Genomic DNA, 57,671 nt, shown 5'->3' on the forward strand with positions numbered 1-57,671 from the left:
ATGTTTAACTTGTCACCCAACTTACGATGAACATCTGCACCTGCATTACCAGCAAAGTTCAAGCCTTTGTTTTCCAACTCGGTCTTGGTGTTGTTGATCGTGTTGTTTAACTCAGTCTTGGTATCAGTGATCTGATTGGTTAACTGATCTTTAGTATCATTTAACTTGTTGTTAGTATCCGTGATCTGGTTGCCCAAATCTTTCTTCGCGTCGTCTAACTTGTTGTTGGTATCAGTAATCTGATTACCTAAATCAGTTTTGGTGTTATCAATTTTCTGGTCTAAATTGGTAATGTTTTGAGCATTCTCATTTACACGAGAATCAACATTTTTAAGCTGACGTACAGTCACTGCATCAGAGTCAGCAGAACCATCTTCAACATTGGTAATACGACGCTCTTTACCAGCAGAACCAACCGAGATTACACCATTTGACATTGATGCATCACGATTTGTCAGGAATGAGCTTCCTGTCGTTTCTGTCGCAACGGCATCTTGACCCAATGCAACACTATTTTCTGCCTCAACTCGGCTGCGCGCACCTAATGCAACACCACCAACAACCATAGACTGGGCACCTTGACCAACAGCAACGGCATTTTCCTGATCGGCAATCGCACCGCCACCAATCGCAGCAGAGTTTTTACCTGTTGCTTTAGCACCACCACCAACGGCAGCAGCATTTTCATTGCTTGCTTCAGCACCTTTACCAATTGCAGCAGCACTATCACCTGTTGCCTGTGCACCGCTACCAATTGCCGCAGCACCATTACCAGTTGCTGTAGCACCTTCGCCTGGTTTATTGCCAGAGCCAATTGCCGTCGAATTTGTACCTGATGCAAGCGAGTTAATACCCATCGCCGATGCACCATCACCTGTTGCTTGAGCAACTGCACCAAATGCTGATGCACCTTTGCCCGCAGCATTCGACATTACACCAAATGCAGATGAAGCATCACCTGTTGCTTTAGATGTCATACCAAAAGCTGATGCAAAAGCACCTGTACCGACAGCCTGAACACCGACAGCTGTTGAACCATGCCCAGTTTCTGTGGTTGGATATTTACCAGCCTGTAATTTACCACCTGTAATTTCAGTGTATTTTTGGCTTAATTCAACATCACGAGCAATTTTGTCAACATCATCACCACCAATCGCTACAGATGAGTTACCACGTGCAATCACATCCGCACCAATCGCGATTGATTGGTCACCAATTGCTTTCGTCTGGTCACCAATTGCAATTGACTGATTGCTATAACCTGGTGTCATGCCAGCAGCGCCTTTAGTTGAAGAGTTACGACCAATCGCAACATCACCACTACCCACTGTCTCGCTTGCATTACCGACAGAAATTGCTCCAACACCAGCGCCTTTTGCATGCGAACCGACAACAACAGCATCATAACCAGTTGCAACCGCTTCTACCCCTACAGCGATTGAGTTACGAGCTTTTGCACCATCATTTTCGTAGTTACCACTTTGTACGCCATTATCATTTACGCTGACATAATGGGTACGTGCTGCTTTTAACTGCCCCACAGTCGCTGCGTCAGAATCTACCGCACCATCTGCTACATTTTGAATACGGCGCTCTGCACCCACATCACCAACAGACAAAACTCCTGTTGGCACAGCTTGTTTTGTCAAGAAACCTTTTTCTGTTACTTGAGTCGCTTTTGAATCTTTACCTAAAGCAATACTGTTCTCAGCTTCTGAACGTGCACCTTTACCAATGGCAACACCACCATCAAAAGCAGCTTCCGCTTGGTCACCAATTACAACGGCTTCATCTTTATTCGCTTTTGCGCCAGTACCAATCGCAACTGATTTTTTACCAGTTGATGCTGAGAATGCACCAATCGCCAAAGAGTTTTCTTGTGTTGCAACCGCACCACCACCAAATGCAATCGAATCTTTACCCGTTGCCTTTGTCGCCATATTTTTTTGGTATTCTGCGCCCGCTTGACCAGCAACTGAACCTGCATTTTCAATATCTGGAGAACCAATTGCGATAGAACGATAGCCTTCTGCTGTTGCAGAGTGACCAATCGCTAAAGAGCCTTTTCCAGTTGCGGCAGCAACGTTACCAAGTGCTTGTGCATAATCACCTGTTGCTGCTGATTGGCGACCAATTGCTAAAGAGGTATTACCCGTTGAAAGCGCAGCTGTACCAATTGCAACTGCTGCAATTCCTTTCGTAGTTGCATATGAACCAATTGCAGTTCCAAAGTTTTGCTCAGTGGTTGCACCAGTTCCGAGACTGATTGCACCACCCTGTTTCATTGCACCAGCAAATGCGCCAGTTGAATTATTGTAAGGATTTTGACGATTTGCGATATTAGAAATACCAGTACCTTGCGTTTTTGCGCCACAACCAATTGCGATATCTCGGTTTCCAGATGTAAATGCCTCTCCCTCAGAACATGTCCCTGAAATTGAGGTACCCGATCCGTCTCCTCCACCAATATTCTTTGCCGCAAACGCAGCAGGAGAAAAACTAATTGCCCCAACCAAAACAGCGGCGGTTAAATTCGAAATTTTAGATTTAGTCTTGGTTTTACTTTTTGCTAGTTCAGAGGTTGCAACCCATGCTCCAATAGATGCATTCCAAACCACTTTATATACTTTGTTCATAAAAATTCTCAGACGTTTACTACAGTTATTGATGGTCTAAAAATGCAAATGAGCATTTTTAGTGTCAGCGCTAAAAAAGAGCCGCGGATGCTAATAAACCCGAGTAAATTGGTAAAGATCTAATGAACACTTTTTTATCAAATGTGAGACTTAATTCTCACATTCACAAAAAATCATGTAAAATAAATCCATGATTTAATTTAAAAAATAATTTTATGTTTGTTTTTGTTTTTGTTTTGTTTCTTTTTATAAATAAAGTGAAAAGTAGAGCAAAAACTCCATAAAACAATAAAAATTAATATTCAATACCTAAAATTGTCATTAATTATTGGAATAAATAATCAAAAAAACACTTATTAGCTGGAATAAAAATAACCACACCACTATAAATTTTTACTTATCAATCACAAAACACTGGGTTTTAGATATTGTTTGCTAAATCGAGTATGATTCTTTTATCAAAAACATTTCTCCAACCTTATGGGCCAAGATTTAAAATTATTAAGAAAACAGCTACGCTTTAAAAGAAGACAACTCTCGTCTTATGAACAAAAGCAAGCTGAACAACAAGTTTTGATCCAGCTCAGAACATCCGTTCCCTTTAAAAATTCAAGAAAAATTGGGCTGTATTTACATGCCTTTGGCGAAATTCATACACGAAAAATTCTAAGACTCTGTTTTCAACAAGGAAAACAGGTTTACTTACCCATGATCTGTAATATGAATCAGCGACTGGTGTGGGTAAGAGTTGATTCCAAACAGTATTTTAATCAACGTTTTTCACACCACCCTTTAGGTATGAAAGAACCCATGGCAAACCGCGGTCAACATGTTTCACATCTCGATCTGCTGATTATGCCGTTGCTGGCATGTGATTTCTCAGGCACACGTATTGGCATGGGAGGCGGTTTCTATGACCGCACATTGGCAAGCGCTCAACGGCGACCCTACCGTCTTGGTCTGGCTCATGACTTTCAATATGTAGAACAACCTTTATTAAGACAAAATTGGGATCAGCCACTCGATGGATTGCTCACGCCTAAAAAATTCTATTATTTCAAACGCTAGCTTGCTCTTTTTGTTATCACAGCCTTAAATCTTGAGTAATTTAGTCTTTTTTTTATATTTTCTAAGTAAAAACCCTTGTAATTTTTAAAATGCACATCACTATAAAAAACATGGCAACACCGTTGTCACTCATTAGGAGTGCCCATGTCTGAATATATTTTAAATAATGAAACAAGCTTAGAGCCACAGGTTCCAAGTGTATTACCACTATTAGCGTTACGTGATGTTGTGGTGTATCCACACATGCAAATTGCGCTATTTGTGGGTCGTGAAAAATCGATCAATGCAGTGGATGTGGCTCGTAACAGTGACAATTTAGTATTTGTAGTTGCGCAAAAAGATTCGCTTACAGAAGAAATTGATCACGACAATCTCTATCAATATGGAACCGTGGCTAAAATCGTACAAGTCGTTAATCATGAGAATGATGAAAACTGCATTAAAGTACTGATTGAAGGTCTACATCGTTCTAAGCTAGAACGCATTATTGACGGAGAGGAATACTTAACAGCTGAACATCATTTAAGCCCAATGACATTGTCTTTGGATGAAGAGACCCAAGAAACTCGCTTAAATGAATTACGTACCCTGTTTGCTCAATATGCAGAAGCAAAATTACGTAATGCGCGTGAACTCGTCGCAGCAGCAAATAAAATTGAAGACTTATTGCAACTCATGTTCTTCGTTGCAACTCGTGTGCCTTTAAATATTGAAGTAAAGCAAAAATTTTTAGAGCACGATGAATTTGAAGCTCATTTGCAAGAGTTGATGAATTATTTGATGAATCAATCTGCTGAACAGCAAATTGAACAAACGCTGCACGACAGTGTAAAACGTCAGATGGAAAAGAACCAACGTGAATACTTTCTAAATGAAAAAATGAAAGTAATTCAACGCGAACTTTCCGATATGAATGGCGGGGCTGAAGATGACGTTGCAGAAATTGAAAAACGTCTAGCTGAAGCAGATTTACCTGAACACGTACGCAAAAAAGCTGAAGCTGAGTTTCGTAAACTCAAGGCAATGCAACCTGCTTCAAGTGAAGCCGCTGTTGTTCGCAACTATCTGGAAGTGATTTTAGATACGCCATGGAACAAAGCCAGCAAAGTTAGCATTAACTTGAATAAAGCTCAGGAAATTCTCGATACAGATCACTACGGCCTAGATGACGTTAAAGATCGTATTGTGGAATATCTGGCAGTTCAGTCTCGCGTGAAAAAACTCAAAGGCCCGATCTTATGTTTGGTTGGTCCCCCAGGTGTAGGTAAAACATCGCTTGGTGAATCTGTAGCAAAAGCAACAGGCCGTGAGTTTGTACGTATGGCACTGGGTGGTGTACGTGATGAAGCTGAAATTCGTGGTCACCGTCGTACCTATATCGGTGCGATGCCAGGTAAGATCGTGCAATCGTTGACAAAAGTTGGTGTGAAGAACCCATTGTTCTTACTCGACGAAATTGACAAGATGGCACAAGATTATCGTGGTGATCCTGCATCAGCATTGCTTGAAGTATTAGATCCATCACAAAACAGTAAGTTCAACGACCATTATTTAGATCTTGATCTTGACCTTTCTGAAGTGATGTTCATCTGTACTGCAAACAGCATGAATATTCCTGAGGCCCTACTGGACCGTATGGAAGTGATTCGTCTACCGGGTTATACCGAAGATGAAAAAGTTAATATTGCTGAACGCTACCTTGTTCCGAAAGCAATCAAGAACAATGGCTTACGTACCAAAGAATTGACTGTTCATGAAGAAGCAATTCGTGACATCGTTCAACGTTATACACGTGAAGCGGGTGTTCGTAGTTTAGAACGTGAAGTTTCTAAAATTGCCCGTAAAGTGGTGAAAGAAGCGGTAAGCAAAAAGTCGAAAAACTTACAGATCGACGTGACTTCTGCAAACCTTCCTGAATACTTAGGTCCACATAAGTTTGACTTTGGTATCGCAGAAGATGAAGCACAGGTCGGACGTGTAAATGGTTTAGCTTGGACGTCTGTCGGTGGCGAATTGCTGACAATCGAAGTTGCGGCTGTTAAAGGTAAAGGTAAATTCATTACCACGGGTTCGCTCGGTGATGTTATGAAAGAGTCGATTACCGCAGCAATGACAGTTGTACGTACCCGCGCTGATGAATTGGGAATTGAATTATCTCGTTTCGAAGAAACCGATGTTCACGTTCACTTACCTGAGGGTGCAACGCCAAAAGATGGTCCATCTGCTGGTTTAGCCCTTACGACTGCCCTTGTATCAGCATTCACAGGTATTCCGATTCGTCCAGATATCGCTATGACAGGTGAAACCAGTCTTGGTGGTCGTGCAATGCGTATTGGTGGTCTGAAAGAAAAACTTCTTGCAGCACACCGCGGTGGAATCAAACTGGTATTCATTCCACAAGATAACGTTCGCGACTTGGCTGAGATTCCAGACAACGTGAAAGAAGGTTTAGAAATCAAGGCAGTGAAAAGCATTGATGAAATCTTACCTTTAGCGTTAACGGATACACCAAAACCTTTACCAAAAACACCGATTGTGAAACCGGTGGAAGATGCAAAGGCAGCGCGTCACTAAACTGTGAGTTGCAATAAAAAAGAGAGCTTCGGCTCTCTTTTTTTGTTACACATTATGGTTGAAAAATAACCAATATCTTGCATAATAAAATAGAGTCGATAAAACAAAGATCAAATTTGGCTCAATGAACTCATTTTAGTGCCATCTGAACTCCAGACGGATGGCTCTTTGATCGCAGCTCATACTCATTTTGAGCTGCGTTTTTTATGGGTGATCTAAAATAAGCTTTTGTATTTTTTATGACAAGATAAATCCCATGTTTTGACCTATGCAGGTCGGCAGCCTTTATAATGTGTAGAATTTGCCAAATAAGCCTTAGTTATGAAAATTCGCATTCTTACCATTGGTCAAAAAATGCCAGCATGGGTACTCACTGGATTTGAAGACTATTTCAAACGCATTCAGCCTTTTGTACAAACGCAGGTCATTGAACTTCCGATGGCAAAGCGTGGCAAAAATGATTCTGAAGCTGATATTTTGAAATATTGCCAAATCGAAGGTGAAAGTATTTTAAATGCGCTCAAGCCAAATGAAACCTTGATTGCTTTAGAAGTTGGTGGACGCGAACTCAGTACTGAAAAACTGGCAGATACCATGAAGCAATGGATGCTTGAAGGCAACGATATTGCGCTTGCCATTGGTGGACCAGATGGACATTCAGAGGCGGTTCGTAAAGCAGCAGCGTGGCATTGGTCACTGTCTAAATTGACGATGCCCCACCCGATGGTTCGTATCTTACTCATTGAACAGTTATATCGTGCCATGAGTATTAACCATAATCATCCTTATCATCGGGCTTAAATACTGTTCTGATTTTAGAACAATATGTTGAAGTTTAATGGCTGTCACTGTCATCACTTTTTTGTCACGATAACCATGTCATTTTCACTAGGTGCACACACATGAACGCTCAGACCTTACCCGGACTATTTATCTCTCATGGTTCACCTATGCTTGCACTTGACCCAGAACAGGTTGGCCCAGCACTGCATCGTTTGGGTAGCAATCTGCCTAAACCAGAAGCCATTATTGTCATGTCTGCACATTGGGAAAGTCAGGCGCTGGAAGTCAGCACATCGACTCGACCAGAAACCTGGCATGACTTCCGTGGTTTTCCACCAGCACTTTATGAGATTCGCTACCCTGCTGCAGGCGCACCTCAGTTGGCCGAAGAAATACTGAAACGATTTGCTGAGGCTGGTTTAGCTGCACATGCCAATAGTACACGTCCGCGTGATCACGGAGTCTGGATGCCGTTATTACACATGTATCCAGACGCAGATATTCCTGTGATCGAAATCTCGTTACCCATACATATGAATGCCGATGATATTTATAAAATCGGACAAGTACTTTCACCTTTACGCGAACAACAGATTTTGCTGATCGGTTCAGGCAGTATTACCCACAACCTTGCCGAGCTTTCGTGGCAAGCAGATGCCGATGTACCCGTTTGGGCAAGTACTTTCCGTAATGCGGTTGTCAACAAACTCACACATCAGGATTATGATGCTGTGCTCGACTGGCCATCCCTCCCTTATGTTCAAAGAAACCACCCTTCTCTTGAACATTTTGCGCCACTTTTCTTTGCCATGGGCACAGGTAATCGCTTCAACGTTGTCCATAGCAGCTTTTCAATGGGATCATTGGGAATGGATATTTATCGATTCGATTAAATATCAAACTACATCACATAAAAAACAAAATAGGCTTGCATATAATATTAGCAAGCCTATAAATCCATTATATTTTTTAAAATTTACAAATAGAAACATTTAACGAACTTAATGCCTAAACGGATCACATGCTCTTTTTTTAAGAATACTTTAAGCTTATTGCTGTTATTTATTTCCCGTTGTTTTGAATATGAAAATTAAATATTTAGTTCTTGCATTACTTCCACTTTCTTTAATGGCGTGTCAAACAGTACAAAACGTGACTGACAACGTAATTTCACAAATTAATACAACTGCTGCAAAAAATTTGGCTGAATACAACTGGACTTACCAAGGTTCAAAAGCATCTAAACCTTTAGTTTTAGCATTTAGTGCTGACCAGAAGCTTTCAATCCAAACAGGTTGTAACAACCAAGGCGGTACTTGGAAAGTTGAAGGCAATACCATTGTAACTTCTCCACTTGTATCAACCATGATGGCTTGTGCAGATGATTTAATGCAACAAGAACGTTTATCTTCTGATATTTTCAGCGAGAAAAAAGTACCATTTGAGATCAGCACTGTAAATGGTCAGGCAATCTTGACTGTTACTGATGGCAAAGGCCAAAAACACGTATTCACAGGTGCTAAAGTGACAAATAACAATGTGTTGACTAACTATACATGGTCATATCAACCTGCTGACACAAAACGTCCAATCGTATTAAGTTTCTTGGCAAATGACCGTTTGTCTGTAGATACGGGCTGTAACCGTCAAAATACTTCTTGGAAAATTGAAAACGGTGCGATCGTTACAGGTGATTTGGCTTCAACATTGATGGCTTGTGAACCTGCCTTGATGAAACAAGAGCAGTTTGCGGGTGATCTTTTACAAAAACGTAAAATCGCTTTTGAAGTAAATGCAACCAATCCAGAGCAACCAACTTTGGTTATCGCTGATGCAAAAGGCCAAAAATATACATTTGTTGGTAAAATGACCCCTGAAGCAAAATACCAGTCTGAAGGTAAAACTGTTTTCTTGGAAATTTCACCAGAAACTAAATCTTGCACAGGCGTTGCTCCACAAACTTGTATGCAAGTTCGTGAAGTAAAATATGATGACAAAGGTTTAAAAACTTACGCTGACAAAAACTGGTCGCTTTACTACGGTCAAATCGAAGGTTTTGAACACAATCCACAACAACGCGTAATTGTACGTGTGAAGCGTTTTGACGTTCAAAACCCAGCTGCTGATCAATCAAGCATTGCAGACGTATTAGATATGGTTGTTGAACAAGAGATTGTTAAAAAACCATAATTTATACCTGTAAATAAAAAAAATCCGATGTGTTAACATCGGATTTTTTTATGGGAAGACCCTTTTGATTTAAGGGAGGTTTTTAATAAATACCCTGCGCTAAAATTGCATCAGCAACTTTTACAAAACCAGCAATATTGGCACCATCAACATAGTTGATTGAACCATCTTCCTGCGTACCATATTTAACACAGTTACGGTGAATCTCTTTCATGATTGCATGTAAACGCTCATCCACCTGTTCAAAAGACCAGCATAGACGATTCGCATTTTGAGACATCTCAAGACCAGAGGTTGCAACGCCACCTGCATTTGAAGCTTTACCTGGTGCATATAAAATCTTCGCTTCAACAAACTTTTCAACAGCCTCAAGCGTTGATGGCATGTTGGCGCCTTCTGCCACGCAAATCACGCCATTTGCCAGCAAAGTTGCCGCATCTTCCGCTTTTAACTCATTTTGTGTTGCACATGGCAAAGCAATATCCGCAGGAATATGCCAAGGTGTTTGACCTTCAAAATATTCAAAACCATGTTTTGAAGCAAATTCAGAAATACGACCACGTTTTTCGTTTTTCAGTTCCATCACTTCATCAAGTAATGCCTTGCTGAAACCATTTTTCAAATAGACTGTTCCGTTTGAATCCGACAAGGTCACAACTTTTGCGCCCAAGAACATGGCTTTTTCTGCTGCATATTGAGCAACATTACCCGAACCTGAGATCGAAACCGTTTTACCTGCAAAGCTTTGACCACGGGTTTTCAGCATTTCTTCTGCAAAATAAACCGTTCCATAACCGGTTGCTTCTGGACGAGCCAATGAACCACCGAATGAAATTCCTTTACCGGTAAAAACACATGAAGTGTCATTGCTGAGCTTCTTCATCATACCGGTCATATAGCCAACTTCGCGACCACCAACCCCAATATCACCCGCAGGAATATCCGTATTCGAACCAAGATGACGATAGAGCTCCAACATCAATGCCTGACAAAAACGCATAATTTCTGCATCTGATTTACCTTTCGGATCGAAATCAGAACCACCTTTACCGCCGCCCATGGGTAGCGTCGTTAAGGCATTTTTAAAGGTTTGTTCAAAGCCTAAAAACTTTAAAATCGATAGATTCACTGAAGGGTGAAAACGCATTCCCCCTTTATAAGGTCCAATCGCTGAGTTGTATTGCACACGGAAGGCACGGTTCACATGAGTTTGTCCTTGATCATCCATCCATGAAACACGGAACTGGATCGCACGCTCAGGTTCAACCAGTCGTTCCAAAAGACCGTATTGAGCATACTTAGGATTTTTCTCAATGAACGGCCACAAACTTGTCATGACTTCTTCGACAGCTTGTAAAAATTCAGGTTGATTAGGATCTCTAGCTTTAACGTAATCGAGAAAGTCATTTAAGCTATTGTATTTCAACATTCACCCCCAAGTCAGTGATTTATCTTGGTGCGGAAAATGCACCAAAATAGAATATCGCATATATTTAATACAGATTACTATTCCATCACACTATTATTTTTTAGGCCAATTTATATATGATTAAAAATCAAAAACTTAATTAAATAAATGTTCATTATTTTTATAATAAATATTACCAGTATTGTCTAAAAATTAATGCCATATTGTGCTCACTTTCCTATTCAGCCAAAGCCAAGCACCAGCAAATCGCACTAAAAAACACCAGTATTCGCACTATTTTTAAGCAAAATCCAAAACACTATCTGTATAATTTTCCAACCTTGCTACGCCGTCATAAGTCATTATTTGCTATACTAAGCTCCCTGTTTTTTGCTTCATCCTCCCCATGTCACCATCTGCACAACATTCTCTTATTGTCCAAATAGATCAGCTATTACCGCAAACACAATGTGGTTTATGCGGTCATCGTGATGGATGTTTACCTTATGCAAAATCAATTGCAGAAGGTGAAGAGGCAAATAAATGTGTGCCGGGTGGCCAGCCCGTTGCTGATGCATTGGCAACACTGTTACAACGCCCGTCTCTACCCGCCGAGCCAAGTGTCTGGGAAATTCAGGAGGATGGTCGCCCACAGCGCATAAAAGCGATTATTCGGGAAGATGAGTGTATTGGCTGTACCAAGTGTATTAGTGCCTGCCCAGTAGATGCGATCATCGGCAGTGGTAAGTTGATGCACAGCATTTTGACCGATCTGTGTACGGGCTGTGAATTATGTATCCCACCTTGTCCAGTCGATTGCATCGATCTGGTGGCAGATACCAAACCCTTGCCAACCGCAGAGCTACGCCGTGTTGAACAAGATGATTTAAGACATCGCTACTACGCACATATTCAACGTGAAGAGAAACGTCGTTTAAGTCGTAAAGGACCCATTGTCCGTGCAGAAATTGATGTGGAATTCTTTGCCCAGTTTTCTCAGGCACTCAACAATGTTCCTGTGATTACGCTCGTAGATAAACCCAAAGAAACGCCAACACTGGATGCTAAAACCACGATTGAACTTGCCAAACTACGCACACAAATCAAGAAATTGGAAAAACAGTTAAGTGTACGTGCAGATGAGCAAAAACATGCACAGTTACTGGCTTTACAACAACGTTTAAATGAATTGCAGGACATCTAAATGCCCGTTAAAAATATGACCAAAAAGCAGATTCAGACTTTTTTCGAACGTTTACGTGAGCAGAGACCTCATCCACAGACTGAGCTGAACTATTCCTCACCTTTTGAATTACTTATTGCCGTTCTGCTTTCTGCTCAGGCAACTGATGTCAGTGTGAATAAGGCCACGGATAAACTCTACCCTGTTGCCAATACCGCTCAGGCTATTTTAAATCTTGGGGTGGATGGCTTAAAAGAATATATCAAGACTATTGGCCTATATAACTCTAAAGCCGAGAATGTGATTAAAACCTGCCGTATTCTTGTGGAGCAGTATCAAGGCAATATTCCAGAAACACGTAAAGAACTGGAAGCTTTACCTGGTGTAGGCCGTAAAACAGCGAATGTGGTACTGAATACCGCATTTGGTCAGCCGACCATGGCGGTCGATACCCATATTTTCCGTGTGGGTAATCGTACGGGGCTGGCGGTGGGTAAAAATGTACTCGAGGTTGAAGACCGCTTGGTTAAAGTGATTCCGAAAGAGTTTATTATTGATGCGCACCACTGGCTGATATTACATGGCCGTTATTGTTGTATTGCACGTAAACCGAAGTGTGGCGAGTGTGTGGTTGCTGATGTCTGTAACTGGCCAGACCGCTTTGAATTTGGCGCGAATAAAGCTATTGCAATAAAAAACCTCAGTTAATCCTGAGGTTTTTTATGCTGCTGTAGTTTTGGATGCAGCTGACGTGTTTTACCATTCAGTTTATTTTCCAAAGCCTGCTGTTTTTGCACATGACGCAGCATTTTTTGGCTTTGATACGCTAAAAACAACAGCAAAACCAAGCTGAAAATCACAACTAAAATCAGAACAACTTTTAGTAGCATAGCCCTTCTCCAAAATAAAAAGAGCCCTATATTCAGAGCTCTTTTATCATCTGCAATTCAGATTATTTGTCTAAAATTGCAAATAAATCGGCTTGAACGTTTTCGATCGGACGTAAACCATTCAGCTTATCGTAAGTCGGTGCATTTTCACCAGAAGCAGCACGACCTTGATAGAAGCCAACCAATTGCTCAGTTTCGCTGTGGTAAGAACCAAGACGCTTACGAATCGTTTCTTCTTGGTCATCTGGACGTTGTACAAGGTCTTCGCCTGTTTCGTCATCTTTACCTTCCACTTTTGGTGGATTGTAAACCGTGTGATAAACACGGCCAGATGCTGGATGCTGACGACGACCAGAAAGACGTTGAACAATCTCTTCATCTGGTACATCAATTTCGATCACATGATCAATACTGATGCCAGCTGATTCTAATGCTTCAGCTTGTGGGATTGTGCGTGGGAAACCGTCAAAGATACAACCATTTTCACAATCAGGCTGAGCAATACGTTCTTTCACCAAACCAATGATCAGTTCATCAGAAACTAAACCGCCTGATTCCATGACACTTTTTGCTTTTAAGCCAAGTTCAGTACCTTCACGAATTGCAGCACGGAGCATATCACCGGTTGAAATTTGTGGGATATTGTAGCGCTTACAGATCAACTGAGCTTGAGTACCTTTGCCTGCCCCAGGTGGTCCGAGTAAAATAATGCGCATAAAAGAACATCCTCATTTAAAAACAATAAATCTTAAATTGAGCAATATCATACAGAGTTATCGCTCAACCAACATCAAATTAATTATAAGAAAGCAACAAATAAGTGAATTAAACCAGCAAAGAAACCAGTCACTCCACCTAGTACAATTAAAATCCACTCATCTTCCTGAAAAGCAGGACGCAATAAATTCTGGAACTCTTTCGGTGTTAGTTCACGGATGCGGTCTCTAAACATTTGAAAGATCTTCTGCGCACGACTTGCATTCAGAGCGGGGTCACATACTGGTCCCATGGTAATTTCAATTGAGCGATCAATCAAGTCAGTCTTGAGTCTAGCATACTCTCTTGGCCCTAATGAAAGCTGCAATGACGTTCTGACTAATGGGGTTTCCATGATTTCATTGATATGGCGCTTGACAATACGACGTGTTTTGTCTTTTTTGCTGCCATACATCATTTCAGTCATGATCGATTTTAAAGTAATTAAATCTTCAGTAACCACACTGGCAAATACATCCGAAACCTCTTCCTGACGCTTCATAAATGCGCCTTGGACATTGTAGGTTCCAATCTTTAAGACAGGGACAATCCACGGGAATTTACGGTCTTTAGTCAAACGGAAGATCTGTGGATAGCGAATATAGTGCGGTTCAATCGGATTAAAGACCATCCAGATCGCAATCCAGTTGGTCAAAAAGCCCCAGATTGCTGCCCAGAACGGAACGGTCCAGTGCCACGGCACCACAAACCAGACGATCATCTGGAAAATACCAAAGAACATACCAATTAACGCACTGATATGCCAAATAAAGTTGATCTCTTTCTGCCCTACTTTCAGGAACATGCGCACCATTAAACGGCGATCACCTTCCATCTGGCTCACCACCATTTCACGCATATCGACCAGTGACTCCACGTTCATGGTCAGCTCAGTCACAAGTTCCCTTAAGGTATTGGGTAATTGTTTATGCGCTTGTGCATAGATACGGCGTTTAATTGAATAAGGCAGGTTTTCCCAAAGCACAGCATTTCGGTCGATCATGACCTCATCAATCAGGTGTTCAAGCTCAAAACCAACTTGTTCACCAATAATCATGGCCATATCTTCAGGATCCATTGCTTCCAGAAACTCTCGCAATGATCCCAACTTAGATAAAGTATTATCGGTAATGATGCCTGAAATACGTCCAGCTTTACGCGGCACGATCCCTTGCCAACCAACAGGTAATGGGCCTAAATGGAATCCCCAGAAATTAATTGGGTAAAATACCATTTTCAGTGCCATCCACACGTGCGCCCAAGTTACAAAGGCGGTCACTGGAATGATACTTAAGACTGCCAGATGGTCAGGTCGATTTAAGAAAATCTGCCACAATTCATTGACGTAATCAAACATGCATGACTCTCAGAATTATTGATACATGATGGCTTATAAAAGAATAAATCTGCATTTCCCTCTTATAAACCAAAACTTAAGGTGTAAGAAAACTGGAGCACAGGTTGTGCTTTTTTCACAGTGTTGCCATCCCCATCTTCTAATTTTTCACGCACTCCGGCGCCAACACTGAATGTACTAATTCGTTCATTGTTCAGCCAGACATATGCAAGATCCGCACCGACGCCTAAATTGGCTTTTTGTTTACCACCATAATTTTTACTGTCTAAATGGCCCGCATAGACCCCAACATAATAACCATTTTTATCTGTGCCCGTTAAATAGTACGGATAGCGAAAGCCGACCTGTCCACCAATTTCATTGTCGTCATTTAAAAATGCACCCGCTTTCGCATAGGCAATTCCATAAGGATTTATCCATTCTAAATTGCCATGTAATAATTTTTTAGTAAAACCCGCCCCGACATTCCATGTTGACACGTTTGCATCTTTCAATTTTGGTTCAGGCATAAATGGATTATCATCCGCATGTACTAAGCCTGTAAGTGTTAAAACCGATAATAAAAGGCAAATTTTTCTCATTATTTTCTCCATTTTCCCTATGTGTGTATTGGAAAATCCTATTTCGAATAGTTTGTGACTTTAACAGAATTATTTTGCTTCTAATATACAAGACCCTATAATTTTAATGTCTACAAAGTCAAAAGCTGTCGCATGAACAATTGCATGAATTGTTGAAAATTCTACAGTATGTTCATGCAACTTACGTTAAAATATTCCGTCTTTGTATTCTCTCACCCCTGCAATTAAGTCGGCACCCTATGAAACAGCACTTTCCTTTAAAAAACATGCAACAAGAAAAGCGCATTTATAAGGGTCGAATCTTCTTTGCAATCTTTCTGGTGGCCTTTTTTCTACTATTATTGATTTGTCGTTATGCATATTTACAGATTGTTCATTACGATGATTTTACAACGGCCTCAGATAAGAACCGAATTCGCTTACAACCGCTCGCGCCTGCCCGTGGTTACATCTATGATCGTAATGGGGTTTTGCTCGCGGATAACTATCCTGTTTTTACGGCAACCCTAAGTCGTGCCGATGTCAGCGATATTGATGATACGCTAACTCGCCTGATTCCAATTTTAAATCTCAGTCAGGAAGACGTTGACCGCTTTAAAAGTCGCGTAAAAACAGCACGAAAAACTGAGCGTCTGGCAATCAAATTAAACCTGACGGAAGCAGATATCGCGAAATTTAGCGAAGTGAAATATGCTTTTCCCGGGGTAAAAATTGAAACGCAGATGACTCGCTACTATCCACATGGCGAACTTTTTGCCCATGTTATTGGATATGTTGGACGTATTAATGATAAAGAACTCAAATCAATTGATAAGGACTTATACGCGGGCACCAACCTGATTGGTAAAATCGGGGTCGAAAAAAGCTATGAAGACTTATTACACGGCACACCGGGTTATGAATCTGTCGAAGCAGATGCCCATGGTAATGTGTTACGTAATCTAGGACGCCAAAACCCTGCACGCGGTAATGATCTGTACTTATCAATTGACTATGGTCTACAAACGATTGCTGCACAGCAATTAAAAGATCGCCGCGGTGCAATTGTGGCCATGGATCCACGCACCGGTGAAATTCTGGCACTGGTCTCTAGCCCAAGTTTCAATCCAAACCTATTTGTTACGGGGATTAGTTCAAAAGACTATAGCGGACTACGTGACAACCTTGACCAGCCACTCTACAACCGTGCGGTTCAAGGTGCTTATCCGCCTGGCTCAACCATTAAGCCAATGTTTGGTTTAGGCGGCATTCATTATGGTCTGGTCGATTGGGGCACCGCTATTTCAGATCCAGGTTACTTCTCTCTGCCTGGCGACAGCCATCGCTTCCGTGACCATAAGAAAAGCGGACATGGTTCAGTCAACATGCACAAGGCACAGATTGTTTCCTGTGATACCTATTTCTATGTTCTGTCCTACCGGATGGGCATTGAAAAAATGAATGACTGGATGCGTCAGTTTGGCTTTGGTGAAAAAACCGGTGTCGATTTACCAAGTGAAAGCTCTGGTCTCTATCCAAGCCCTGAATGGAAAATGCGTACCCGTAAGTCAAAATGGCTCAAAGGTGAAACCATTTCCGTTAGTATCGGGCAAGGTGCATTTACGGCAACACCATTACAACTTGCCATGGCAACTGCAATTACCGCCAATAAGGGTTCACATGTTACACCGCATGTATTAAGAGAAACCAAAGGTGCCAAAAAGTTTGCAGTACACAACGCACCTGATGGCAAAATCCAGTTTAACGGCACAGAACAAGACTGGACCAATATGCATGATGCAATGGTTGACGTGATCCAGTCAGGTACAGGTCGCGGTATCAAAGGTGGTTTGCAATACTCGATTGCGGGTAAAACGGGTACGGCGCAGGTGAAGAGTATCGCACAAGGGAAACGCTATAACGAAGCGGCCCTTTCATCTCGACAATGGGACCATGGTCTGTTTGTGGGCTTTGCACCTGCGGATAATCCAGAAATTGCGATTGCCGTCGTTTGGGAAAATGGTCGACACGGTGGTTCAGCCGCACAGATTGCCCGTCCAATCTTTGATTACTGGCTCGTGACCCGCAAGAAGAATCCACTTCGCCCAGCCAATCATCAGGTGAGTGGTGGCTTAATGACGGCGGGAATCAAGCCAGGTGAGTTATCGATGGCAAACGCGGCAACAGCACAAAATGCAGCACCCGCTTCAAGCCCAGTAGCCACCCCGCCAGCTGCGATACCTCCAGCAGCAACTCAACCCGCAGATGATGGAGTAACTGAATAATGAAAAATCAATTACGAATTATTGGCGGTGAATGGAAACGACGCACGCTACCATTTGCAAGTATTGAAGGCTTACGACCGACACCTGACCGTGTCCGTGAAACCTTATTTAACTGGTTAATGTGGGATATTCAAAATGCACAGGTTCTAGACTTATGCAGCGGTTCTGGTGCCTTGGGCTTTGAAGCCCTTTCACGTGGTGCTGCCAAAGTCACCATGATTGAGCCGAATCCAACGCAAGCACGTTTTTTAAAAGATAATATTCAACTGTTAAAAGCTGAAAATTGTCAGTTACTGGTCACAACGGCCCAGCAAGCTTTAAGCAAATTAAAAAACAGCTTTGATGTGGTCTTTCTTGACCCACCTTATAGTCTTGATTTATGGCAAGAACTGGCTGAACTGGCTGATCCAATGATTCATCCGAATGCCTATATCTATGTCGAGGCAGATCGTGACTTAGCTCAACTGAAACTTCCTGACAGCTGGCAAAAAATCAAAGAAACCAAAGCGGGTATGGTTAGAGCAGGATTATATCAAAAAGTGGTTTAGAAAATACTCAGCCAGAAAAACCGTATCATTTGTCCACGATCAAAGGGAAAACTGGACAAATATTCATAACCAATTCGATTACGAAAATTGAGCTGATAAGCAATGCCATATCCCACTGAAATCGAGAAATCGTCTAATGATAGGCTGGTGGTATCACCCGTTAGCATTTTATGGTTAAACTGATTGGTCTGGTAAGCTGTGTGGTTATAGACACGCCAACGTTCGTTCTGAAAAAACAGATTATGCAAAACTGAATAATCTGTTTTCATTTGCGGATAGGCGGCGTCAAACATTTCCTCACGATCATCATGGATCGGCTCAAAAAAATCATAATCTTCTGCATTCGACCAGCTAGATAGACCAGCCAGCAGACAGAATAAAAAAATATGCTTAACGCGCATCATCACTTGTATTACTGATAACCCCTCTTTAGCATACCGCTAAAAGTTATTTTTTATCAAGCAATTAAAACTTATTCTACATTTAAACTGTTCAACTTTATCTCACATCAACCATTATGCCTCCCTCTACCTTAACGCAGCCCTTGTTTGCTATAGCGAAATCATGCAAAAGATGTATAAAATTTTTTAATTTTTATTCTGTTAGACATAAATATTTAATTTATAAAACTAAACTTCTATACAATAATAGCCGTCTTTAAAATCTCACTTTATCTATCATGAAACTTTTGTACGTATTCCTCGCCACCTTAAGCTTAACCGGTTGTATCTTTGGAAAATCAAGCGAGGTAAAACGTGCCGAGAAAGTCTTACAAAATTTTGAATGTAATAATATTGAATCTAGCGAGTTAGCGACTTCTTCTATTTCAACTTTTTATCAACAATCTTTGGCTGCCAATAAAGAAAAGGCCGCCTCTTATATTGAACAATATAAAAATGGTGAAGATCTCTTTGACATTCCCCTCGATGAAGTTGTACAACAAAAATATCAATTATATATACAAGCGTGTCAGGCACTTGGCGGGATATCTACAACAAAAGAGCCTATTGCTGTAGCTTCTACAGAGTAAGGGAAATACGCTTTGCCTGATCGCGTTTAGGACGTGACATGATAGAAAAACAACTGACATTAAAACATTATCTTGCGCTTGCGCTCATCGTACTTGTGGTTGCTATTGCAAGTATCCATCCACTTGAGTTTGAGTCGTACCTGTTACATCAGGCAGGTACGGTTTTTATGTTGATTGCCTTGCTGATTGCATTCAAGAAAATCGGCCTGAATTATTTGAGTTTCTGCTTATATTTAGCGTTTCTGTTTATCCATATTATTGGCGCTCACTACCTCTATTCCTATGTACCCTATAATCAATGGATCCTCTATTTTTTCAACTTTGACTTAAATCAAAGCATGGGCTGGTCACGGAATATGTATGATCGGCTGGTTCATTTTGCTTATGGATTGCTGCTCTATCCTTTTATCTATCGTTGCTTTCAAGTCTGGCTACCCAACACCAAACCTTTCTCCCTCTTCCTGCTTGTCATCCAGTTTGTCATGGCGTCCAGCGTATTTTATGAGCTACTGGAATGGGGTCTCTCTATCGGTTTATCGCCTGAAGATGCAGAAAACTACAATGGTCAGCAAGGTGATATGTGGGATGCGCATAAAGATATGTTTCTAGCAACAATTGGCGCGATCCTGACGGGAATTATTCAACTGGTAAAACAAAAGACGCTTATTGAAAAATAAGCGTCTTATTTCATCTGTACATTGATTAGATAATTGAATGCTGTAATACATCCAACTGGTCTAAAGGATCTGTCCTGACGGTTTGGGCAAAATCAAAACTTTCGACATTATGACTGCTTGAGCCTGTTGCAGTGGTCGATGGTGTTTGAGTTGAAATAATTTGATTTAAGACATCATCTACCTGACTGCTTGATTGCTCAGGAACAGACAACAATTCATGTAGGTTTAACTTTTCTGCTGAAGATGAAGGAGATGCAGCCACCTGTTTGGCTTGAAAAGCATCCAGATTGATGGAGTCAACCAATGAAGCTTGTGCCACAGCAGATTCTGGAGCTTCGCTTTGTAGTGATGCCGTCGTGGTTGGGGCAACAACATTAAAGCTGAATCCATCACTCATTTCACTGATATTACCCGCAGCATCAGTCTGGGTTAATGTGATCTTATGTGCACCTAATCCCAGCTCTTGGGTGAAGTTAAAACTCCATTTCCCATTGTCCCCGACTGTTACAGTACCCACGGGTTGACCATTATCATAAATCGTCAGCACCGCCTTTGCTTCACCGATGCCCGATAGTGTCGGCTTGGTATCATCGGTATTTGCACCCGCAGCAACTGCGCCTTTTACAGGCCCCACATCATCAGTGACAGTTTGCAAGACAGGCTTATTGGGTGCAATGGTATCTTTGGCTCCCAGCACATCGGTGGCATCCGAACGATTGCCAGCCGCATCAATGATGTACACTTTACCTATATTTTTATCAGTTAAAGCTGGAGATATGGTGATGGTAAATTTCCCATCAGCTCCAACCGTACCTGTCCCAATCGTTTTACCATCCGGGCCCTTGATTTCAACTTTACTATTTGCTTCAGCGATACCTGTAACGGTATCACCCGCTGCGTTAATCTGGGCTGCGGCTTTATCTGGCGCTATGGTGTCTTTACCTGTGGTAATTTCAAGAGGTTTTGAGACGTTGCCAGCTGCATCTTCCAGTACGACAGAACCCTTTTTATCGGCAGCTAAAGCAGGTGACAGGCTAATCTCAAACTTGCCTTGTGCATCTGTAGTACCACTCCCAATCACCTTACCATCAGCATCTTTGATCACAACTTTGCTATTGGCTTCTGCCCGACCTACGATTGAAGTCCCTTCTTTATTCACTTCAACTGTCGGTTGATCAGGTGCAACAGTATCCTTGCCAGCAAAAACTTTTGAAGGTGTCGATTTATTTCCTGCCGCATCCTCTGCAACAACAGTTCCGCCCTTCTCGCTGGTCAATGGAGGTGAAACTTTAATCGAATATAAACCCTGTTTATTTGCGGTGACGGTACCAAGCAACTTGCCATCTGCATCATAAATAGAGACTTTGGCATTGGCCTCAGTCTTACCCGTTACGATAGTTCCATCGGCATTGAGCTGGGCGGTAGGCGCATCTGGTGCCGTGACATCTTTATTACCGATAACATCGCTTTTTGACGTATTTCCAGCACTATCTGTTGCTGTTACGGTAACATTTTCACCAGCGGGTAAAGGAGTAGGTAATTTAAAAGTGTAGTTACCCTGAGCATCCGCTTGTCCAGTTGCAATTATTTGTCCATTTTTATCTATAATTTTAATTGCAGCATTTGCTTCCGTTTTTACAGTTATCGTTTGCGAGTCCTTTGTATCTATTACAGCCTTAATTGCTGGAGGAGTTCGGTCAATCTCTTGAGGCTCGCTTTTTTTCTTATCGTCATCATCATCTTTGACAGCCAGTAAATATAACCCTTCTGCTGCTAAAGCGACCAATCCTGCTTTGAGCAATTGCGATTTGGTAATGCCTAAGTCTTCTGCACCATCTGACGTTGCGATCGTCTGTGAAGGTGGTTGTGTATAAGCAAATTGAGTCAGTTGTGTTGTCGGCACATAACGGACGAACTGGCCCGAATCATCAAATTGAGCAATGCTATAGCTTCCGTCTTCTTCTGGAAAAGCCAAAGTATGTTCAGTGACATTTGCATCAGTATAAAAATCACTAATAATGATTTTTTCACCGTTTTTTAGTGTAATGACAAGATCATTACCTTGTTTCATAATAGATTTGATATCGTCCTGATTTACACCAATCTGGACAATCGAAGGCTGATCTAGAATGATCGCTTTTATTTGTCCATCTTGTAAAATATTCGAATTTTTCTTCGAAGAAACGACAACTCTTGTCATTTTTATGCTCACTTATCAATTATATTTTTATCTATTTGTCGATTAATGAATAGTTAAGTAATTCATCTGCATTTAAAATATCAAAACATTCTCTGAACAACAATCTATTCAATCGCTTTTGTTCTGTTTAATTTAAATTGACCATACGTTCAAAAAACAGACTATAAAAAATAACCTATATTTTTAATTCATATAAAAAACCAGCCTCATCAGACTGGTTTTCTTTAAAACGCTTCAATTAGAATTTTGGATCACGCATTTGGACAAGCGTGCTGTTTGCTTTCGCAAGACTATCTGTAATTTTACTCATCACAGCTGGAACCAAACTCTCAGCCATTTGCGCAGCTTGTAAACCGAGCTTTTCGCCAAAGGTTGGGCGTTTACGCGTGTTAATCACATAGATATCATGTTTTGGCAGTAGGCTCAGCAAGTATTCGTCTGACGTCTGTAAGGTATCAACCAGATTCAACTCGCGCGCATCTTCGCCATACCAGTGCTCACCTGTTGCGACTTTTGCAACATCCAGTTGTGGACGATATTTCTCTACAAAGTGCTTAAATAAAGCATGCGTTTGCTGTAACTCTTCTTCGAACTTCGCCTTACCTTCTGGCGTGTTTTCACCAAACATGGTGACTGTACGTTTGTATTCACCTGCGGTGTACAGTTCAAAATCAACATTGTGTTGTTTTAACAAACGATTAAAATTAGGAACTTGAGCAACCACGCCGATTGAACCCACCACAGCGAATGGTGCTGAAATGATTTCATTAGCAATACACGCCATCATATAACCGCCACTCGCTGCAACTTTATCTACGCAGATCGTGACATGAAAACCCGCATCGCGTAAACGCACCAGTTGGGCTGCTGCCAGACCATACCCATGCACCATACCACCCGGACTTTCCAGACGAACAACAACGCGGTCATGTCCAGCTTTTGCAGTTGCCAAGATCAAGGTGATTTCTTCACGAATCGTATCAACGGCAGAGGCTTGTACGTCTCCTTTAAAATCGAGTACGTAAATTTTTTGATCATTCTTACGACGAACTTTTGCTTCTTTGGCAAGTTGTTGCACCAGTTGCAGTAATTCCAAACGAGAAGCTGTTGTTTGCGCAATTTTTTTTCTTTGTTCATTCACACGCGCATTTAAATGACTAATACGAATTTCAGCGGGAAATTTAGGTAAATGGAATAACATACAGTAATGCTCTATAAATTCGGCTTTATCCATCTAAGATGTGGCCTGCTGAATAAAAATTCAATAGTGAATTTGAAAAATAGATTTATTTTCATTTATATAATAAAAAAAGAGCCCGTAGGCTCTTTGATTGATCTGGGTTTTATTAACCAAAACGACCTGTAATGTACGCTTCAGTCAATTGATGGTCAGGTTGAGTAAAGACTTTCTCAGTCGAGTTTACTTCAATCAGATCACCCAAATGGAAGTAAGCCGTACGGTCAGAAACACGTGCCGCCTGTTGCATCGAGTGAGTCACGATTGCAATGGTATATTGCTCTGAAAGTTCTGAGATCAGTTCTTCAATCTTTGCTGTCGCAATTGGATCAAGTGCTGAACATGGTTCATCCATCAAAATCACTTCTGGGCTTACTGCAATGGTACGGGCAATACATAGACGTTGCTGTTGACCACCCGACAAACCAGTACCCGGCTGACTTAAACGATCTTTGACTTCTTCCCATAAGCCCGCTTTACGCAAGCTGTTTTCTACAATTTCTTCCAAGTCATATTTGTCACGTGCCAAACCATGCAATTTAGGGCCATACGCAACGTTATCAAAAATGGATTTCGGGAATGGGTTTGGCTTCTGGAATACCATACCCACTTGTGCACGAAGTAAAACGACATCAAGATTTGGATCATAGATATCTTGATTATCGAGTGTCACCTTACCCGTTACACGACAGCTATCAATCGTGTCATTCATACGGTTTAGGGTACGTAAGAAAGTCGATTTACCACAACCTGATGGCCCAATGAATGCAATCACTTCATTTTGGTATACATCCAGATCAATCCCTTTGATTGCCTCAGTTTCACCATAATACACATGAACATCTTTGGTACTGATTTTCACTTCACTTGTCTGAGGTTTCTTAGTTGAAGCCGCCGTTTCGAACTGAGAGACAAATGCAGTATTTGATTGCTTAACTTGCGCTTCAGATGACGTAAATTCTGTTTGCTGTGGATTCACTGATTTATCCTTTTCTACGGCGTTCATAATATCAATCGTATTCATTGTACTCTCCTCAATTACCAACGCACTTCAAATTTCTTACGGAGCCAGATAGCTAGGCCATTTAAACTGATCATGAGTGCAAGTAACACAATAATCGCTGCTGCTGTACGTCCTTCAAAGAAGTTACGTAATTCATTACCTTGCCATAAATAAATTTGTACAGGTAATGCAGTCGCCTGATCTAATGGCGTTGTCGGAACACTTGCAACAAAGGCACTCATACCAATTAATAATAATGGAGCCGTTTCACCTAATGCTTGCGCCACCCCAATAATTGCACCAGTTAAAATCCCTGGTAATGCTAAAGGCAGAACATGATGGAAAATAGTTTGAACCTTTGAAGCCCCGAGACCCAAAGCGGCCTGACGAATCGAAGGAGGTACTGCTTTTAACGATGCACGCGTGGTAATGATCACAGTTGGCAGAGTCATTAAGCTCAGTACCAGACCACCCACTAGCGGTGCAGATAATGGTAAATGCATCCAGCTAATAAAGATCGCTGCACCCAACAAACCAAACACGATTGAAGGAACAGCAGCCAAATTGTTAATGTTAACTTCAATAATATCGGTCATCATGTTCTTTGGCGCAAACTCTTCAAGATAGATTGCACTTGCAACACCAATCGGAATAGAGATCACAATCACGATCAGCATCATGAACAGTGAGCCCATAAATGCACCCGCCAAACCACTGGTTGCAGGAGAACTACGAGAGTCTGGGCTAAAGAACAAATTGGTATTAAAGCTATTTGTTATGATGCCTTGTGCCTTCAATTTGTCTGCAAGCTGACGAACCTCTGGACTTAACTGTTGTTGATCATCAGGTAAAGAACGGTCAATATTTTCTGCTAACCAGACGTCAACATTCGCATCTGCCAAAAATTTAATTTCTTTTTTGGTGCCAATTAACGATGGATCTTTAAGCACCATATCACGAAGACGATAGGTTTCAGAGCTGGTATACAAACTACTTAATTCGTCACGTTGAGATTCTAAAGCCTTATCTTTAGCAACCACGCCATTCACGATCAGGGCATCCCAATCCACCATGCCCATCTCGGTTTGCCAAGCCACCATACGCTCTTCAAAATGTGCAGGTGTTTCCCCTGCTGTTATTTTTGGTTTTGCACCCGCATTGATAATTGCTGGATCGAAATATACAGGTACAGTTAGACTATTTTGCCAAAATGCTGGTAAGCCCTTACTTAAAATACTACCGAAAAGTAAAGCGACAAAAGCAAGACCAATCACAACCGCAGCAAAACCAGAAAAACGGAATGCCTTTTCCTGACGATGACGCTTAGCCAAAGAGCTCTGGATTTTTCTTTTGCGCTGTTCACGTTGTTCAGCAGCTACTTTTGGATCTAACGCATCCATAGAACTTGTATTTGATGAACTCATTCGTATTGCTCACGATATTTACGCACGATATACAGTGCAATAATGTTTAGACCCAAAGTAATGACAAACAACGTTAAACCTAGAGCAAATGCCACTAGAGCTTGCGGGCTGGCAAAGTCAGTATCGCCAGTTAATTGGTTCACAATCGTTACGGTAACTGTCGAAACGGCTTCTAATGGATTCACATGCAGTAATGGACTATTCCCTGCTGCTAATACCACAATCATGGTCTCACCAATCGCACGAGAAGCGGCCAACAGGAATGCCCCAACAATTCCGGGTAAAGCCGCAGGTAAAACCACTTGGCGAATAGTTTCAGACTTGGTTGCCCCTAAGCCCAAAGAACCATCACGTAATGCACGTGGAACCTGTGTAATGATATCATCTGAAAGTGAAGAAACGAATGGGATAATCATGATACCCATCACAAAGCCTGCGGTCAGTGCACTGGTCGCATTGATATGTAAGCCGACTTGTTCACCTAACATTTTGAAGAACGGACCAATGATCATTAAGGCAAATACACCGTAAACAATCGTTGGAATACCCGCTAATACTTCAATCGCTGGTTTTGCCCAAGCACGTAAACTAGGAGACGCATACTCTGCCAAATAGATCGCGATCATCAATCCGACTGGTACAGCAACAAGTAGTGCGATACCACTCACCATTAAGGTACCCCAGATTAAGGGTAAAATGCCGTAGCTTCCTTCTGCGTTACCAGATGTACTAAAGCCTGGGCTCCATTCCGTACCAAAGAAGAAATCAAAAGGACTGACGAAACGGAAAAAGTGCAATGCTTCATTCAGCATGGAGAGCACGATACCAATCGTGGTCAGGATCGCGACGCCAGAACACAAAATCAAACCGACATTAACTGCCTTTTCAACTTGGTTACGTGCGCGGAATTGTTGACTAACATGACGTTTTGCCCAAACCAGTCCCGCCAATCCAGCACTAATCACAACGGCCAATTTGGCAAAAGAACCAATGGTCTGGAATTTTGAAAGCTCTTGTGCTGCTGCTAACTCATAAGCTGCTGGCTGATCAGTTACCCCAAAACCAGAAGCCAGTGCTTGCACACGACTGGTTAATACATCACGCCCAGCCGCATCTAAAGTTGAACTTACAGAAGCAGGGATATTATTAAAAATAATATGTTGTAAAACACTTGGTTCAACCAAGTTCCAAATAATCAAAATTAAAAAAGCAGGAACACCACACCACAGCGCAACCAATGCCCCATAATATCCTGGACGAGAATGTAGTGCTGCTGAGTTATTTCCCTTACCTGCTAGGTTACGGCTTTTGCTCAGCCCGATTTGATATGCAATTGCCACAAGGGCTAATAACACACCGATAAGTAGCAGATTCATGTAATCTCCACTGTTTTCCCAATTTTCATGATTTGAAAAAACTTAGCTAGACAAAAAGGCTGATGAACCTAAGTCTCACCAGCCTCCCTTTTAACAATATTATTTAACTGATTTACCTGCTTTGAAATCAGCTAGGATTTTTGCACGCTCTTTATCACTTAAAGGAATCAAACCAGCTTTTTCTAATTTAGAACCTTTACCAGAAATTTTCTTGTTCAAGAAGAATTCTGCAAATTGTGGCAAGCCTTTGATTGATTTCAAGTGTTCGCCTTTCACGTAGAAGAATAATGGACGAGAAACAAGGTAGCTACCATCCAATACTGTTTTTTCTGAAGGTGTTACGCCATTTACTGTTGCTACGCGTAATTTATCGCGGTTTGAGTCATAGAACCCTAAACCAAATACACCCACAGCGTTTGGAGAAGTTTTCAAGCGAGCCAATGTTTCAGTATAGTCGCCAGCGATCTCGATCACACGGCCATCTTTACGGAAAGTTGAACATGCTTTCTTCTGGTCATCTTTACTTAAGTTTTTGTAGTAATCAAATGCTTCACAACCCGCATCAACCATTTTCTCTTGGAAAACTTCGCGTGTACCGTGGTTAGAAGCAGGGATCACTAAAGTGATCGCTTCATTTGGTAATGATTTATCAATTTGATTCCAGTTTGTATAAGGGTTTGCAACCAATTTACCATTTGAAGGTAATTGTGCAGATAATGCCATGAAGACATGAACTGGTTTTAATTTATACGCTGCTTTTTTAACATTTGAAGCGAATACAATACCGTCGTAACCCACTTTGATTTCTTGTACTTGGTTTACGCCAGATTTTTTACATGTATCCAATTCTGAATCTTTAATTTGACGTGAAGCATTTGCGATATCAATCGTGTTATCGCCAACACCTTGACAGAATTGTTTCAAACCACCACCAGTACCGCCTGAACCGACAACAGGTGCTTTAAATTGAGGGAAAGTGTTGCCAAACTCTTCAGCAACAATACTTGCAAACGGTAATACAGTAGATGAACCAGCAATTTGAATCGTATCACGAGCTGCATTTGCAGTCGTTGCTACAGTTGCCCCAGATACAGCTAATGCAATTGCGATGTGACGTGGATTTAAGCGCATTCTGTTTTCTCTCATTAATGCAATTTGATTTACAACTCTTTTCAAGTTAAGTGTTGTACTTTGGTTAACTGCATTTTGAGCAGATAATATGACAATTAAGTGACAACTTTATGACGCTTTTGTGATGGTCATTTTCCACCATCTATTTTTAGCATGTGATCCGTCATAAAATCGTATTCCAGCTTTCACATTTGTCATAAACAATGAGAAATAAAAACACAACCACTTAATTTAATTAAATTTTTATAAAATAAAAAAATCTCAATTAACAAAAAGCATCTTGGGTTAAAAGGTTAGTTTATATATGTTTTATGACTATTCTCTATAAAAAAGGACAGATACAATGCCAAATCCTGTCACAATTGAAACACAAATGATGATTCGCAAACCAATTTCTAAGGTATTCGAAGCATTCATTGATCCTGAAATTACCTCAAAATTCTGGTTCAGCTCATCCACAGGCAAACTAGAACAAGGTCATACAGTGACTTGGACATGGGAGAAGTACCAAGTTTCTACAAAAGTCATGGTGACAAAAATAATTGCAAATGAATTGATCCAGATCCAATGGGGTGAACCCAGCAGTACCGTGGACTATAACTTTGAAAAAATAAATGAAACACAAACCTATCTCAGAATCCAGAACTACAATATTGCCTTACAAGGCGATGAACTCATTGCTTTTATTATTGATAGTACTGGCGGTTTTACAACAGTATTGGATAGTTTAAAAGCTTATCTAGAACATGATCTTCAACTTAACCTTGTGCATGATAAGTTCCCGCCTTTTTGATGCTCTCTCATTATGGCTGAAAATAGGTCATGCATCCGCATGCACTATTTTCATAATGCAATGCTTAAACATATTGATTGATCAGACCAACAAAGATTGTGTAGGTACGATTCGCTTTTTATCCACTAGTGATTAGGCCTGCTTTTCGATTCGACGATCCACATATTCCATATAGCCACGCCCTTCAATTACGCGTTCTTTATAGACGCCTTCATAAAAATATCCACCCACATAACCATCGCCAATCCCATAAAGCATAGGTGTATCGACTTCACCTTTTAAACGAATCTCAATCTGCCCTTCCATATTTTTTACAATCCATTGAAACTGATAAGGCAATTTGATAATACGTCCATCTTCAGCCACAGCTAAACGGGACTGATAACTCAATACTTCAAATTCGGCTATTAGTCTTAAATGGTCGCTCTCAAGATTTCTGAGAAAAGCCTTATTCACCACTTTTTGTCCATTAAAATGGGTTTCATTGAGTAAAAGCTGCGTGTGTTTATCTAAAGAAATAATATGATAGGTACTAAAATCCAGTGGAATCTTTTGATTTGAAAGATGAGAGGAGGAATTGAATGCCGTACAAAAGGAATATTCAAATGCGCATAAGCCTGAAATTTTTTGCATGTCACCCTGATAATGACAATAGCCTTCATAATGAGACAGTAAACTAAAGTGATCAAACATCGGCGTTTGAACAAACCATGAAACTTGATCTGCATTCTTTAACCGAATATCAAGCTTAAACTCAGACTGTCGTACCACGACATGATAATCTGGATACGCTCCTTCTATGGTGATGTCTTTGCCCACTTTAAAAAATGGATTACTGGCAGAAGACTGACTATTTTGTGGAGTCGAATAACTTTGGAAATGTCGGGCCATTTTTGCAGCCGTGCCGGCCACGATCATGGCATTGTCACCCAAATCGGTTTTTAAGAATGGATCTGATTCAACTGCTTCATTCCCCGATGAACTTATAATCGAAAGAAAAGTGAAAAAATGATGCGGTGCGGGTAAATCCGGGATAATAATTCCGTAACGGCTCCAGCCGCGCTGTTGAGCCCGATGTTTAGAGTCCAAAGCATATTCTTGAAATAAAGACTGTTTAGATGAGATAGCAGGTGTGTCCAGCACTTTATGTAAAGGCTTTATAAAACTCATTAATGCAGGCCATTGATTAAACATCTTATTGTTCTCTTTTTTAAGGTGATTTCCAATACACTTGAAATCATCTTTATTCATTTTTTATACCTGCTTATAAAATACCTAGATTTGTTGGCAAACTTTTATTGAGAAAAATCTAATTTTTAGACAAAACATGACATTTTAAATGGCGCTCTCACAGCCTGTTCCACTACGAATAAAAAAGGAGCTCAAATTTGAACTCCTTTTTCAACTGTCAGACCAGTTCAGATTCAAACATTCGGCTGAGCTTCTGTCGACATTACTTCTTTTTTCTTATATTTGAACACATACACCACCGCCAAAATAGCAAGCCAGATTGGAACAAGCACTACTGCTGGTCGCATATCAGGGGTTAAGCTCATAATCAGTAAAATACAGAAGATAAAACCGATGGTGAGATAATTACTCCAAGGACTAAAAATGCTTTTAAACTTGGTTATATGTTGCTGCTGTTGCATGGCTTTTCTAAATTTAAGATGCGTCCATGAAATCATTAACCAGTTCACCACCAAAGCTGCAACTACCAGCATCATTAAAAACTGGAACGCTTTGCCCGGCATCAAGTAATTCACCACCACACAAAGTGCTGTCACGGAAGCAGAAACAATAGCTGCTGCCATTGGAATCCCACGACGATTAACCTTTTGCAGGATTTTAGGTGCATTCCCCTGCATTGCCAGACCATGCAACATACGGCTATTACAATAAATACAGCTGTTATAAACTGAAATTGCCGCAATCAGCACCACAAAGTTCAAAACATTTGCAACACCATGACTATCCAAGGACTGGAAAATGAGCACAAAAGGACTACCACCTTCCGCCAACTGATTCCACGGAAATAAACACAGCAATACGCCAATCGCACCGATATAGAAAATCAGGATACGATAAACAATCTGGTTCACCGCTTTAGGAATGGTTTTATCTGGATTTTTGGTCTCAGCCGCAGTAATACCAATCAACTCAAGACCACCAAAAGCAAACATGATCACTGCCATCGACATGATGAAACCATGCATTCCGTTTGGAAAAAATCCACCGAATTGCCATAAGTTTGCAACACTCGCTTGCGGACCTGCACTGCCAGAGATCAATAAATAAAGTCCAAAACCAATCATGCTCAGGATGGCGAAAATCTTGATACAGGAGAATAAGAACTCGGATTCTCCAAAGAAGCGGACATTGACCAGATTGATCCCGTTAATCAGGAGGAAAAAGAATAAAGCCGTGATCCATGTGGGTAGCTCGGGCCACCAAAACTGCACAAAGGTACCAATCGCACTCAGTTCGGCCATACTGACCAGCACATAAAGCACCCAATAATTCCAGCCAGACATAAAGCCAGCCATTGGGCCCCAGTATTTATTGGCAAAATAACTAAAGGAACCACTCACGGGTTCCTCGACCACCATTTCACCTAAATGGCGCATAATTAAAAAAGCAATGACACCTGCCAATGCATATCCAAGTAGAACCGAAGGTCCCGCCAATTTAATGGTTTGCGAGATGCCTAAAAACAATCCTGTGCCTACCGCACCGCCTAATGCAATCAGCTGAATATGCCGATTGGATAGACCTTGTTTTAACTCATGTTTATTGTCTACATCCATCACTTAACTCCAATGTGTGTGTCACATCCTGTACACCTTTATGCAGCGTTAGATCCGAAGCCAATCATTTAGCTTCGAATCTCATTCGCTTTCTTATCAATTTATAAATTTGAAGACTTTCCTGTCTTCTAAATGAACTAGAATGAAATCACTTTTTGATAGGGGATCTTTTGAGAACGCTGCTTGAGAATTTCATAGCCACGATCCCCATAGTCAAAGCGTGCAATCACCGAAGCAAACTTCTTCAGGCTCAATGGCGCATCCATTGCAGGAAGCTTTAATTCGATAAAAGTCAGACCATCAAACTGATGCATCGTGTCCAAGGTCTGCTTAAGTTGGCCAACTGTCTCAACCACACAGCTCTTATATTGATGTTTGCCATTAAAGACAGCTGGAATTTCGGTATAGCGCCAGTTTTGAATATCGTTATAAGCTGCATTTTCCCCCATGATCAAACGTTCGATGGTATAACCACCATTATTCAATAAGAAGATAATGGGTTTAAGCCCATGACGGATAATGGTTGAAAGCTCCTGTACGGTTAATTGGAACGAACCATCACCAATAAACAGAATCTGACGACGTTCTGGTGCAGCCAATAAACTGCCGAGCAAAGCTGGTAAGGTATAACCGATCGAACCCCAAAGTGGCTGGGCAATATATTTAGCCGTTGCAGGTAGCTTTAAGCCTGCCAAAGCTGAGTTCGAAGTACCGACCTCTCCAATAATGACATCATCTTCTTTAAGAAAATCAGCGACCGCATTCCAGAGAATATCTTGACTGAGCTTTTGCTGTTCTGGAACATCGATGACTTGGGGTTGTTGTTTTTCTAGGATGGGTTTGATGAGTTTACGTGGCGCAACTTTCTTATTCAGTTCAACCAAAAGCTGTCCAATCTCAATACCCGGATAATCCTGACCGAAAATCGTCAAGGCATAGGGTTTGATTTCAATATAATTTTCGGTGGCGATCTGATGGGTAAAAACGCCCGTCCCCACATCAGAAAAACGTACCCCAACACCAATCAGGCAGTCGGATTGCTCAATGGTACTACGAACATTCGGCTGACTTGCGCCACCAACATACGTCCCCACATAACGTGGTGAACTTTCGTCCATAATATTTTTCGCGGTGAGCATGCTGGCAAAAGGAATCGAACATTTCTGCGATAAATCATTCAGCAATGAGGTCACCCCAAATACTGACGCTTCATTATCAATTAACAATGCTGGATTTTTAGCAGAACCAATCACTTCACATAGCTTCGCCACAGCACTTTGTAGCAGCTCTGGCTCGACCGCAGGATAAGACAAATCCAACGGGCGATCTGTCACTTCAATTTTGACATGGGTAATATCTGAAGGCAGCTGGATATGAACTGGACGACGATCAAGAAAACACTGACGTAACACACGATCAATTTCAAATGCAGCATTGGCAGGCGTTAAACGCGTCTGTGCCACAGTAAACTCTTTCATACAGTTCATGATATTGTCGTAATTACCATCCACCAGAGTGTGATGCACCAAAGTGCCCTTCTGAACCACATGCAACGGTGGAATACCTGAGATATGCACCACAGGTACATTTTCGGCATAAGCCCCTGCAATACCATTAATCGCACTTAAATCACCGACACCATAAGTAGTGGTCAAGGCTGCAAAACCGTTGATCCGTGCATAACCGTCTGCTGCATAGGCAGCGTTTAATTCATTACAATTGCCAATAAATTCGAGTTGTGAGTCCGCTTCAACTTGTTCGAGATAGGAAAGGTTAAAATCACCAGGTACGCCAAAGAGGTGCAGGATACCCATTTGCTTAAGACGAAGATTTAAAAAATCACCAATTTCTATGAACATCACTCTATATCCTTTGAGGCCATTTTTATTCCATAGAAAAATAATATTTCATCTACCTTTTAGATTTCGTGCATAATGAAAACGCATTTTAATAAAAATACAATATTTGTGTATCATAAAAGGATTTTATGCAATGGATAAGTTCGACTGGCAAATCATTCAGGCATTACAAAAGAATGGACGGCTCACCAATCAGGAAGTGGGAGATTTAATCGGTTTATCTGCTTCCCAGTGTTCCAGACGACGGCAGCTACTGGAGCAAAAAGGCGTGATTCTAGGTTATGCTGCGCGCATTCACCAACAGGCTTTAGGTTTGGAGGTGACAGCGATGATCCATATTAATCTGCGCATCCATGAAGCCAAGTCACAACAAGCATTTCAGGATTTGATTGAGGCAGAAGACAATATTCAGGATGCTTTTTCAATTAGTGGCGATGCCGATTTTATTTTAAAAGTGGTGGCGGAAAATCTGGAACAGCTTTCCCAGTTTGTCACAGAGCGGCTGCTATCTTATGGTTTTATTGGACATATTAAATCTTACATTGTGTTAAAAAAAATCAAGGAACAGAATCATTTTATGAGTAAAGCCAAAAGCCATAGCTATCACCCTGCGACTTAGGTCGAGCGATAGCGAGCATCAATAAAAACAAAAAGGCGGATATCGAATCCGCCTTAAAATTATAAAAAACTTAAACTTTATTGATATGCAGCGTTTGCCCAATGGTATTTTCCATTAACCCTTCCATACCAAATTCGGCACCGACACCAGACATTTTCCAACCACCAAAAGGTGCATGCGGTACAATTTCAGCATGGGTATTAATCCACACTGTGCCGCATTCAAGCTGCGCTGCATAGAATTGTGCTGCTTTCAGATCACTCGACCAGATTGATCCACCCAATCCAAATTCACTCACATTGGCGCGTGCGATCGCATCATCAATACTGGTATATTTGAGAATCGGCAACACTGGGCCAAACTGCTCTTCTTGCACGACGCGGCATGTTTCATCCAGTCCTATGAGAATGGTCGGTGCAATAAAATAACCCTGTTCAGGTAATGCTTGATCACCCGATAAAGCATTCGCTCCCTGCGCAATCGCATCAGTAATCAAAGCTTTAACTTTCTGATATTGCATCTGGTTTTGTACTGGCCCAAAGGTCGTTTCAGATGCCATGCCATCTCCCACGATCTGCGCATTGGCAATATCAGCAAGTTTTTGTGCTAAAGCATCATATTGGCTTTCATGTACATATAGACGTTTTAAGGCAGCACAGGTTTGCCCTGCATTTAAAAATGCGACATTAAAAATACGTTGGGCAATCTGGTCGAGATCTGAATCTGGTAATACGATACCCGCATCATTACCGCCAAGCTCTAGCGTTAAATGTTTTAAGGTTTTTACTGCACCAGACATAATATGTTGACCAGTTTTGGTCGAACCGGTAAAAACAACCTTTTGTATATCTGGATGGGTTGATAGTGCTTCACCAATTTCGCCATCACCAACCACAATCGAAATAACACCTGCTGGCACTTCTTGCTGAATGATTTCACACAGTTTTAAAGTGGCTAAAGGTGTAAATTCAGATGGTTTATTAATGACCACATTACCTGCACGTAAAGCAGGCATAATATGCCAGACGGCAATCATCAGCGGCCAGTTCCACGGCGTGATTGAAGCAACCACACCTAAAGGTTGATAGTGACGTTCAATACGTTTCTGCTCGCTATCTTCCAAGACATCCACGGGTAAGTCCAGACTTGCGGTATAACGTGTCCAGCCAATCGCACCCTGCACTTCCATTTGTGCCAATGCCAATGGCTTACCTTGTTCCAATACTACCAATTCAGCCAAAGTTTCAGCGTGCTTTTCTATACCATCGGCAATTTTGTTGAGTATATTTTTACGTTCTTCATGCGGACAACGCTGCCAGCTTTTAAATGCTTGCTTTGCCGCAGCGATCGCTTGATTCACCTGAGCAACAGAAGCTTTGGCACAACGTGCTGCAACAGTGCCTGTTGCAGGATTAATAATATCAAGTTCACCTTGTTCACCTAAACAAGATTGACCGTTAATAATAAGTTTAAATTCATTTTGCATATTCAATTGTTGCATGCCTTGTTCCTTCTGTTCATTGTAATCATGATTTTTTGCCTTATCGAACCTACGCTATAGGCCGCAAGTACAAAATGGATGACATCTATCCATCAAAATATTGAGCATCTATCACTACAATATGGAATTTGTGCACCACAGTTTATGCATAATTATTTCTGATTCAGATTCAAAATGCACAGTTTGTGCATAACAGCTACATTTCTCTACTGAGTTATCATAAAAAACCATCGTATCGGCTGTAGACATGATTCATGTGAAAATGAGGCTCAATGAATACCCCTCTGTCATATTAGTAGCAGCCTATGTCCCCCTAACTACATAATTTAAGTTCAGATCCAGTGTTCTAAAAGTAGCAACACTTCATTCAATTAATTGAAATTTCTTAGAACGGCTGGCTTGGTTATATTCAATATAAATGAGCCAGAAGATAAGAAGATGAACAGCAAAGTGATCGCAAGCTTTAATCCTATAGATTTACCCGTGCATATGACTTTTTCAGAGCATGATTGGCAGTTGCTTGCTCAGCACTGGTACCCGATTGCGCTCGCCCGTGATATTTCGGAACAACCAACGCCAGCCATGTTGCTCGATATGCCATTGGTCATCTACAAAATGGGAGATGAACTCATTGTTGCAAAAGATGTTTGCCCACATCGTGGGGTGCCGCTGAGCCTTGGGCATCATGACGGTCAAGGCATCGTCTGTCGCTATCACGGATTACGCTTTGGGCATGAAGGTAAATGCAACCGTATTCCAGCGCATCCACAGCATAAAATTTCTGATCGTTTCCATTTGAAAACATATGCTGCCACTGAAAAGTATGGACTGATCTGGTGCTGCTTAGCAGCTGGTCCTGATGATAAACCTGTCATTCCTGACATGCCGTACTGGGATGATTCAGACTATCAGCAACTGGTATGTCCGTTTGTAGATCTGAATTGTTTTGCTGGTCGTCAGCTAGAAGGATTTATTGATGTCGCTCATTTTGCTTGGGTCCATCCTGATACTTTTGGTGACCCTGACGATGTTGAAGTGCCAGACTATAGCACCACAGAAACCAGTTATGGATTCAGTGCGGATTATATCAGCAGTGTCGGTCGCTATCCGATCGGAACAGCGCAACGTGGGCAAGACAATTTTAACTGGCTCCGACATTTTGAAATCAGCCTGCCTTTTATTGCAACGCTCACCATACATTTCCCAAATCAAAGCAAACAGGTGATCATGAATGCCGCGTCTCCCGTAAGTGCCAGACAAACTCGGCTATTTGCACCAATCTGCCGTAATTATGACAAAGATTTACCTGTTGAAGATGCCTATACCTTCAATTTGCAAATTTTTGAAGAAGATCGACTCATTGTCGAAACACAGAAACCTGAATATCTGCCACTGGATTTATCGATGGAAGCTCACTTTCCCGCAGATCGTAGCTCAAGCATGTATCGCCGACTTCTAAGGAAAATGGGATTCAATCCAATTTTTGCAGCCTAATCTATGCTTAAATTTAATTTTAATCCGAAATAAAAAAGAGGCCCTGAATGGACCTCTTTTTTATTTCGATGTATCTGCCAGACTGAAATTAATCAATCGCTGGCACATAAGTTCCCGCAGCAATTGCATCTTTAATACGATCAGCTTCTGCAAGCACAAGTGCCAACAAGTTCTGAACGTTTTCAAGCGTTGCAACTGGACTTAAAGTGGTCATTTTCAATGATTGAACATTACCAACTTTAGTCACACCAATATTCGCTTCACCACGTGCAAACAATTCATCTGCAACGTTCTGGTTTAAGCTATCGATGAATTCAGCAGGATAACCTTCTGGTACGACACGGAACAGAACTGAAGCGAATTGTGGTTCAACCAGCAATTCCAGACCTGCTGTTGCTTTAATATAATCAGCAACTTCACGTGTTAATTTCACACCATGATCGATCATTGAACCATAAAGCTCTTCGCCTAATGCTTCAACTGTCATCCATAATTTCAATGCATCAAAACGACGAGTCGTTTGCAATGATTTAGATACAAGGTTAGGTACACCATGTTCTTCATCATAAGCAGAGTTAAGATATTCTGCTTCATAATGCATAAAGCGATAGTTTGCTTCGTCTTTCAACAAGAAAGCGCCACAGCTAATGCTTTGGAAATAATGCTTATGGAAATCAAGCGTGATTGAGTCTGATAATTCAATACCATCTAGCATTGCACGATGGTCATTTGAAAGAATCAGTGCACCGCCCCAAGCTGCATCAATGTGCATCCATGAACCATACTTCGTGGTAATTTCACGGATTTTCTTGAGTGGATCAATCGCACCAGCATCTGTCGTACCCGCAGTTGCAACAACACACGCGACGATTTTGCCTTCGGCTTGAAGATGCGTCATAGTCTTTTCTAGTGCATCGACATCCATTTGTGCATTTTCATTCACAGGCACAGTCACAACAGACTGGAAGCCCATGCCCATCATCGCCATGTTCTTTTGCACAGAGAAGTGTGCATTTTCAGAACAGATGACTTTGACGTTTTTCATTGCATCTGCCGGGATCCCATCACGCTGAACAGACCATGGCTTGCCATTTTCGTCTTTCCAGTTTTTCGAGATGCACCAGTCACGTGCCAGTAATACGCCCATCAGGTTTGATTGCGTACCACCAGAAGTGAACACACCCGCCTGACCTGCACCATAACCCACTTTTTGACGAAGCCAGTCAATCAACTGTACTTCCATCAAAGAACCCGCTGGGCTTTGATCCCATGAGTCCATTGATTGGTTGGTTGCATTGATCAACACTTCCGCAATCTGGCTCATCACCATGGTTGGGCAGTGTAAATGTGCAAGTGAATGTGGGTGATGTACTTTCAAGCTTTTGTTGAGGAAAAGCTCAACCATACGTTGTAATGACTGCTGTACACCCAAGCCTTCTTTTGAAGGAGCAAAAGAGATTGCTTCGCGCAAATCCTTGATGCTGCCGCCCGTGTACATCTTGTCATTTTGCAACCATGCTGAAACGGCATTTACCGCCTCGCCCATTGCTGACTGATAGTCAGCAATAGATTGAGCATCATTGCAGAGTAACGCTTTACGATGTTCTGCAAAATCAACCATGAATTAGCCTCGTACTGCTTTTAATGCTTCAGCAATCGCTTTCTTGAAGCGAGCAATCACTTCAACACATTCGTCTTGGTTGATGATTAACGGGCAAAGTAAACGAATAACTGTACCGTTACGACCGCCTTTCTCAAGCAATAATTTATTGTTGAAACATGCGGCTTGAATCGCTGCTGCCAACTGAGCATCTGCAGGATGAGAACCCATATGATCAGCAGGTTTACGCTCATCAATGATCTCGATACCAATCATCAAGCCACGACCGCGGACATTACCGATACATGGGAATTCTTGCACAAGTTTTTTCAACTCAGCCTGTAAGAAATCACCACGCTCTTGCGCATTCTGAGCAAGGTTTTGTTCTTTGATCACTTGAAGTGATGCCAAACCTGTACCCATTGCAAGTTGGTTACCGCGGAATGTACCTGAGTGTGTACCTGGCTGCCATGCATCAAACTTACGTTTAATACCTAATACTGCAAGTGGTAAGCTACCACCAACCGCTTTAGACATCACCACAACATCAGGCTCGATTCCTGCATGTTCAAAAGCAAACATTTTGCCTGAACGTGCGAAACCAGCTTGAACTTCGTCCAAGATTAAAACGATGTTGTGCTTTTCAGTCACTTCACGGATTTTTTTCAACCATTTTACAGGTGCAGTCACAACACCGCCTTCACCCTGAATCGCTTCAAGAATGACAGCAGCAGGTTTGGTTACACCGCTTTCAACATCTTCAATGAAGTTTTCAAAGTAGTATGTCAAAGCATCAACACCCGCTTCACCACCTAAACCAAGTGGGCAACGATATTCATGTGGGTATGGCATAAACTGAACGCCTGGCATTAAGCCATTCACAGCATTCTTCGCAGACAGGTTACCTGTCATTGCAAGCGCGCCGTGCGTCATACCATGGTAGCCACCAGAGAAACTAATCACTGAGCTACGACCCGTATAGGTTTTTGCTAATTTAATTGCTGCTTCTGTACCATCTGCACCTGTTGGGCCACAGAATTGTAAGCAATACTCTTCTTTACCGCCTGGCAAATAAGCCAGCAGCGCTTCAGTAAACGCATCTTTTAAAGGAGTCGTTAAGTCTAAAGTATGCAATGGCAAACCACTTGCCAATGTGTCTTGAATACTTTGAATCACCGCAGGATGATTATGGCCTAAAGCCAATGTTCCTGCCCCAGCTAAACAATCAAGGTACTCTGTACCTTCAACATCAGTAACCCAGCAGCCTTGTGCTTTCGCTATCGCTAACGGTAATTTACGTGGATAACTACGAACATTTGATTCCATCTGACTTTGGCGAGTCAGATAATATTCGTTGGTTGCATTAGCGGCAGGATTTACGGAAGTAACGCTCATATCGAATTACCATCTCTGATATGGGTGAAAGAAATAAGTCTGGTGACTTGCGGTCGTTTGACTCGGTGCTTTTTAGAATCTAGTGTAGACACTTGTTTATATCTTTCAACTAGGAGCGAGATGATACCTAATTTTGCAAGAAAATAAACACTTTTTATGCCTGACAGTCATCTAATCTTATTGAAAAAATGTATCATTCCAATAACTATGATGAATTATGATCATACTATGTGACAAGCGGAAGAAAGTAAGCTTTTTTAAATCCCCCTTCCATTTTTAGATAAATGGTCAAATCAATCGATCTAATTAATTAATTTTTAAAGTTTTTCATTTTATTTTTCTGTTGCAAAACACTGCTAATCCCTTACAAAGTCACCACAAAATATGCAGAAGTTCACCATCAGTTCTTTTTAATATCAAATCTGTAAAAAATAAATTTTCAACATCAAATTCTAAGGAAAATTTTATGCGTACTTTAGCACTTGCTACATTGATGATCGGAGCTGCACTCAGCCCAACTCTTTTTGCTCATGAGACAGAGAATTTGAACTATAACATTGTAAATATTCAGGCAGATGCCTCACGTCAGGTCGCAAATGATGAAATGCGTGCCGTACTCTTTATTGAAAAAAGCAACAAACAACCTGCTGAACTATCAAACCAGATCAATCAATTGATGAATCAGGCGCAAGCAATTGCACGTAAATATAATCAGGTCAAAGTCGAAACAGGTACACAAAGCACTTACCCTGTTTATGACAATGACAGCAATAAACTGAAAGAATGGCGTGCCCGTGCCGAGATCCAACTTGAAAGTAAAGACTTCAAGGCAGCAAGTCAGCTGATCAGTGAGTTACAGCAAAGCTTCCAGACTCAGTCGATCAACTTTACCGTGTCGGACGAACAACGTAAAAAAGTTGAAAATGAGCTGATGATTGAAGCATCTAAAAACTTCCAGCAACGTGCTCAAGCCATTACCCAAGCATGGAATAAAGGTCAATATAATCTGGTCAGCTTGAATCTCAATACCAGTAATTATTTCCCACAACCGATGATGCGTGGCGGTGGTATGGCTAAGTTTGCGATGGCTGAAGCTGCACCTGCACAGGATATGGCTGCTGGTGAATCAAAAATTACCGTAAGCGCCAATGGTTCGATCCAGTTTAAATAAAACTTGAATCATGATAAAAGCAGAAAACGCTCGTTTTCTGCTTTTATTTATTCATTGCAAAATAATTTTCCAGTTCAACCAAATCGGGCAGCTCATCAAATGCCACTCGCATTTCAGATGCTTTTGCCCAACTGACTGCCGAATTCATACAAAAATTTAACTCAAGTTCAGGTGTAAATTCTTCGAGAATGAGCCCCAAAGGAATCCACATAATCTTTGGATTGATAGCCAGTGCATTCGGGACAGGCGAACCACACTGTTTGCAAAAGCAACTGGTAAACCCAGTATCCTTGATATAAGTTTGAATGAATGGTTCGCCTTGCTGCCATTGAAATAATTGCGCTTGAACAAAAGTGGATGCATTCGATGCAGCTCCACTCTGCTTACGACAAAGACTACAATAACAACGATACATCATTTTGATATTTGTCACAGAAAACCGAAAGCTCACTGCCCCACATAAACAACTGCCCGTAAACCTTTTATTTTTACTGAGTGATGCCATCTATTCTTGTCCTATTATGGTCTCTACTTGATCAGACATTTACTCGATATTATATAAATCCCTAAATACTTTGGGATGGTCTAAGCCAATAATTCTCTACGACAATAGATTTTTAATATTTAATAAATGAATACTCAGATCATTCCCAGTATGAACAATTGTAGATAAGGCTTAAAGAAAAAAGTTCCCAAATAGAGAACATTCATAGCTACTAAAACAAAGCCCTGACATTAATCAGGGCTTTGTTTTATCTGAACAGTTTACTTTTTAAATGGCAGTGCATATTTAAAAATACGTCCGACCACTTCACCAAACTGTTTCACAAAGCTGGCATTGTTATAATTCAAACCATACTTTTCACAGACTGCCTGTACTTTAGGTGCAACCTGACGGTAGCGGCGTGCAGGAATATCAGGGAATAAATGATGCTCAATCTGATGGCTCAAATGTCCTGTTAAAATATGAAAGGCTTCTGAACCCGTCAGGTTTGATGAACCGCGAATCTGGCGCATATACCAGTGTCCACGACTTTCATCCTGCAACACAGCTTTAGGGAACACCTCGACATCTTTGGTAAAGTGACCACAGAAAATAATACTGAAGGTCCAGACATTACGGATTCCGTTTGCCACCAGATTGCCTGTAAATACAGGTATCGCAGAGGGCCCAGCAATCAAAGGAAAGAACACATAGTCCTTAAACATTTGCTTAAGGATTTTCTTTTGTGCAGGCTGCCATTCACGTTTAAATTGCGCGATGGTTTTACGCTTATACAATACCTTGCCCAACTCCAGATTCTGGATCGCTACGCCCCACTGGAACAATAAGCTAAATGGCACGATATACATCGGTTGAATCAAGGTGAATTTAGACCAGCGTTGTTCTGGAAATAAACGGAATACCCCGTAGCCCACATCATCATCCATACCTTTAATATTGGTATAAGTATGGTGTTTGTAGTTATGGGTTTGGCGCCAGTTATCAGAAGTACCAACGGTATCCCACTCATAAGTTTGACCATTGAATTTTGGATCATTCATCCAGTCATATTGTCCATGCATGACATTATGACCCAGCTCCATATTTTCCATGATCTTGGCAAAGCCGAGTAAGCCTGTGCCCACTAACCATGCTGGCGGAAACCAACCCAGAAATAAGCAGGCACGACCTAGCATGCTGCTATAACGAATCGTGGAATAGACACGGCGAATGTATTTCGCATCTTTCTCACCAATATCGTCCAATACTTCTTGTTTAATTTGATCGAGTTCACGAGCAAACGCATCTAACTCGGCAGCAGTAAGATCACGATTTTTAGGATTTTTGAAAAATTCAATTTTAACAGGCATGTTCATAATCAATTTCTCTCTTATAGATCGATCACAAGATCAGACTGGGCTGAATTGACACAAATTTTTAGTAACTGAGCAGGTTCATTATTGACCGCACCATTCAATAGGTTTCTGGTCGCACCTTGCGCCTTGCTGCAGGCACATTTATTACAGATTCCCATCCGGCAACCGTGATTCGGTTTAATACCTTGATGTTCCAGACTGGAAAGAATCGACTGGCCTTTCGGAATCGCAATCGTCTTATTGGATTGCGTCAAGGTCACATTAATAAAACCCGTCTCAGTGCTATCTTCCGCAAACTGGCTCAAACTAAAAGCTTCTGTTTGCAGTGCTGCGGCATCTTTAAACAGGCTTTCCGCCGATGCTGCAAAACCCGATGGCCCGCATGCATAAACCGTGGTATCGCTTAACGTAGTGAATTGATCCACATGGCTTTGATTTAAACGCTGATCTTGTTCTTGGGTATAAAAAATCTGGTAACTAAAATTAGGGAAGTTTTCTGATACTTCTTTGAGATATTCAACATAGGCTGCATCTGCCTGAGTTTTGACCCAATACATCAATTGAACTATATGTGTATTCAATTGTTTAGACTGGCACAAGGCTTCGATCAGACTCAGCATCGGCGTAATGCCACTACCAGCTGCCAACAATAATAAATGAGACGTCTCAATGGTCTGTTGCATCTCACCATAAGGTTGTCCCAAACGGAGGACATAACCAGTTTGGCTGTGCTCAACCAACCACGAACTTACCAGACCTTGATCCACTTTTTTAACAGTTAAACACAAGTGATCTGCATCAATCTGCATCAGACTATAAGTACGCTCGTAATGACGACCTTCAATCTCAACCGTTACAGGATGGTGCTGCCCTGCCACACCACGCACCACATGACGGTTGCACTGTAAAATCAGGCTGACTGTATCCTTTGCCACATTTTGTTTTTTTACGATTTTGGCAAGTGGCTGATTGATTGACCACAATGGATTGATTTTCTGTAACCAAAAATTGGCGTCATGGCTGTTCATTACACTTTGAGCCAACGAATTAAATAGAGAATTTCTCTTTTCAATTGCTTGCATGAGCAGTTTTACTCTGGTTGTTTGCTAATTATTATACATGTGTATATATATTTGTATATACACTCGTATAAGAATTTACATTTCACAAGTACAACGACAATCGCTATAATCCCGAGTAGCTTACTTATATATTGAAAATAATGGTTCATTCTTCTTTTTTACCGCTCGACCATGACACCGTAAACGAACAAGATGTCATTCCCATGAAATCTCCTGTACGTTCGGTGGGTAGGAAAGCAACGATTACAAAAGAAGAGTTGTTTCAAGCCACGCTGAATCTGATCGGCCCGCAAAAAAGTATCGCATCCCTCAGTTTACGTGAAATTGCACGTGAAGCTGGTATTGCACCAAACAGCTTTTATCGTCATTTCAAAGATATTGATGAACTAGCGATTGCATTGATTGATCAATCTGGTCTGGTACTTCGTCGCATTATTCGCGAAGCGCGGTTACAGGCTTCAAAACAGCAAAGCATTATTCGTAGTTCGGTTGAAGTGTTTATTCAACAACTGAATACCGACGAAGGCAATCTGAGTCTGTTATTGCGCGAAGGCTATACGGGTTCAACGTCATATAAAGCTGCGGTTGATCGCCAGCTCAATTTCTTCCAGCAAGAGCTGCAAGAAGACCTGATCCGTTTAGAACGCTTAAATAACAGCAAAATCAGTCATGCTGATCTGGCTGCCAAAGCCATTACCCAACTGGTATTTAACATGGGTGCGAAAGTCATTGATCTACCTGTGGAGCAACGTACCGAAGTTGCGGAACAGACTATGGTGATGATCCGTATGATTTTAGAAGGCGCTCGTCATATTCATGAAACGGAAATTGATTAATTCTTTGCATCGCAATACGATAGATCTCAGCAAAATTATATTTTGTCTCTTAGCATAACAACTTAAATCAGGCATATAGATCATGAATCTACTGAATGACCGTCAAAGCATCATCGCCAGTTTTATCCTGATGTCTTTATTTTTAATGATGGTCATTCCCCTGCATTTACTGCCAAGTTTCTTTGCCGGGTTTCTGGTTTTTGAAATTATTAACAGTTTAAGTTCAATTGTTGAAAAACATATTGATGGTCAACGTGCTCGTATTTTTATCAGTATTATTCTGGGGATATTGGCAACCGTGCTGATCGGCTTCTTTATTACCAGCCTGATCAGCTTTGTGATTTATGACCTGAAAGGTACAGGGCTAAATTCTTTCAATATTAAAATCGATCAGACCTTGATCAAGTTTCAGGCAGAGATGAGTCATTATTTGCCAGGCTATCTGCCGCATAGTGTTGCCGATATCAAGAATCAGATCTTATCCTTTATCAAGAATAATATTTCCATTGTTAAAAATACGGGCACCGATATTCTGCATAATCTGGCCACAATGGTGATCGGCCTGATTGTCGGAATCTTGGTCTCGATTCAGAATTTCAAACAACATGCCCCGCAACCTGCATTTAAGGCAGCAATTCTGCATCGCATCCAGAAGCTTTCGGTTTCTTTTAAAAACGTTGTCTTTGCTCAGGTCAAGATTTCACTGATTAATACTGTGTTATTCATGATCTTTGTGTTTATTGTTCTGCCTCTATTCAATATCCACTTACCTTTTGCCAAAACCCTGACCATTCTGACCTTTATTTTTGGTCTACTCCCGATCATTGGTAACCTGATTTCAAATACCCTGATCATTATGGCAGGCTTGACCATTTCCTTGTCTGTAGCAGCGATTGCACTGGCCTATCTGGTGATTATTCACAAGCTTGAATATTTTATTAATGCCAAAATTATTGGTACCAAAATCAATGCCAGTGCATGGGAAGTATTATTGGCGATGCTGATTTTTGAAGCTATTTTTGGGCTGAGCGGTTTGATTGTTGCACCAATTTTCTATGCCTATATCAAACTGGAATGCAAAGACGCAGGCCTGATCTAAGTCTTTTCTTTACAAGTGAATACGCAGCGTAACAGGTTGAATCATCATTTAATCTGAATCAAAACCTGCGTTTCTAAAAATAAAATTGATGATAACTAAACTTACAAAAGATTAGAAAACGAAAACACTCACTGCCCTATTCACGGCGTAAGCTAGAGATGAATTAGGCGGTTTTTTATTCACTACATTTCATCACATTATAATTGAATGAGGTAACTATGAGTTCTTCAGCAGCTAAAGCTTTAAAAGTATATACACGTAATAATTTAGATGATGCGATCAAAGAATCTACCGTAAAAATTTTAAATCAAATTCTTGCCAATCTTATTGATCTTTCGTTACTGACGAAACAGGCGCATTGGAACATGCGGGGTAGCAACTTTATTGCGGTACATGAAATGTTAGACATGTTCCGTACATCGTTGATCACACACTTGGACAATGTAGCTGAACGTGCCGTACAGATTGGTGGAACAGCGTTGGGAACAACGCAATCTGTTGGCGAAAGTTCGCATCTTAAGCCTTATCCAGTGGCAATCCACGCGGTACAAGATCACTTAAAAGAACTGGCAGATCGTTATGGCGTGGTTGCCAACCATCTGCGTGATACCATTGATGAAATTCAGGATCCGATTTCAGAAGATATTCTGCATGCTGCACTCGAAGATCTGGATCAATATTTATGGTTCCTGGAAGCCAATATCGATCAAAAATAATCAAAAGTAGACCACAAAAAAGAGGACGTTTTGTCCTCTTTTTTTTATGGCTATCTCAATTATGGTTTAACCACAACCAACACCTGAATCGCTTCTGGAGTTACAGAAAGACCATCTAACAGGCCTAAACCTTCTTTCTGGAATTTTTGTAAACGCTCGATTTCATCTTCACGAATACTTGGGTTAAATTGCTTGAGATAAGTTAAACGGTCAATTTCATATTGCCATTTACCACTGTAATGCTCTTTGGCTTGTTGCATCAACTCTGGTAATGATTCTTTAGCAATATCCAGCGCCTGTGCATAACGTGATTCAATCACTTCACGGCGCGCTTTCACCACCTGACGGCAACTATTACCATCTAAATGATGCAAGTATGGACGTAAAATGCTTGGATCAATCTTGGCAGACAAGTCCTGACCATTTTCGCTGAGCAACACACGAATCAGTTGTTTCGGTAAGCTTGATGGCAGATTCAATGCTTTTGGCGCCACCACATCGACCTTAAACCAGACTTCTAATAACACTGAACCTTGTTTCAATGCATTCGATTTGAGTAAAGCAACATTGGTACTACCAAATGATTGCGTGCGGATCATCTCCATTACACTTTCAATAAATGGATGTTCCAGCGTCAAGTATTGTGCATCTTCACGAATTTGTGCCTGATCACGATAGAAGGTTGCTGTCATACCCTCTTCGTCTAGCGTCAAACCTTGAACCTGCATCTGATCAGTCGGCTTGATAATCACCGTACCGTTACTTTGCTCATCAAAATCGATATTGGTTGATGACATGAAACGCTTCACAAACATTGGCAAAGTGGTGTTGTCATCATAATCTTCAAGTGCTTGAACAATGCCCTGCGCAACCACTGGACGGCATGAATTGTACTCAAGCAAACGGTCACGGCCTGCCTGTAATTCAGCTTCTAGCGCTTGACGCTGTACATTCACTTCTTCAAGTAAATCTTCAAAGGTCTGGCCTTGATCTGCGAGTAAGCAATCTTTCAGCTCAACAATAAAGTTCTCTTGTAGCGTTTGCGCCGTTGGAGAAATATTGCTGAAAATATTGAGTGCTTCGTTGTACCAGCGGAACATACGCTCTTGCGCGGTCCCCATGAGATAAGGCACATGGATCTGGATACGATTTTCCTGACCAATACGATCCAGACGACCAATACGCTGTTCGAGTACGTCAGGGTTTGCTGGCAAATCAAATAAAATCAAATCACTGGCAAACTGGAAGTTACGTCCTTCTGAACCGATCTCAGAACACAGCAAGATTTGTGCACCATAGCTGTCTTCTGCAAAGTATGCTGCCGCTTGGTCGCGCTCCAGCAAACTCATGCCTTCATGGAACATCGCGGTACGAATACCTGCATGTAAACGCAATACATTTTCCAGCGCTTCGACGACAGGCCCACTACGTGCAATCAATAATACTTTTTTGTGTTTTAAGTCTTTACGCAAGACTTCCATCAACCAAGGCACACGTGGATCATTTTCCATCCATGCACCATCAAGCTGCCCTTCTTCTGGCCACATCTGCTCGCGCATTTTGCCGTCCATTGACCAGTCTTCTGGCGCTGTTAATGGCGCTGGCTGACAATCACGACCCGGGAAGCCTTGAATCGCTTCACGGGTATTACGGAACAGGATACGGCCTGTACCATGACGGTCTAACAATTCATGAATTGCACGCATACGCTGTTCAGGCTGATCATCAATTCGATGACCCAATAAGCCTTCCAGTGCAACAAGATGATCTTCTGTTAAAGCGTCATCTGACATCAATACTTCTGCAATTTTCGCAGTTTGCTGATATTGCTCTTCTTCATCAAGGAAACGGTCAAGGCTGCTAAAACGTTGCGGATCAAGCAAACGTAAACGCGCAAAATGACTTTCTACACCCAGTTGCTCTGGGGTTGCAGTGAGCAACAATACACCGGCTGTCTGTTCTGCCAATTCTTCAACGAGATCATAGCGATCATTGCCGCCTTCTTCCTCACTCCACATCAAGTGATGTGCTTCATCGACCACTAATAGATCAAAACCAGCTTCCATCGCCTGCTCACGCAAGTCATCATGGTCAACCATCAGGTCAACGCTGGCAATGATGCATTGTTCAGTCAAGAACGGATTTAAATCAGGATCATGTTCTTTGATCGATGCGGTACGAGTTAAATCAAATAGAGAGAATTGCAAATTGAAACGACGGCGCATTTCAATCATCCACTGATATTGCAGTGAATCAGGCACCAAGATCAGGATACGTTCTGAACGGCCAGTTTTGAGTTGCTGGTGGATAATCAAACCCGCTTCAATGGTTTTACCCAAGCCAACTTCATCAGCCAGTAAAACACGCGGCGCAAAACGCTTGCCGACTTCATGTGCAATATAAAGCTGATGGGGAATTAAACCGACACGCGCACCAAGAAATCCACGTAAAGGGCTGGTATGCATTTGCGCTTGCAATAACATGGCTTCTATACGCAGGTCATACCATTCTTTATAATCGACTTGGCTAGCTAACAAACGCTCTAAAGGTTTTGATAGCTGGATTTGCGCACCGATACGAGTTTCGTTCAGTGACTTGCGTTCTTGTTCGCCATTTTCCAGTGTACGAACTACATCATAGCGAAGCACGCCATGACGGTCTTCAATCGACTCAACAATCCACTTAAGGCCTTCTTGGTCTTGGACTTCATCATTTACATTGAAGATGATGCGAGATAAAGGCGCATTGTTGCGTGCATAGACACGAGTTTCATCACTTTTAGGGAATAAAATGCTGATAGAACGTTCATCTACATCAATAAGAACCCCTAAACCGAGTTCAGTTTCAGTATCTGATAACCAACGTTGACCAATAGCAAACTGCTGCAATTTTTCCACCTTTATCTCAAGTTAGCCCACATATTTTATGCCCTGACCCAAATAAAAGTTAAGGCATTTTATGTAGTTTTCAACGATGTATTTTGACACAAAGCATCATTGAATAGCGTGCATCACATCGTGTTTCATAAAAAAGTTTTTAGACTAAAACGGTACAGGACAATCAAATGTCAGTTGCGCACCTGTTTTAGGATGAGCGAAGCTTAATTGCGTTGCATGTAAGCACAAACGCGCGTAAAGCTGCTGCTGTTCTGGTGTGGCATATAAGGTATCACCCAGAATCGGATGACCTAAATATTGCATATGCACACGAAGCTGATGTGAACGCCCTGTAATCGGAATCAGTTGAACTCGGGTTACAGCTTGTCCTTGAATCTCTAAATGTTCAATCGCCTGCCATTCCGTTAATGCTGGTTTGTGATGAGTGGCATCAACAATATGCAACGGCGGGCGGCTTGGATCATAAATCACAGGAATATCAACAGTGCCCTGACCTTCTAAATGGCCTGCAACCAAAGCTTGATAAATTTTTGAAGTTTGACGATCCTGAAACTGACGTGAAATGGTGCTCTGACCAAATTTGGATAAGCCAAAGACCAAGATCCCTGAAGTGTCACGATCTAGACGATGAATCAGTAAGGTTTTAGGTTCTAGTTCTAATAGACGATTGATTAAACAATCTTGTAAATCCGGCGTTTTCCCAGGTACGGTGAGCAAGCCTGCTGGTTTATGGATGACCATAAAATCTTCATCACGATGAATCAAATGTTCACTTAGAAAATCACTCAAGGTAGCCTTCCAACGACTGGATGAAAACAAGCGGGCAATCATAAAAAGCTTGGCGCTGAATTACAATGCATGACACGTATTTTTACTATTTTTTTTCGTGTTTCTCTCGAATTTTCATCCAGATTCGAATTTAAATGCTGATTTAGACCTGTTGCTCTAGAAATTGTTGAATCGCATGCTGAGCAATTTCTGCATCTTGGAAAGATTGTACACCCGAAACACCAACAGCTCCGACAACCTGCCCTTGATAAACAATCGGCTCACCGCCTTCTAACATACCTTTTGCCGCATTGATGGTTAAAAAGCCGATTTTACCATCACGGATCATATCTTCGGATGCCTTGGTTGCTCTTCGACTGACCGCAGCAGATTGTGCTTTTTCTTGGCAAATCTCGGTTGATAATACCGATGCGCCATCCATACGCTTCATCATTAATAAGGTTCCACCGTCATCGACCACTGCAATACTGACATTAAAACCATGTGCTGTTGCATATTGTGATGCTGCATGAACCAGAATTTCTACATCAGCAGAAGTTAAATAATGTTTAGTTTTCATGTTTTACTCCATTCCTATGAGTTTCTTATATAAAGCTTGTTTAAAAATATGCTACAAGCTCTATCTTACAGCTTGCCTAAGCCAATACGTTCGCGCTTTGGGACAGCCAAAGACAAACGCCAAGATAGTGGATTATTCAAGCATATTTTACTTTGCGATACAGTAAAGATTCTTTATCTTTACTGCTATTCGTCGCTGAGGTTTATCGTAAAAATAGATGAAAACTCAATAAGATTTGGATGATGACTCAGCATTATTTTTAAATGAGTTAAAGTCGGCTTCTATTTAGATCAACCTAAACAGCAGCTATAAAAAAAGCCCGAATAAATCGGGCTTCTGTATCACATGCTTACTTCATTTCAGCAAAAGTTTCTTTGGCTGCTTGAATGGTATCTGCAATATCCTGATCTGAATGCATTGACGAAATAAAGCCTGCTTCAAATGCAGAAGGTGCAAGATAGACACCACGCTTTAACATGCCATGGAAGAATTTCTTAAATGCTTCCACGTCACAAGCCAACATTGAATCAAAGCTGGTGATGTCATCCTGATCCGTGAAATACAAACCAAACATGCCGCCCACTTGCTGGGTCTTAAATGGAATCCCCGCTTCATCTGCCGCAGCCTGTAAACCCGCAAGCAATTTGGCTAACTGTGCAGCCAGCTTGTCATAGAAACCCGGTTCACGTAAATGTTTGAACATCGCGATACCTGCACGCATTGCCAATGGGTTCCCTGACAATGTACCTGCTTGATAAACGCCACCTAAAGGTGCGATGCATTCCATAATTTCACGTTTACCACCAAAAGCACCGACAGGTAAGCCAGCACCAATGATTTTACCCAACGTGGTCAAGTCAGGTTTAACATTATAAACCGATTGAGCACCACCTAAAGCGACACGGAAACCAGTCATCACTTCATCAATAATGAAGACAGATTTATATTCATCACAAACATCACGGATCGCTTGCAAGAAACCATCGATTGGTGTCACCAAGTTCATATTGCCTGCAACAGGCTCAATGATCACACCCGCAATCTCGTGACCAAATTTGCTAAAGCATTCTTTCAATGCTTCTATGTTGTTATATGGCAGCGTTAAGGTATGTTTTGCAAAATCAGCAGGTACACCTTTTGAGGTTGGCTCACCTTCACCTAAAGTCAGCAAACCGGAACCTGCTTTTACTAACAATGAATCCGAATGACCGTGGTAACAGCCTTCAAATTTTACAATCTTGTCACGACCCGTATAACCACGTGCCAGACGAATCGCCGTCATGGTTGCTTCAGTACCTGAACTGGTCATACGCACCAATTCGATTGAAGGCATAATGTCGCAAATTGTGTCTGCTAAAGTGGTTTCATGCACAGTTGGCGCACCAAAACTTAAACCATCTTCCGCCGCAGTTTGTACCGCTTGAATAATATCTGGATGTGCATGACCTAAGATCATTGGGCCCCATGAACCGACATAGTCCACGTAACGCTTGCCATCAACATCCCACAAATATGCACCTTTTGCCTTTTCGATAAAGACAGGCGTACCGCCAACACCGTTAAATGCACGTACAGGTGAGTTAACACCACCTGGAATATGTTTATTTGCTTGTTTAAATAACTGTTCTTGCTTTGGAGATAAACTCATATAAGGCTCAACCTAGAATCAAGGACAAGGAACGCTGTCGTTCCGAGAAACAATGAAAGCTCCGCAAAAGCGGATGCCTATAATTAGTCAAATAACGTTGCCCATGCAGTTACACGAGCAGGAATTTCGGCTGTTGATCGTCCTAATATATCACTAATTACCGCACAAAGGCTCGCCCCCGCCTCAATCACCACTTGAGAATTTTCCACAGTCAGACCACCAATTGCACAAATCGGTACAGCAAACTTTTGTTTCGCCTGTTTGATGACTTCGATACCGACATTCCCCGCTTCAGGTTTAGTTGAGGTGGCATAGACTGCACCAAACGCGACATAAGTTGCACCGTCAGCAATCGCCTTTTCAGCCAACTCCAGTGAGTTTAAGCAGGTACGGCCAATAATCACACCTTTCGGTAAACGTGCAGCGGCATCGCTTATTTCCCCATCGGACTGCCCAAGATGTACACCCAAACCAAATTGTTCAGCCAGAGCCAAATCATCATTAATGACAAAAGGAACCTGATGTTGTTCACACAGCCCTTTGATCTGCTCTACTTCATGTGGCTGTTCTGCTTTTTCTACTTTCTTACGGCGATATTGCAAAATCGCAATCTGTCCTGTTGCCAAAGCAACATCTAGTTTTTCAAGTAAGAGCTGGATTGGGTCATCGTTGGTGATGAGGTAAAGACCACGCATGAACGTTTCACTATTCACTATAATTACATTAGCTTCAGGGTATATTTTCTTATCTAAAATTTAAAGAGAGGGAGTGTATTTACATCATTAATCTTTATACATCAGAGCAAATAAAAAAGCCGCCAAAGCAGCTTTTCAAATATCAAATGAATTTTATGACTCAATTTTATCAAACTGACGATCGATCAAACTCAAACGACCACGGGTAATATCCGACAGCATCCGCCAATCAGAAATAAAGCTATAAAGTGGTTGCTTAAAGCTGGCAGGCTTATTATGTTCAAAAAAGAAATGTCCAACCCAAGCACAGGCATAACCCGAAACCAAACCATATACCGCATATTTGGCCTGACGCTTACGAATGGCTTTGCTAAAGAAATATAAACCGATTGAGCTACCTGCTGCATGCAAACGACGGCTGGCAATACTACGATGTTCAGTTAAATAAAAGCGATAAAATTCATCATAATTTTTAATCGGTAATGAAAATTCCACTGGCTGGGTGATATTGGCTGGTGCATTCATTTCTAGATCATCCTAATCCTGCAAGACTCTACACACGTTAATGCATTTTTTGTACAAAATAAAGTCATTGTATCCCCTGCTTGCATTCCTTAAAACAACTTTACAATGATTTTTCAGATCAACAGTTTATACTCATTTCTATATTTATCATTCTCGCTGGTCAGGAGTCATAACATCATGGAAATAGAGCTAAAATTTCAGCTTCCTGAGTCTAAGAAAAAAAGTGTTTTACTGGCCTTAAGCAAACAAAAAGCACAAAAAATTCAGTTACAAGCAAAATACTATGACACTGCTGACCGTTTGCTTGCTAAAAATTATGTGGCTATTCGCCTGCGTCAAGAAGGTGAGCATTGGGTGCAAACCTTTAAAGCTGCCAGTAAAAATCATTTACAACGTATCGAAGAAGATATCTATTTAGGCAAATGCGCTCAAGAACCTGAGCTTGATCTGTCCCTCTATAAACATAATCAAACCGTTCAAACTGTACTACGTGAGGTTTTAGGCGAAGCGCCAGCCGAGCTACAATTACAATTCCAGACCAATGTACAACGTACTTTTCATGTGTTTGAGTTTGAAGGTTCACAAATTGAAGTGTGTCTGGATGATGGTGAAATCCGAACTCCAACTGACCACGCCAGAATCTGTGAAGTCGAATTTGAGTTAAAACAAGGTTCAGCGCAAGAGCTGATTGATTTTGCCAAGACTTGGGTGGATAAATACCAGCTCTGGCTTGATGTGCGCAGTAAAGCTGAACGCGGCAATTTACTGGCCCAAGGCAAAGTCGTCTCTGCTGCTACCAAAGCGAAATCACTGAATTTGGATAAAGATGTCAGTGCTGAACTGGCCATCAAACAGATTATCGAAAATACGCTCAATCATATCCTCCCCAATGCCGCTGCAATCGCTGATGGTGTAGCAGAAGCCGACCATATTCATCAGGCTCGTGTCGGTTTACGCCGTTTGCGTTCAGCTTTAAAGCATTTTCCCAATTGGTCGGCACAGATTGATGCGAGCTGGGAAAGTCAGTTGGCGGAGATTTTTAGGGCTCTAGGACAATCACGCGATAATGATGCCATTCAAGACTCAGTCATTCCCTTAGTCAAAGAAATCTGCGATTTTGATTTTCCCTTCCCTGAAAATGTCGATGCAAATATTGCTGAATTATTAAGTGACAGCAAAACAACCCAACTGTTTTTATCCTTATTCAGCTTTAGCTACAGTGAGCATCAATCAAAATCCAAACTTTCTAAACAAGCTGCCAAAAGCTTAACCAAGCTATATCAAAAGATTCTTAAAGATGCAGGCCAATTTTCTAAGTTAGAAGTCGAGCAACAACATCGTACTCGTAAACGCGTTAAACAATTGCGTTATTGCATCGACTTTATTGCAGGGATTTACCCAGAAAAACAGGTTCAGCAATTTTTGAATAAGCTACAACCGATTCAGGAGTACTTAGGTTTTTATAATGATCTATTTGTGGCTGAGCAGATCTTTGAACAACAAGCTGCTAAGCATCCTCAGTTTTTATTTGCTTTAGGTTGGGTTAAGGCACAGCAACCGCATGTTGCAAAGAAAGCGGCAAAGAAACTACAGGCTTTATCAACTAAAGATATTTTTTGGGATGAGGAGCGATAGCTCCGCAAGGGAAAACCATCTTAAATCCCTATCGTGCTGGCGGCATGGATGCCGCCACAAATAATCTACGCCCTACAGAAATGGATACTCGGAAACGTCATCAGCAACCTGCGTGTTATAAGCAAAGTAATATTTCTGCGATACATTTTAATAAATCCAAGAAACAGACAGGTTTTGCTGATGACAATGGCTTTGCCTACTTTGTCCGAAAACAAAGTAGGAAATCGCCTATGCGAAAACATCCAAACTTTATATAGCACTTGTGGCTGTGCTGTTATTTTTTAATAAAAATTAGTGTTTTAAACTATTTATTCCCCCTTAAATCACTTACCGATACTTTCCAAAAATTTTCCACGTTCCATTATCTGCAATCGGATCACTATAGCTATCATTACGCTGTTTACGTGGCTTATCCCGTGCATCCACCAATTTAAAATGTGGCTCAACACTGAGAATCATGCCATTCATATAAAAACGGGTACGGGTATATTCACTCTGCCCATGTTGAAATACGTAAGTCCGTAAATCGATAAATTCGCGATGCGCAACTAAGGCAGCAGTGTCATCACTCCCCAACCACTCCTGCATGGCAAAAATCTGATCCGTTTCAAACTGCCCGCATTTTTCCAATAAGGCCGCGACACCACGAAAAGTTTTCGATTCTTTAGCGCGAGTTTTATTAATCCGAATTCGATCCACATGAAAGAAAAATAACGGCAGATTTAAATGACTAGGCAAATGAATCGCATCCACCACTTCATCTTCCATAAAAGGCTGACACAATTGCTGTGCCCTCTCAATCAAAGGCTGCCATTGTCGGTAATACTCATCGACCTCATCCTTTAGACCATAATAAATCGGCAAGCCCTCAACATGCTCTAAAGATTGCGGTGGATAGATATGTTGGCGTAGTAAGGCAATATCCGTTTTTAAGCTTTGAATCGCGATTGCATCTTGCATAGTCATTCTTCGAATTGCTTAGGCTATTTTTAGGTTAAGGCAAAGGTTTAGTTTCGACAAGGCTTTGTCTATAATAATGTGTCTTAACTTGTCGCTGGAAAATCTCATGTCTCAAAAAATTAACGCTACCGATGTGACGGAAGAAGAAGCTTTAAATGCCGTATTTTTTGAGCGCGCCGATGAATTTATCAAACTCGCTAATGATTTTTGCCGCCCACCAAAAGGCCAACAAGCTAAACCAGAAGAGTTACGTGGCCAAGTGAGCGCAGCCATGTTATTTGCCACTGCCCGTTTTAACACCTGGGTCGCAGCCAATAACTTTAAAGATGGCGAAGAAATGCGTGAGGCAAAAGAACAAGTGATGTCTTATCTGCTGCAACAGTTCCAAATGATGCTAGAAGATAATTTTGATGAATATTGCGAACAGTTCGAAAACTACTTACGCTTCCGTAAAAATGAAGATTTTCATGCGCACAAACATGATCATTAAGGATTGATACAAAAAAGAAAGCCACCTGATCGGTGGCTTTCTTTTTGTTTGCTTATTTCAAGTTTTGAGGCTGACCATATTGATCCGCCATTACTTCGACAAACTGATCAAGTTTGATGTATTTCTTGATTGCTGCATTGACATCTTCTTTGGTCAATTTGGCAAGTTCCTGATCACGTTCAGCGCGATCCAGCAGCGTTTTGTTACGCTCTAACTGACCTGTCAACATGCCATGAATATTACGTTCATCTTCCAAAGCTGTGACGCGTTTTTTCATGATATCTGCTTTCGCCGCTTCAACTTCCTGCTCTGTCACGCCTTTACT

General features: G+C 41.4%; 50 protein-coding genes (1 of these 50 running past the window's edge). 20 read left to right on the forward strand and 30 right to left on the reverse strand.

The window, feature by feature from the left end; translation table 11 throughout:
• A partial coding sequence (locus A9Z07_RS08645; RefSeq protein WP_264754283.1) for an ESPR-type extended signal peptide-containing protein occupies nt 1-2,636 on the reverse strand: 2,636 nt, incomplete at its 3' end.
• Between the two features lie 480 nt (nt 2,637-3,116).
• Between A9Z07_RS08645 and A9Z07_RS08650 the strand changes: the two genes are divergently transcribed.
• From A9Z07_RS08650 to A9Z07_RS08670, 5 genes are all read left to right on the forward strand, one after another.
• Nucleotides 3,117-3,704 (forward strand): 5-formyltetrahydrofolate cyclo-ligase, encoded by a 588-nt coding sequence (locus tag A9Z07_RS08650; protein ID WP_069577951.1) that lies wholly within the window; start codon nt 3,117-3,119, stop codon nt 3,702-3,704.
• 144 nt (nt 3,705-3,848) lie between these two features.
• Nucleotides 3,849-6,278: an endopeptidase La gene (lon, locus tag A9Z07_RS08655; RefSeq protein ID WP_069577952.1), complete on the forward strand. Its 2,430-nt coding sequence runs from the start codon at nt 3,849-3,851 to the stop codon at nt 6,276-6,278.
• Between the two features lie 321 nt (nt 6,279-6,599).
• Nucleotides 6,600-7,079 (forward strand): 23S rRNA (pseudouridine(1915)-N(3))-methyltransferase RlmH, encoded by a 480-nt coding sequence (gene rlmH, locus A9Z07_RS08660; protein ID WP_004770208.1) that lies wholly within the window; start codon nt 6,600-6,602, stop codon nt 7,077-7,079.
• Between the two features lie 101 nt (nt 7,080-7,180).
• Nucleotides 7,181-7,954, forward strand: coding sequence for a DODA-type extradiol aromatic ring-opening family dioxygenase (locus A9Z07_RS08665; RefSeq protein WP_004770210.1), 774 nt, complete (start codon nt 7,181-7,183; stop codon nt 7,952-7,954).
• Between the two features lie 190 nt (nt 7,955-8,144).
• Nucleotides 8,145-9,251 carry an META and DUF4377 domain-containing protein gene (locus A9Z07_RS08670; protein ID WP_004770211.1) on the forward strand — a complete coding sequence of 369 codons (1,107 nt, stop codon included), beginning with the start codon at nt 8,145-8,147 and terminating at the stop codon, nt 9,249-9,251.
• Nucleotides 9,252-9,333: 82 nt separating this feature from the next.
• Here the strand turns inward: A9Z07_RS08670 and gdhA are convergent, their stop codons facing one another.
• Complete coding sequence (gene gdhA / locus A9Z07_RS08675; protein ID WP_069577953.1) at nt 9,334-10,680, reverse strand: NADP-specific glutamate dehydrogenase; 1,347 nt, start codon at nt 10,678-10,680, stop codon at nt 9,334-9,336.
• Nucleotides 10,681-11,065: 385 nt separating this feature from the next.
• Between gdhA and A9Z07_RS08680 the strand changes: the two genes are divergently transcribed.
• Nucleotides 11,066-11,863: an RnfABCDGE type electron transport complex subunit B gene (locus tag A9Z07_RS08680; RefSeq protein ID WP_069577954.1), complete on the forward strand. Its 798-nt coding sequence runs from the start codon at nt 11,066-11,068 to the stop codon at nt 11,861-11,863.
• A complete protein-coding gene (nth, locus tag A9Z07_RS08685; protein ID WP_069577955.1) occupies nt 11,864-12,550 on the forward strand; it encodes an endonuclease III in 687 nt (228 codons plus the stop codon).
• Here the strand turns inward: nth and A9Z07_RS08690 are convergent.
• The 4 genes from A9Z07_RS08690 to A9Z07_RS08705 form a co-directional block, all read right to left on the reverse strand.
• Complete coding sequence (locus A9Z07_RS08690; protein WP_004770216.1) at nt 12,547-12,732, reverse strand: hypothetical protein; 186 nt, start codon at nt 12,730-12,732, stop codon at nt 12,547-12,549. The two genes, nth and A9Z07_RS08690, sit on opposite strands and share 4 nt — an antisense overlap.
• A gap of 62 nt (nt 12,733-12,794) precedes the next feature.
• Nucleotides 12,795-13,448 (reverse strand): adenylate kinase, encoded by a 654-nt coding sequence (gene adk, locus A9Z07_RS08695; protein WP_004770217.1) that lies wholly within the window; start codon nt 13,446-13,448, stop codon nt 12,795-12,797.
• Nucleotides 13,449-13,531: 83 nt separating this feature from the next.
• Nucleotides 13,532-14,845, reverse strand: coding sequence for a membrane protein (locus A9Z07_RS08700; protein ID WP_004652140.1), 1,314 nt, complete (start codon nt 14,843-14,845; stop codon nt 13,532-13,534).
• 62 nt (nt 14,846-14,907) lie between these two features.
• Nucleotides 14,908-15,426: a hypothetical protein gene (locus A9Z07_RS08705; RefSeq protein WP_069577956.1), complete on the reverse strand. Its 519-nt coding sequence runs from the start codon at nt 15,424-15,426 to the stop codon at nt 14,908-14,910.
• 239 nt (nt 15,427-15,665) lie between these two features.
• Between A9Z07_RS08705 and mrdA the strand changes: the two genes are divergently transcribed.
• Entirely contained in the window at nt 15,666-17,690 is a 2,025-nt protein-coding gene (gene mrdA, locus A9Z07_RS08710; protein ID WP_069577957.1) for a penicillin-binding protein 2, read from the forward strand.
• Nucleotides 17,690-18,238: a 16S rRNA (guanine(966)-N(2))-methyltransferase RsmD gene (rsmD, locus tag A9Z07_RS08715; RefSeq protein WP_069577958.1), complete on the forward strand. Its 549-nt coding sequence runs from the start codon at nt 17,690-17,692 to the stop codon at nt 18,236-18,238. Before mrdA ends, rsmD begins: the two co-directional genes overlap by 1 nt.
• Here the strand turns inward: rsmD and A9Z07_RS08720 are convergent.
• Nucleotides 18,235-18,639: a hypothetical protein gene (locus A9Z07_RS08720; protein WP_069577959.1), complete on the reverse strand. Its 405-nt coding sequence runs from the start codon at nt 18,637-18,639 to the stop codon at nt 18,235-18,237. The two genes, rsmD and A9Z07_RS08720, sit on opposite strands and share 4 nt — an antisense overlap.
• A gap of 278 nt (nt 18,640-18,917) precedes the next feature.
• Between A9Z07_RS08720 and A9Z07_RS08725 the strand changes: the two genes are divergently transcribed.
• Both A9Z07_RS08725 and A9Z07_RS08730 read left to right on the forward strand, forming a co-directional pair.
• Nucleotides 18,918-19,268 carry a hypothetical protein gene (locus tag A9Z07_RS08725; RefSeq protein WP_004770224.1) on the forward strand — a complete coding sequence of 117 codons (351 nt, stop codon included), beginning with the start codon at nt 18,918-18,920 and terminating at the stop codon, nt 19,266-19,268.
• Nucleotides 19,269-19,306: 38 nt separating this feature from the next.
• A complete protein-coding gene (locus tag A9Z07_RS08730) occupies nt 19,307-19,945 on the forward strand; it encodes a DUF2238 domain-containing protein (RefSeq protein WP_069577960.1) in 639 nt (212 codons plus the stop codon).
• Nucleotides 19,946-19,970: 25 nt separating this feature from the next.
• Here the strand turns inward: A9Z07_RS08730 and blp2 are convergent, their stop codons facing one another.
• The 6 genes from blp2 to A9Z07_RS08760 form a co-directional block, all read right to left on the reverse strand.
• On the reverse strand, nt 19,971-22,145 hold the full coding sequence (blp2, locus tag A9Z07_RS08735) for an Ig-like repeat protein Blp2 (RefSeq protein WP_069577961.1): 2,175 nt from the start codon (nt 22,143-22,145) through the stop codon (nt 19,971-19,973).
• Between the two features lie 238 nt (nt 22,146-22,383).
• Nucleotides 22,384-23,346 (reverse strand): protease SohB, encoded by a 963-nt coding sequence (gene sohB / locus A9Z07_RS08740; RefSeq protein ID WP_032810292.1) that lies wholly within the window; start codon nt 23,344-23,346, stop codon nt 22,384-22,386.
• Between the two features lie 145 nt (nt 23,347-23,491).
• Nucleotides 23,492-24,406 carry a phosphate ABC transporter ATP-binding protein PstB gene (gene pstB / locus A9Z07_RS08745; RefSeq protein WP_004770231.1) on the reverse strand — a complete coding sequence of 305 codons (915 nt, stop codon included), beginning with the start codon at nt 24,404-24,406 and terminating at the stop codon, nt 23,492-23,494.
• 14 nt (nt 24,407-24,420) lie between these two features.
• Nucleotides 24,421-25,809, reverse strand: coding sequence for a phosphate ABC transporter permease PstA (gene pstA, locus A9Z07_RS08750; protein ID WP_069577962.1), 1,389 nt, complete (start codon nt 25,807-25,809; stop codon nt 24,421-24,423).
• The gene (gene pstC, locus A9Z07_RS08755; RefSeq protein WP_004770234.1) at nt 25,806-27,185 is read right to left on the reverse strand and encodes a phosphate ABC transporter permease subunit PstC; all 1,380 of its coding nucleotides are present in this window, start codon (nt 27,183-27,185) and stop codon (nt 25,806-25,808) included. Before pstC ends, pstA begins: the two co-directional genes overlap by 4 nt.
• Nucleotides 27,186-27,284: 99 nt before the next feature.
• The gene (locus A9Z07_RS08760; RefSeq protein ID WP_069577963.1) at nt 27,285-28,316 is read right to left on the reverse strand and encodes a substrate-binding domain-containing protein; all 1,032 of its coding nucleotides are present in this window, start codon (nt 28,314-28,316) and stop codon (nt 27,285-27,287) included.
• A 343-nt stretch (nt 28,317-28,659) separates the two neighbouring features.
• On the opposite strand from A9Z07_RS08760, the gene A9Z07_RS08765 reads away from it, so the two are divergent.
• Nucleotides 28,660-29,109, forward strand: a complete 450-nt coding sequence (locus A9Z07_RS08765) for an SRPBCC family protein (protein WP_069577964.1) — start codon at nt 28,660-28,662, stop codon at nt 29,107-29,109.
• Between the two features lie 132 nt (nt 29,110-29,241).
• On the opposite strand, the gene A9Z07_RS08770 is transcribed toward A9Z07_RS08765, so the two are convergent.
• The 3 genes from A9Z07_RS08770 to A9Z07_RS08780 form a co-directional block, all read right to left on the reverse strand.
• Nucleotides 29,242-30,303: a DUF6670 family protein gene (locus A9Z07_RS08770; protein WP_227516939.1), complete on the reverse strand. Its 1,062-nt coding sequence runs from the start codon at nt 30,301-30,303 to the stop codon at nt 29,242-29,244.
• A gap of 230 nt (nt 30,304-30,533) precedes the next feature.
• Nucleotides 30,534-31,916: an amino acid permease gene (locus A9Z07_RS08775; RefSeq protein ID WP_069577966.1), complete on the reverse strand. Its 1,383-nt coding sequence runs from the start codon at nt 31,914-31,916 to the stop codon at nt 30,534-30,536.
• Between the two features lie 137 nt (nt 31,917-32,053).
• Entirely contained in the window at nt 32,054-33,775 is a 1,722-nt protein-coding gene (locus A9Z07_RS08780; RefSeq protein ID WP_069577967.1) for an alpha-keto acid decarboxylase family protein, read from the reverse strand.
• A gap of 133 nt (nt 33,776-33,908) precedes the next feature.
• Here A9Z07_RS08780 and A9Z07_RS08785 point away from each other — a divergent pair, with 133 nt between their 5' ends.
• Complete coding sequence (locus A9Z07_RS08785) at nt 33,909-34,394, forward strand: Lrp/AsnC family transcriptional regulator (protein ID WP_004770243.1); 486 nt, start codon at nt 33,909-33,911, stop codon at nt 34,392-34,394.
• Between the two features lie 70 nt (nt 34,395-34,464).
• Here A9Z07_RS08785 and A9Z07_RS08790 read toward each other — a convergent pair whose 3' ends face one another.
• On the reverse strand, nt 34,465-35,895 hold the full coding sequence (locus A9Z07_RS08790; protein WP_069577968.1) for an aldehyde dehydrogenase family protein: 1,431 nt from the start codon (nt 35,893-35,895) through the stop codon (nt 34,465-34,467).
• Nucleotides 35,896-36,333: 438 nt separating this feature from the next.
• Between A9Z07_RS08790 and A9Z07_RS08795 the strand changes: the two genes are divergently transcribed.
• Nucleotides 36,334-37,389: a Rieske 2Fe-2S domain-containing protein gene (locus tag A9Z07_RS08795; protein WP_069577969.1), complete on the forward strand. Its 1,056-nt coding sequence runs from the start codon at nt 36,334-36,336 to the stop codon at nt 37,387-37,389.
• An 88-nt stretch (nt 37,390-37,477) separates the two neighbouring features.
• Here the strand turns inward: A9Z07_RS08795 and A9Z07_RS08800 are convergent, their stop codons facing one another.
• Both A9Z07_RS08800 and A9Z07_RS08805 read right to left on the reverse strand, forming a co-directional pair.
• Nucleotides 37,478-39,010 carry a pyridoxal phosphate-dependent decarboxylase family protein gene (locus A9Z07_RS08800; RefSeq protein WP_069577971.1) on the reverse strand — a complete coding sequence of 511 codons (1,533 nt, stop codon included), beginning with the start codon at nt 39,008-39,010 and terminating at the stop codon, nt 37,478-37,480.
• Between the two features lie 3 nt (nt 39,011-39,013).
• The gene (locus A9Z07_RS08805; RefSeq protein ID WP_005258952.1) at nt 39,014-40,384 is read right to left on the reverse strand and encodes a diaminobutyrate--2-oxoglutarate transaminase; all 1,371 of its coding nucleotides are present in this window, start codon (nt 40,382-40,384) and stop codon (nt 39,014-39,016) included.
• Nucleotides 40,385-40,850: 466 nt separating this feature from the next.
• On the opposite strand from A9Z07_RS08805, the gene A9Z07_RS08810 reads away from it, so the two are divergent.
• Complete coding sequence (locus A9Z07_RS08810; protein ID WP_047426854.1) at nt 40,851-41,555, forward strand: SIMPL domain-containing protein; 705 nt, start codon at nt 40,851-40,853, stop codon at nt 41,553-41,555.
• A gap of 43 nt (nt 41,556-41,598) precedes the next feature.
• On the opposite strand, the gene A9Z07_RS08815 is transcribed toward A9Z07_RS08810, so the two are convergent.
• The 3 genes from A9Z07_RS08815 to A9Z07_RS08825 all read right to left on the reverse strand — a co-directional run bounded on the left by A9Z07_RS08815 (nt 41,599) and on the right by A9Z07_RS08825 (nt 44,497).
• Nucleotides 41,599-42,060 (reverse strand): GFA family protein, encoded by a 462-nt coding sequence (locus A9Z07_RS08815; protein WP_069577975.1) that lies wholly within the window; start codon nt 42,058-42,060, stop codon nt 41,599-41,601.
• Nucleotides 42,061-42,320: 260 nt separating this feature from the next.
• The gene (locus tag A9Z07_RS08820) at nt 42,321-43,415 is read right to left on the reverse strand and encodes a fatty acid desaturase family protein (RefSeq protein WP_004770259.1); all 1,095 of its coding nucleotides are present in this window, start codon (nt 43,413-43,415) and stop codon (nt 42,321-42,323) included.
• Nucleotides 43,416-43,429: 14 nt separating this feature from the next.
• Nucleotides 43,430-44,497 carry a ferredoxin reductase gene (locus A9Z07_RS08825; protein WP_069577979.1) on the reverse strand — a complete coding sequence of 356 codons (1,068 nt, stop codon included), beginning with the start codon at nt 44,495-44,497 and terminating at the stop codon, nt 43,430-43,432.
• Between the two features lie 140 nt (nt 44,498-44,637).
• On the opposite strand from A9Z07_RS08825, the gene fabR reads away from it, so the two are divergent.
• The 3 genes from fabR (at nt 44,638) to dps (ending at nt 47,148) form a co-directional block, all read left to right on the forward strand.
• On the forward strand, nt 44,638-45,333 hold the full coding sequence (gene fabR, locus A9Z07_RS08830) for an HTH-type transcriptional repressor FabR (RefSeq protein WP_005258967.1): 696 nt from the start codon (nt 44,638-44,640) through the stop codon (nt 45,331-45,333).
• A gap of 82 nt (nt 45,334-45,415) precedes the next feature.
• Nucleotides 45,416-46,432 carry an AI-2E family transporter gene (locus A9Z07_RS08835; RefSeq protein ID WP_004770263.1) on the forward strand — a complete coding sequence of 339 codons (1,017 nt, stop codon included), beginning with the start codon at nt 45,416-45,418 and terminating at the stop codon, nt 46,430-46,432.
• A 218-nt stretch (nt 46,433-46,650) separates the two neighbouring features.
• Nucleotides 46,651-47,148, forward strand: coding sequence for a DNA starvation/stationary phase protection protein Dps (gene dps / locus A9Z07_RS08840; protein WP_005258969.1), 498 nt, complete (start codon nt 46,651-46,653; stop codon nt 47,146-47,148).
• A 59-nt stretch (nt 47,149-47,207) separates the two neighbouring features.
• Here dps and rapA read toward each other — a convergent pair whose 3' ends face one another.
• The 6 genes from rapA to A9Z07_RS08870 all read right to left on the reverse strand — a co-directional run bounded on the left by rapA (nt 47,208) and on the right by A9Z07_RS08870 (nt 54,261).
• A complete protein-coding gene (gene rapA / locus A9Z07_RS08845; protein ID WP_047426840.1) occupies nt 47,208-50,045 on the reverse strand; it encodes an RNA polymerase-associated protein RapA in 2,838 nt (945 codons plus the stop codon).
• 144 nt (nt 50,046-50,189) lie between these two features.
• Nucleotides 50,190-50,834, reverse strand: a complete 645-nt coding sequence (locus A9Z07_RS08850; RefSeq protein WP_171066968.1) for an RluA family pseudouridine synthase — start codon at nt 50,832-50,834, stop codon at nt 50,190-50,192.
• 142 nt (nt 50,835-50,976) lie between these two features.
• Nucleotides 50,977-51,393 carry a GlcG/HbpS family heme-binding protein gene (locus A9Z07_RS08855; RefSeq protein ID WP_005258973.1) on the reverse strand — a complete coding sequence of 139 codons (417 nt, stop codon included), beginning with the start codon at nt 51,391-51,393 and terminating at the stop codon, nt 50,977-50,979.
• 349 nt (nt 51,394-51,742) lie between these two features.
• The gene (gene hemL / locus A9Z07_RS08860) at nt 51,743-53,041 is read right to left on the reverse strand and encodes a glutamate-1-semialdehyde 2,1-aminomutase (protein WP_047426834.1); all 1,299 of its coding nucleotides are present in this window, start codon (nt 53,039-53,041) and stop codon (nt 51,743-51,745) included.
• Between the two features lie 83 nt (nt 53,042-53,124).
• Nucleotides 53,125-53,736: a thiamine phosphate synthase gene (gene thiE, locus A9Z07_RS08865; RefSeq protein WP_069577983.1), complete on the reverse strand. Its 612-nt coding sequence runs from the start codon at nt 53,734-53,736 to the stop codon at nt 53,125-53,127.
• A 153-nt stretch (nt 53,737-53,889) separates the two neighbouring features.
• A complete protein-coding gene (locus A9Z07_RS08870) occupies nt 53,890-54,261 on the reverse strand; it encodes a DUF962 domain-containing protein (protein ID WP_004770275.1) in 372 nt (123 codons plus the stop codon).
• Nucleotides 54,262-54,438: 177 nt separating this feature from the next.
• Here A9Z07_RS08870 and A9Z07_RS08875 point away from each other — a divergent pair, with 177 nt between their 5' ends.
• Nucleotides 54,439-55,896, forward strand: a complete 1,458-nt coding sequence (locus tag A9Z07_RS08875; protein ID WP_069577987.1) for a CYTH and CHAD domain-containing protein — start codon at nt 54,439-54,441, stop codon at nt 55,894-55,896.
• Between the two features lie 327 nt (nt 55,897-56,223).
• Here A9Z07_RS08875 and A9Z07_RS08885 read toward each other — a convergent pair whose 3' ends face one another.
• Complete coding sequence (locus tag A9Z07_RS08885) at nt 56,224-56,856, reverse strand: hypothetical protein (protein WP_004770278.1); 633 nt, start codon at nt 56,854-56,856, stop codon at nt 56,224-56,226.
• A 106-nt stretch (nt 56,857-56,962) separates the two neighbouring features.
• On the opposite strand from A9Z07_RS08885, the gene A9Z07_RS08890 reads away from it, so the two are divergent.
• Nucleotides 56,963-57,346: a DUF3144 domain-containing protein gene (locus tag A9Z07_RS08890; protein WP_004770279.1), complete on the forward strand. Its 384-nt coding sequence runs from the start codon at nt 56,963-56,965 to the stop codon at nt 57,344-57,346.
• A 52-nt stretch (nt 57,347-57,398) separates the two neighbouring features.
• On the opposite strand, the gene A9Z07_RS08895 is transcribed toward A9Z07_RS08890, so the two are convergent.
• A protein-coding gene (locus A9Z07_RS08895) for a M16 family metallopeptidase (protein ID WP_069577990.1) crosses the window boundary here: on the reverse strand, nt 57,399-57,671 show its final stretch. 2,496 nt of this gene lie beyond the right edge of the window; the window shows 273 of its 2,769 coding nt (coding positions 2,497-2,769); its start codon lies off the right edge, out of view — the gene reads right to left on this strand; it ends in the stop codon at nt 57,399-57,401.

The sequence above is a fragment of the Acinetobacter sp. YK3 genome (assembly GCF_001729365.1).
Classification (GTDB): Bacteria; Pseudomonadota; Gammaproteobacteria; order Pseudomonadales; family Moraxellaceae; genus Acinetobacter; species Acinetobacter vivianii.

Bases quoted from the DNA above. Each gene is read 5' to 3' on its own strand.
- A9Z07_RS08650 (WP_069577951.1), top strand. From the start codon at position 3,117: ATGGGCCAAGATTTAAAATTATTAAGAAAACAGCTACGCTTTAAAAGA.
- lon (WP_069577952.1), top strand. From the start codon at position 3,849: ATGTCTGAATATATTTTAAATAATGAAACAAGCTTAGAGCCACAGGTT.
- rlmH (WP_004770208.1), top strand. From the start codon at position 6,600: ATGAAAATTCGCATTCTTACCATTGGTCAAAAAATGCCAGCATGGGTA.
- A9Z07_RS08665 (WP_004770210.1), top strand. From the start codon at position 7,181: ATGAACGCTCAGACCTTACCCGGACTATTTATCTCTCATGGTTCACCT.
- A9Z07_RS08670 (WP_004770211.1), top strand. From the start codon at position 8,145: ATGAAAATTAAATATTTAGTTCTTGCATTACTTCCACTTTCTTTAATG.
- gdhA (WP_069577953.1), bottom strand. From the start codon at position 10,680: ATGTTGAAATACAATAGCTTAAATGACTTTCTCGATTACGTTAAAGCT.
- A9Z07_RS08680 (WP_069577954.1), top strand. From the start codon at position 11,066: ATGTCACCATCTGCACAACATTCTCTTATTGTCCAAATAGATCAGCTA.
- nth (WP_069577955.1), top strand. From the start codon at position 11,864: ATGCCCGTTAAAAATATGACCAAAAAGCAGATTCAGACTTTTTTCGAA.
- A9Z07_RS08690 (WP_004770216.1), bottom strand. From the start codon at position 12,732: ATGCTACTAAAAGTTGTTCTGATTTTAGTTGTGATTTTCAGCTTGGTT.
- adk (WP_004770217.1), bottom strand. From the start codon at position 13,448: ATGCGCATTATTTTACTCGGACCACCTGGGGCAGGCAAAGGTACTCAA.
- A9Z07_RS08700 (WP_004652140.1), bottom strand. From the start codon at position 14,845: ATGTTTGATTACGTCAATGAATTGTGGCAGATTTTCTTAAATCGACCT.
- A9Z07_RS08705 (WP_069577956.1), bottom strand. From the start codon at position 15,426: ATGAGAAAAATTTGCCTTTTATTATCGGTTTTAACACTTACAGGCTTA.
- mrdA (WP_069577957.1), top strand. From the start codon at position 15,666: ATGAAACAGCACTTTCCTTTAAAAAACATGCAACAAGAAAAGCGCATT.
- rsmD (WP_069577958.1), top strand. From the start codon at position 17,690: ATGAAAAATCAATTACGAATTATTGGCGGTGAATGGAAACGACGCACG.
- A9Z07_RS08720 (WP_069577959.1), bottom strand. From the start codon at position 18,639: ATGCGCGTTAAGCATATTTTTTTATTCTGTCTGCTGGCTGGTCTATCT.
- A9Z07_RS08725 (WP_004770224.1), top strand. From the start codon at position 18,918: ATGAAACTTTTGTACGTATTCCTCGCCACCTTAAGCTTAACCGGTTGT.
- A9Z07_RS08730 (WP_069577960.1), top strand. From the start codon at position 19,307: ATGATAGAAAAACAACTGACATTAAAACATTATCTTGCGCTTGCGCTC.
- blp2 (WP_069577961.1), bottom strand. From the start codon at position 22,145: ATGACAAGAGTTGTCGTTTCTTCGAAGAAAAATTCGAATATTTTACAA.
- sohB (WP_032810292.1), bottom strand. From the start codon at position 23,346: ATGTTATTCCATTTACCTAAATTTCCCGCTGAAATTCGTATTAGTCAT.
- pstB (WP_004770231.1), bottom strand. From the start codon at position 24,406: ATGAATACGATTGATATTATGAACGCCGTAGAAAAGGATAAATCAGTG.
- pstA (WP_069577962.1), bottom strand. From the start codon at position 25,809: ATGAGTTCATCAAATACAAGTTCTATGGATGCGTTAGATCCAAAAGTA.
- pstC (WP_004770234.1), bottom strand. From the start codon at position 27,185: ATGAATCTGCTACTTATCGGTGTGTTATTAGCCCTTGTGGCAATTGCA.
- A9Z07_RS08760 (WP_069577963.1), bottom strand. From the start codon at position 28,316: ATGCGCTTAAATCCACGTCACATCGCAATTGCATTAGCTGTATCTGGG.
- A9Z07_RS08765 (WP_069577964.1), top strand. From the start codon at position 28,660: ATGCCAAATCCTGTCACAATTGAAACACAAATGATGATTCGCAAACCA.
- A9Z07_RS08770 (WP_227516939.1), bottom strand. From the start codon at position 30,303: ATGTTTAATCAATGGCCTGCATTAATGAGTTTTATAAAGCCTTTACAT.
- A9Z07_RS08775 (WP_069577966.1), bottom strand. From the start codon at position 31,916: ATGGATGTAGACAATAAACATGAGTTAAAACAAGGTCTATCCAATCGG.
- A9Z07_RS08780 (WP_069577967.1), bottom strand. From the start codon at position 33,775: ATGTTCATAGAAATTGGTGATTTTTTAAATCTTCGTCTTAAGCAAATG.
- A9Z07_RS08785 (WP_004770243.1), top strand. From the start codon at position 33,909: ATGGATAAGTTCGACTGGCAAATCATTCAGGCATTACAAAAGAATGGA.
- A9Z07_RS08790 (WP_069577968.1), bottom strand. From the start codon at position 35,895: ATGCAACAATTGAATATGCAAAATGAATTTAAACTTATTATTAACGGT.
- A9Z07_RS08795 (WP_069577969.1), top strand. From the start codon at position 36,334: ATGAACAGCAAAGTGATCGCAAGCTTTAATCCTATAGATTTACCCGTG.
- A9Z07_RS08800 (WP_069577971.1), bottom strand. From the start codon at position 39,010: ATGGTTGATTTTGCAGAACATCGTAAAGCGTTACTCTGCAATGATGCT.
- A9Z07_RS08805 (WP_005258952.1), bottom strand. From the start codon at position 40,384: ATGAGCGTTACTTCCGTAAATCCTGCCGCTAATGCAACCAACGAATAT.
- A9Z07_RS08810 (WP_047426854.1), top strand. From the start codon at position 40,851: ATGCGTACTTTAGCACTTGCTACATTGATGATCGGAGCTGCACTCAGC.
- A9Z07_RS08815 (WP_069577975.1), bottom strand. From the start codon at position 42,060: ATGGCATCACTCAGTAAAAATAAAAGGTTTACGGGCAGTTGTTTATGT.
- A9Z07_RS08820 (WP_004770259.1), bottom strand. From the start codon at position 43,415: ATGAACATGCCTGTTAAAATTGAATTTTTCAAAAATCCTAAAAATCGT.
- A9Z07_RS08825 (WP_069577979.1), bottom strand. From the start codon at position 44,497: ATGCAAGCAATTGAAAAGAGAAATTCTCTATTTAATTCGTTGGCTCAA.
- fabR (WP_005258967.1), top strand. From the start codon at position 44,638: ATGGTTCATTCTTCTTTTTTACCGCTCGACCATGACACCGTAAACGAA.
- A9Z07_RS08835 (WP_004770263.1), top strand. From the start codon at position 45,416: ATGAATCTACTGAATGACCGTCAAAGCATCATCGCCAGTTTTATCCTG.
- dps (WP_005258969.1), top strand. From the start codon at position 46,651: ATGAGTTCTTCAGCAGCTAAAGCTTTAAAAGTATATACACGTAATAAT.
- A9Z07_RS08855 (WP_005258973.1), bottom strand. From the start codon at position 51,393: ATGAAAACTAAACATTATTTAACTTCTGCTGATGTAGAAATTCTGGTT.
- hemL (WP_047426834.1), bottom strand. From the start codon at position 53,041: ATGAGTTTATCTCCAAAGCAAGAACAGTTATTTAAACAAGCAAATAAA.
- thiE (WP_069577983.1), bottom strand. From the start codon at position 53,736: ATGCGTGGTCTTTACCTCATCACCAACGATGACCCAATCCAGCTCTTA.
- A9Z07_RS08870 (WP_004770275.1), bottom strand. From the start codon at position 54,261: ATGAATGCACCAGCCAATATCACCCAGCCAGTGGAATTTTCATTACCG.
- A9Z07_RS08875 (WP_069577987.1), top strand. From the start codon at position 54,439: ATGGAAATAGAGCTAAAATTTCAGCTTCCTGAGTCTAAGAAAAAAAGT.
- A9Z07_RS08885 (WP_004770278.1), bottom strand. From the start codon at position 56,856: ATGCAAGATGCAATCGCGATTCAAAGCTTAAAAACGGATATTGCCTTA.
- A9Z07_RS08890 (WP_004770279.1), top strand. From the start codon at position 56,963: ATGTCTCAAAAAATTAACGCTACCGATGTGACGGAAGAAGAAGCTTTA.